Source organism: bacterium, assembly GCA_023150945.1.
Classification (GTDB): domain Bacteria; phylum Zhuqueibacterota; class Zhuqueibacteria; order Zhuqueibacterales; family Zhuqueibacteraceae; genus Coneutiohabitans.
Map to the genome: position 1 here is coordinate 1 of JAKLJX010000036.1, position 42,608 is coordinate 42,608.

At 59.6% G+C, this 42,608-nt stretch carries 36 protein-coding genes and 1 tRNA gene; all 37 read left to right on the forward strand.

The annotated features are described in order from the left end of the window. Positions 1-230 precede the first annotated feature (230 nt). Positions 231-1,466 carry a DUF1343 domain-containing protein gene (locus tag L6R21_26500; protein ID MCK6562758.1) on the forward strand — a complete coding sequence of 412 codons (1,236 nt, stop codon included), beginning with the start codon at positions 231-233 and terminating at the stop codon, positions 1,464-1,466. Positions 1,467-1,542: 76 nt separating this feature from the next. Further along, positions 1,543-2,943 (forward strand): PP2C family protein-serine/threonine phosphatase, encoded by a 1,401-nt coding sequence (locus tag L6R21_26505; GenBank protein ID MCK6562759.1) that lies wholly within the window; start codon positions 1,543-1,545, stop codon positions 2,941-2,943. A gap of 273 nt (positions 2,944-3,216) precedes the next feature. Beyond that, positions 3,217-4,914, forward strand: coding sequence for a DUF6044 family protein (locus tag L6R21_26510; protein ID MCK6562760.1), 1,698 nt, complete (start codon positions 3,217-3,219; stop codon positions 4,912-4,914). 313 nt (positions 4,915-5,227) lie between these two features. Continuing rightward, positions 5,228-5,476 (forward strand): type II toxin-antitoxin system Phd/YefM family antitoxin, encoded by a 249-nt coding sequence (locus tag L6R21_26515; GenBank protein ID MCK6562761.1) that lies wholly within the window; start codon positions 5,228-5,230, stop codon positions 5,474-5,476. Positions 5,477-5,892: 416 nt separating this feature from the next. Then, entirely contained in the window at positions 5,893-7,203 is a 1,311-nt protein-coding gene (locus L6R21_26520) for an oligosaccharide flippase family protein (protein MCK6562762.1), read from the forward strand. Further along, entirely contained in the window at positions 7,203-8,237 is a 1,035-nt protein-coding gene (locus L6R21_26525; GenBank protein ID MCK6562763.1) for a D-glucuronyl C5-epimerase family protein, read from the forward strand. The genes L6R21_26520 and L6R21_26525 overlap by 1 nt, the downstream gene beginning before the upstream one ends. A gap of 335 nt (positions 8,238-8,572) precedes the next feature. Further along, complete coding sequence (locus L6R21_26530; GenBank protein ID MCK6562764.1) at positions 8,573-9,895, forward strand: glycosyltransferase; 1,323 nt, start codon at positions 8,573-8,575, stop codon at positions 9,893-9,895. Positions 9,896-9,915: 20 nt separating this feature from the next. Beyond that, complete coding sequence (locus tag L6R21_26535; protein MCK6562765.1) at positions 9,916-11,325, forward strand: hypothetical protein; 1,410 nt, start codon at positions 9,916-9,918, stop codon at positions 11,323-11,325. Continuing rightward, positions 11,322-12,293: a glycosyltransferase family 2 protein gene (locus L6R21_26540; protein MCK6562766.1), complete on the forward strand. Its 972-nt coding sequence runs from the start codon at positions 11,322-11,324 to the stop codon at positions 12,291-12,293. The genes L6R21_26535 and L6R21_26540 overlap by 4 nt, the downstream gene beginning before the upstream one ends. A gap of 538 nt (positions 12,294-12,831) precedes the next feature. Continuing rightward, entirely contained in the window at positions 12,832-14,082 is a 1,251-nt protein-coding gene (locus tag L6R21_26545) for a glycosyltransferase family 4 protein (protein ID MCK6562767.1), read from the forward strand. A gap of 74 nt (positions 14,083-14,156) precedes the next feature. Then, a complete protein-coding gene (locus L6R21_26550) occupies positions 14,157-19,460 on the forward strand; it encodes a C25 family cysteine peptidase (GenBank protein MCK6562768.1) in 5,304 nt (1,767 codons plus the stop codon). Between the two features lie 337 nt (positions 19,461-19,797). Then, positions 19,798-20,160, forward strand: coding sequence for a peptide chain release factor-like protein (locus L6R21_26555; protein MCK6562769.1), 363 nt, complete (start codon positions 19,798-19,800; stop codon positions 20,158-20,160). An 88-nt stretch (positions 20,161-20,248) separates the two neighbouring features. Continuing rightward, a complete protein-coding gene (locus tag L6R21_26560) occupies positions 20,249-22,318 on the forward strand; it encodes a M1 family metallopeptidase (GenBank protein ID MCK6562770.1) in 2,070 nt (689 codons plus the stop codon). 220 nt (positions 22,319-22,538) lie between these two features. After that, entirely contained in the window at positions 22,539-23,456 is a 918-nt protein-coding gene (locus L6R21_26565) for a hypothetical protein (protein ID MCK6562771.1), read from the forward strand. Positions 23,457-23,567: 111 nt separating this feature from the next. Next, a complete protein-coding gene (locus L6R21_26570) occupies positions 23,568-23,819 on the forward strand; it encodes a hypothetical protein (protein MCK6562772.1) in 252 nt (83 codons plus the stop codon). An 11-nt stretch (positions 23,820-23,830) separates the two neighbouring features. Continuing rightward, positions 23,831-25,207 (forward strand): insulinase family protein, encoded by a 1,377-nt coding sequence (locus L6R21_26575; GenBank protein MCK6562773.1) that lies wholly within the window; start codon positions 23,831-23,833, stop codon positions 25,205-25,207. A 104-nt stretch (positions 25,208-25,311) separates the two neighbouring features. After that, complete coding sequence (locus L6R21_26580) at positions 25,312-26,745, forward strand: insulinase family protein (GenBank protein MCK6562774.1); 1,434 nt, start codon at positions 25,312-25,314, stop codon at positions 26,743-26,745. Positions 26,746-27,065: 320 nt separating this feature from the next. After that, on the forward strand, positions 27,066-28,199 hold the full coding sequence (locus L6R21_26585) for a histidine kinase (protein MCK6562775.1): 1,134 nt from the start codon (positions 27,066-27,068) through the stop codon (positions 28,197-28,199). A gap of 138 nt (positions 28,200-28,337) precedes the next feature. After that, on the forward strand, positions 28,338-28,769 hold the full coding sequence (locus L6R21_26590; GenBank protein ID MCK6562776.1) for a peptidyl-prolyl cis-trans isomerase: 432 nt from the start codon (positions 28,338-28,340) through the stop codon (positions 28,767-28,769). Between the two features lie 159 nt (positions 28,770-28,928). Then, complete coding sequence (locus tag L6R21_26595) at positions 28,929-29,459, forward strand: DinB family protein (GenBank protein MCK6562777.1); 531 nt, start codon at positions 28,929-28,931, stop codon at positions 29,457-29,459. Next, positions 29,456-30,229: an NRDE family protein gene (locus tag L6R21_26600; protein ID MCK6562778.1), complete on the forward strand. Its 774-nt coding sequence runs from the start codon at positions 29,456-29,458 to the stop codon at positions 30,227-30,229. The genes L6R21_26595 and L6R21_26600 overlap by 4 nt, the downstream gene beginning before the upstream one ends. Before the next feature lie 117 nt (positions 30,230-30,346). Then, positions 30,347-31,693 (forward strand): putative DNA binding domain-containing protein, encoded by a 1,347-nt coding sequence (locus L6R21_26605; protein ID MCK6562779.1) that lies wholly within the window; start codon positions 30,347-30,349, stop codon positions 31,691-31,693. A 121-nt stretch (positions 31,694-31,814) separates the two neighbouring features. After that, entirely contained in the window at positions 31,815-32,573 is a 759-nt protein-coding gene (locus tag L6R21_26610) for a hypothetical protein (GenBank protein ID MCK6562780.1), read from the forward strand. 174 nt (positions 32,574-32,747) lie between these two features. Continuing rightward, a complete protein-coding gene (locus L6R21_26615; protein ID MCK6562781.1) occupies positions 32,748-33,575 on the forward strand; it encodes an enoyl-ACP reductase in 828 nt (275 codons plus the stop codon). A 122-nt stretch (positions 33,576-33,697) separates the two neighbouring features. Then, a complete protein-coding gene (locus L6R21_26620; protein MCK6562782.1) occupies positions 33,698-34,564 on the forward strand; it encodes a carbohydrate kinase family protein in 867 nt (288 codons plus the stop codon). A 16-nt stretch (positions 34,565-34,580) separates the two neighbouring features. Next, positions 34,581-35,573, forward strand: a complete 993-nt coding sequence (locus L6R21_26625) for a CPBP family intramembrane metalloprotease (GenBank protein MCK6562783.1) — start codon at positions 34,581-34,583, stop codon at positions 35,571-35,573. 2 nt (positions 35,574-35,575) lie between these two features. Then, a complete protein-coding gene (locus tag L6R21_26630; protein MCK6562784.1) occupies positions 35,576-36,112 on the forward strand; it encodes a DUF4416 family protein in 537 nt (178 codons plus the stop codon). Further along, positions 36,102-37,106: a phosphoribosylformylglycinamidine cyclo-ligase gene (purM, locus tag L6R21_26635; protein MCK6562785.1), complete on the forward strand. Its 1,005-nt coding sequence runs from the start codon at positions 36,102-36,104 to the stop codon at positions 37,104-37,106. The genes L6R21_26630 and purM overlap by 11 nt, the downstream gene beginning before the upstream one ends. A gap of 68 nt (positions 37,107-37,174) precedes the next feature. Then, on the forward strand, positions 37,175-38,173 hold the full coding sequence (locus L6R21_26640) for an NAD(P)H-dependent glycerol-3-phosphate dehydrogenase (GenBank protein MCK6562786.1): 999 nt from the start codon (positions 37,175-37,177) through the stop codon (positions 38,171-38,173). A 44-nt stretch (positions 38,174-38,217) separates the two neighbouring features. Further along, complete coding sequence (locus L6R21_26645) at positions 38,218-38,415, forward strand: type II toxin-antitoxin system HicB family antitoxin (GenBank protein ID MCK6562787.1); 198 nt, start codon at positions 38,218-38,220, stop codon at positions 38,413-38,415. Between the two features lie 2 nt (positions 38,416-38,417). Beyond that, positions 38,418-38,606, forward strand: coding sequence for a type II toxin-antitoxin system HicA family toxin (locus tag L6R21_26650; GenBank protein ID MCK6562788.1), 189 nt, complete (start codon positions 38,418-38,420; stop codon positions 38,604-38,606). 100 nt (positions 38,607-38,706) lie between these two features. Next, positions 38,707-40,050 carry an asparagine--tRNA ligase gene (gene asnS / locus L6R21_26655; protein MCK6562789.1) on the forward strand — a complete coding sequence of 448 codons (1,344 nt, stop codon included), beginning with the start codon at positions 38,707-38,709 and terminating at the stop codon, positions 40,048-40,050. A 235-nt stretch (positions 40,051-40,285) separates the two neighbouring features. After that, positions 40,286-40,750 (forward strand): TIGR00725 family protein, encoded by a 465-nt coding sequence (locus L6R21_26660; GenBank protein ID MCK6562790.1) that lies wholly within the window; start codon positions 40,286-40,288, stop codon positions 40,748-40,750. A 3-nt stretch (positions 40,751-40,753) separates the two neighbouring features. After that, on the forward strand, positions 40,754-41,029 hold the full coding sequence (locus L6R21_26665; GenBank protein ID MCK6562791.1) for an acylphosphatase: 276 nt from the start codon (positions 40,754-40,756) through the stop codon (positions 41,027-41,029). 16 nt (positions 41,030-41,045) lie between these two features. Next, positions 41,046-41,570 carry an adenine phosphoribosyltransferase gene (locus L6R21_26670; protein ID MCK6562792.1) on the forward strand — a complete coding sequence of 175 codons (525 nt, stop codon included), beginning with the start codon at positions 41,046-41,048 and terminating at the stop codon, positions 41,568-41,570. A gap of 158 nt (positions 41,571-41,728) precedes the next feature. Further along, positions 41,729-41,804, forward strand: a tRNA-Arg gene (locus L6R21_26675). Between the two features lie 51 nt (positions 41,805-41,855). Next, positions 41,856-42,530 (forward strand): tetratricopeptide repeat protein, encoded by a 675-nt coding sequence (locus tag L6R21_26680; protein ID MCK6562793.1) that lies wholly within the window; start codon positions 41,856-41,858, stop codon positions 42,528-42,530. The last annotated feature ends 78 nt before the right edge of the window (positions 42,531-42,608 follow it).

Consider the following 42,608-nt stretch of genomic DNA (forward strand, 5'->3'; position numbering starts at 1 on the left):
AACAGCAAAAGAACAATAAATCAAAATCACCCCAGTTCTCACAAATTTGGGTAACATTTAATTTTGAGGCAACGGGCACAATACCACTCTGGAATAACACGACTTGCACCACAGCAATCGTTTTGCTATATTGCCCTGCCAAAAAACTCACGATCGTCAGCCACCTCGCAAGCCGCAGACTATCCTTGCAAACCTTCGGCCCACAGCGCGTTCCCGTGATTTTGAGCCTAATGCTCTTGCCGGCACTGTCGCTCTTCTCGCAATCGCCCCAACCCGTGCGCACCGGTTTGGATCAGGTCGTGGCCGACAGTTTTCGTGTCTTCCAGGGCAAGCGCGTCGGCCTGATTACCAATCAAACCGGCGTCGATCGTTCCGGCCGCCACATTGCGGATCTTTTTCATCAAGCCGCGGGTGTGAAGCTGGTGGCGCTTTTCGGTCCAGAGCATGGCATTCGCGGCGATGCCGAAGCGGGAGCGCAGGTCGGCAGCTACACAGATTCCGCCACCGGCGTTCCCGTCTACAGCCTCTATGGCGCGCACAACCGGCCCACGCCGGAAATGCTCGCTGATCTCGATGCCCTGGTTTTCGATATTCAAGATGTTGGCGCACGGTTCTATACCTACATCAGCACCATGGCACTGGCGCTGGCCGCGGCGGCGCAAGCAGACCTGGAGTTCTATGTGCTCGACCGGCCCAATCCGCTGGGCGACCGGGTAGAAGGCCCGGTTCTCGCGGCCGAGCATCGTTCTTTTGTCGGCATTCATCCGATCGCGCTGCAACACGGCATGACGGTGGGCGAGTTGGCGCGCCTGTTTTGGGGAGAAGATTGGATTGCGGCTGTACAAGACAGCGGCGGGTCCCAGTCGCCGGCGTGGTCCAAACTGCAGGTGATTCCAGTGGCGAATTGGCGGCGGCAGCAAGTGTATTCTGCCACCGGACTGGCCTGGATTCCGCCCTCGCCGAACATGCCGACCGCCGCGACTGCTTTGTTGTATCCCGGTGTATGCCTGCTGGAAGCCACCAACGTCTCCGAGGGCCGCGGCACCGCGGCGCCGTTTTCGTTGATCGGCGCGCCCTGGCTCGATGCCGAGGCACTCGCGCTGCGACTGCAAAACGCCGTCGCAGGCATTGCCCTGGAACCGGCAACGTTCGTGCCCGTAGACCTTCCCGGCAAAGCCATGAACCCGAAATATGAGGGCCAAACCTGCGCGGGGCTGGCGCTGCGGGTCACGGACCCGGAAAAGTTCGCCGCGGTCAAATTTGGCGTGGCACTGCTGCACAGCCTGCATCAGCTTCATCCGGCGGAGTTCCGCATGCGCGCTGACGGCATGGCGCGGCTGGCAGGCGTGCGCTGGCTGCAGGAGATGATCGAGGCCAATGCGCCACTCACCGAGATTTGGCAGCGCCTGGAGGAAGAGACAGAGAGCTTTCGCCGGCTGCGGCAGAAGTATTTGTTGTATGAATGAATTCGTTGTGTGACGCTGTGGTGTGAATCCTTCCGGGGCTGTTGACGGCCTCCACTTAACTGCGATATCAGGCGCGATGTCGAATACCACGCTTCGTCATACTCCATTCTGGCACCTTTGGCAATTGCTCGCCCCGCGTGCGGCCGATTACGGCAAAGAGTTCGATGCGGAAATCCGGCGCCTCGGTGTGCTCGGTTTGCAGTTCGCCACTGTCGTCGCCATCCTGTTGCCGAGCGCCGCTTTCTGCATCGAGGTGGCCTTTTGGTATTTCGAGCGGCCCTACAGTTGGGTACAACTGCTCGTCAACAATCTCGAGAACCTGGCGATCGTCATCGTCGGCGTTTCCGGGCTGGCGCTCTCGCGCACCAGCTTTGGCCGCACCGTGCCCAATGTCGTGGTGATCATCTGCATCTTCGTGGCGGAAGCGATCGCCACCTTTGCCAACATCCTGCAGGGCAATGCGGCTTATCCGCCCTTCATCATCTCCTTGCTCATTCTCACCGCGGTGGTGCCGTTGCGTGCCATTGCCGTCGCCGCGATCGGCCTGCTCATGATCGTTTCCAATTTCGTGATGAACCTGTTCATGAGCGGTCCGGAAATCCGTTTCACCGAGGTGCTGACCGCCATACCTCTGTCCTTCTACCTGACCATCACGCTGGTCTGCACCGGCCTGACGACCATGATTTACCAGTTGCGGCTGCGCAATTTCCAAAACCTGCAGGCGCTGCGGGAATCGCAGGCGCGGCTGCAGAAGGAACTAGCGGTCGCGAGCGTGATTCAAATGCACTCGCTGCCGCGCCGCAATCCCGTGGTGCCAGGCCTGTCGGTGGCGGGCGCGTGCTTGAGTGCCACGGAAATCGGCGGGGATTACTATGACTACTTGGAATTCGGTGAGGGCAAACTCGGCATTTTGGTGGGCGATGTCTCCGGCAAAGGCACTTCCGCCGCGCTTTACATGAGCAAGCTGCAGGGCATTGTGCACGCGCTCGATCACCTGCAGCAATCTCCCGTGCAGTTGCTCGCGACGGTCAATGATCTGCTGTTCGGCAGCATCGAACGCAATTCCTTCATCACGCTGACCTATGCGCTGTTCGATCTGCGCGCGCGCTGCGTGCGCATGAGCCGCGCCGGCCACAATGCCACACTCTACTGCAAGAACGGATCCGCCAGTTTCCTGGCGCCGCCGGGCGTGGGATTGGGCTTATCACCGCGCCAGCATTTCGAGCGCTTCCTGCAGGAACTGGTTGTACCGCTGCAAGCGCAGGAGGTGCTGGTGTTCTACACCGACGGCGTCACCGATGCCCGCAATCTCAGCGGCGAGGAATATGGTGAAGACCGCCTCGCCGAAACCGTCACCGCCAATCTCAGCCTCGATGCCCGTGCCCTATGCCAGCGTATCATGGAGGAAGTGAAAAAATTCATCGGCTATGCCAAGCAACATGATGACATGACGGTGTTGGTTGCCAAAGTGGAATAGATCGTGTCCGTCCGCACCTGTTCCAACCGCGGCTGAGCCGAGGTTTCCAAATCTTCGAGTGTTGTGGAAACTCTGATTTGGATAGACATTAGACAGGCCGGCGAGCGGGGCCACCGAGGCGCCCGCGTTGCCTTCGCCAGCCGCGCCAACTTGCCGGTAATAAAAGGAGAAAAGACGCCCGAAGCCACCATTATCCCCAGCATGAACTCTCGCCTGCCGTCACTGTCCTCTTGGCGCCGGTATTCAAACCTTCTGCCGCTGGCAGTTTTCTCCGTGCCACTCCTGCTTTATCTCCTGCCGCTCTTCGTGCTGCAGCAGGAAGCCTACCTCCGCATTCCCGACAATCTCGACAGTGATTTGGTGCATCGCCTCGTGCTCAGCCGCAGCGGCACGGCCCTCAGCTTCGATCCCGCCGCCCGCGTCGAAAGTTTCATGGGAGGCCTGCCGCGCGCCTGCCTCCCCAGCGGCTGGAATGTGCTCGTTTGGCTGTTCCTGCTGTTCGAGCCGTTCACCGCTTATCTGCTCAACGAGCTGTTCATTCGCGTGATTGCCTTCGGCGGCATGTATCGCTTGTTGCGGCGGCCGCTGCTGGCGCGCCAGGGGGTCGATCCCTGGCTCGCGGCCGGCGTCGCCTTATGCTTCGCGATCTTGCCGTTTTTTCCCACTCATGGTTTGAGCATTGCCGGCCAACCGCTGGTGCTGGCCGCATTTCTGCGCTTGCGCCGCGGGCCGGACCGCCTCTGCGATTACCTGTGCCTTGCGCTGTTTCCGTTCTATTCGTCGTTGATCCTGGCCGGCGTGTTTGTGCTGGTGCTGCTGACTGCTCTCTTCCTGCGCGATCTCATGCGCCAGCGGCGCCCCAACCTGCGGTTTGCCCGCGGCCTCGTGCTGCTCGCCATCGTCTATGCCGGCGTCGAATGGCAGATGCTGCAGCAGTTTCTTTTTGATCCGCAATTCGTTTCGCATCGGGTGGAATTCAACCTCACACTGTGGAGCCAGAGCTGGGAGCAGGTGAAGCAAAATATTGGTGCCAACCTGCTGGCGGGGCATTTGCATGCGGCTACGGTTTCCCGGCTCATTCTGCTGGCGATACTGCCGCTGGCGTTGCTGGCCAGTGCGCTGAGGCGAACCTTGCCAAAGTTGCTGCTGCAGCTCGCTGCGGCGATTGCAGCCCTCGCCGTGTTTGCCGGCTTGTACCAATGGCAGGGATTGCTTCCGCTCAGGGAAGAACTCGCGCTGTTGCGCAGCTTTCAGTTCGACCGCTTTTATGTCTTGCAGCCGATGCTGTGGTATCTTCTCCTGGCGGTCTGTCTGGCGCAGATCTCCCCCGCGATCAAACCCGCGCCGGCGCTGGGCCGCATGCTGGCATATGTGCTGCTCCTGGCGCAGGCGAATGCCATCTGGCCGGAGAGTTTGACGCAGGATCGGTTCTACAGCCGGCATCCCAAATTCGCCGCGTACACGCCCAACTATCGCGAATTCTATTCGGAGGAATTGTTTCAGGAGATTGCGCAGTTCATCGGCAGGCCGCAGTCCGCTTATCGGGTCATCTGTGTGGGCTTTCATCCTGCGGTGGCACAATTCAACGGATTCTACACGCTGGACGGCTACGCCTACAACTACCCGCTCGAGTACAAACATCGCTTCCGCCGCCTCATTGCCGGTGAGTTGGATAAGGCGCCCGCGCTCGAAGCCTATTTTGACGGCTGGGGCAATCGCTGTTACGCTTTGGTGGCGGAGGCAGAAGGGAGGAAGGTCAACGATCTGCAATTCGACCTCGCGGCCTTGCGGGAGATGGGCGGAGAGTTCATTCTCTCTGATCTCGAAATCGGCAATGCGCAAGCGCTTGGCCTGGAGCTGCAGCGGGTGTTCGAACATCAGGATTCGCCCTGGCGCATTCATCTCTATCGCGTGGCCGGCAGCCGCGCCGGCGCGATGTCACCGCAAAATCTTTGCTTGCCGTTTCGTTGAGATCTGGCTATATTCTGGCCAAAATGAGATACGACATCATACTCGCTCCTGAAGCGGTGGCTGATCTTGGAAACTTGTCGGCTCATGATCGGGCAATTCTGCGGGCTGCTCTTGAAGTCCATCTGCGGCATGAGCCTACGAGAACCAGCAGGAGCCGTATCAAGCGTTTACAGGGAACTAACCGGCCGCAGTATCGGTTGCGCATCGGAGAGTTCCGGGTATTTTATGATGTCAGTGGGAATTCAGTTGAGGTTTTGGCTATCGTTGACAAGCCCTCTGCCGCATCGTGGCTTGAAACATACGGAGAAAAGAAATGAAAAAAGTGGCTCTTTCCGAAGTCAAGGATCATTTGTCCGAGTATCTGCGTGTGGCAGAGAAAGAACATGTTGTAATAACGCGCCATGGGAAACCCGCGGGCATATTGGTGGGATTCAAGTCAGAAGATGACTGGTTTGAATTTAAACTGGAGAATGATCCGAGATTCTTGAAGCGCATCTCCGCGGCGCGAAGCAGTTTACGAGCGGGAAAAGGTACGCGCCTGGAAGAGCTTTCGAAAAAGTGATGATGTGAAAGTGTGAACCACCGCGTTTCTTTTCGAATGACTAGCAGTAGTTCCAACTCGAGTGTGTTGCGGACGCGGGAGTGCTCTGCCATGCGCGTGTAGAGCGGCAGTGCCAGCGGCGCTTTACAGCCCTGAGTTTTGACACTTCAATGCCCTTCCTGCCTTGCAAGCAAGTCCCCGGTCAAAGGCTGACGTCGCCCAAAAACCTCAGTTGCCGAGCCAGGAGGGTTTGCGCTGCTGGGACTCTTCCCGCCAGCCCCCTTCTCCTGGGAAGTGAAGGGAGAGAAGCGGGCTCGGCGTCTTCAAATTCCCCTTGCTCTGCGCCATTCCCCCGGTTTTTGTGATTGCATCGCTGCCCCTCATTCGCTACATTCGCGCCACTCAATTGATTGCCAAAAACTCACGATGCCTCTCTCGTGGACCTTGCCCGCAACAGTCTGATTGCCTTTGGTGGCCGCGCCGCCTCCTATGCCTTGATGGCCTTGGGCAGTCTGCTGCTCGCCCGCCTGCTCGGGCCGCACGCGCGCGGTGAATACGCCCTGCTCAATTCCTCCGCCAGCATCGTGGCGATGCTGCTGACTTTCGGCCTCGGCACGTCCAACGCCGTGTTTGCGAGCCAGGGCAAAATTCCCGCCAAAACGCTTTTCCTGCACTCGTTGCTCTTGGGCACGCTGGCCGGCGGCCTCCTGGTCGCCTTGATCTGGCAGTGGGCACCGGCTTTTGCGGCCATGTTCCTGGGCGATTCGCCGGCCGGCCACGTTCGCCTCATTGCCTGCGCGGTGCCATTCTACATTCTCTTCAATTGCATGCTGGGACTCGCGCAGGGCCTGCACCGCTTCACCCTTTACAGCCAGGCCAATATCCTGCGTGCGCTGCTGTTCCTGGTGACTTTTCTCGCGCTCTTTTGGCTGGGCTGGCGCGAGGTCACGGCCGGCTTGTGGGCCTTTGTCATCAGCTTTGCCGCCGCGGCGGTGCTGTTGATCGTGCTGTTGTTTCCCGCACGCAGCGAAACGCTGTCCTTGGATGCCAGCGCGTTCGAACATCAACTCGGCTTCGGCTGGAAGATCTATCTCGCCGAATTGTTCACGTTTCTGCTTTATCGCCTGGACCTGGTATTGGTGGGCTACTTTTGGGAGGCCACACAAGCCGGGTTCTATTCCATCATCGGACTCTTTGCCGAAAGCTTGTGGTTCATCGCCGGCAGCGTGGGCGTGGTGCTGCTGCCGTCATCAGGAGCACGGCAGCCTGAGGAGATGCGCGAGCTCGCTCCGCGCGCAGTACGTCTGGTGTTTCTGCTCACCAGTTTGACGGTGTCGCTGCTGTGGCAAGTCGATCATCTCGTGATCAAAGCCGTCTTCGGCGAGCGATTTCTGCCGGCAGTGCTGCCGCTGCATCTGAGCTATCTCGGCATCGTCGCGATGAGCATCAACAAAGTGATTGCGAGCTATGCGCTCGGCCGCGGCCAGGCGCAATGGAATACCACGGTGAGCTTCATCGGTCTGTCCACCAACCTTGCCTTGAATTTCTGGCTGATTCCCCGCTGGGGCGCGGCCGGCGCGGCCTTGGCCATGAGCCTGAGTTACAGTCTGATGGCGATTTTGATGGTGGGCTGGTTCAATCGCTTCGCCGGTGTCGCGCTGAGCAAAATGTTCATCCTGCAACCCGATGATTGGCGCTTCGGCCGCGACAAGCTGGAATGGGTCTTGAATAAATTGACGGCCAAGTGATGCCCTCCTCAAGCCCATCCCGCGACGCGAGGCTGTCGGCAGCCAATGCCGGCCACACGCCTCGACAAACTGCAGAGGCAAGCAAGCCCGCGCCGGCCGCCACGCAGCTCGGACCTTATCCCGTGACGTTGGATCGCATCTTTGCCGCGATCCTGCGCCGGGAATTCGGGCCCAGCGATGCCGCCGGATTGCCGCTGGTGGACTATGATCACTTGTTTGCGCGCCACGGTATCAAATCTTCCGGCAAGATCGGATTGCATTACACGCCGGTGACGCTGGCATTTTTCGGCCTCGGCCATTTTGCCCGCTGGCACCAGCAGAAAGCCCGGGCTTCAGAGCATTGGTTTCGCCTGGCCGCCGATTGGCTGGTGGAGAATCAAGTCAACACCCGCGCCACCGGCGGGGTGTGGCTGCATCGCTTTCCCATGCCGCACTTGCCGCCGTTGATCGAGTACGTTCCGGGCGCGTGGATCAGCGCCATGGCGCAAGGCCTGGGCGCCTCGGTGCTAATCCGCGCTTTTCAAGCGAGTGGAAGTAAACAGTATCTGCAAGCGGCACACGCCAGCCTGCTGCCCTGCAAATTCGCGCTGACCGAGGGCGGCGTTGCCTGTGCATTGCCCGAGGCCCGGCTGTTTCTGGAGGAATTCCCGGCTGCGCCACCATTGCATGTGTTGAATGGCGCCCAGTTCGCGCTGCTCGGTCTGGCAGAGTTCCTGCGCTGCCATGAAGACGAGGAGTTGGCGGTGATATACACGCGCGCCTGCGCCGGGCTGCTTGCGCTGCTTCCACAATTCGATCGGGGATTTGGCAGTCTCTACGATTTGCGCCGCCGGCAAATCGCCAATGCCGAATATCATGAATTGCATGTTCAGCTTCTGCTGGCGCTGGGCGAGTTGGCGCAGAGCAGCGAATTGCTCGAGACCGGCCGGCGCTGGCGCGCGTATTCGCGTTTTCCTGCCAAGCGAATGCAACACTGGCTGGCCGAGCGGAGCTGGGCGCTCCGGCGCCGTCTGCGCCTCGGCGAGGCGAGATGAGCAAAGCCGTGACGAATGTGCATGTGCAGCATTCTTTGACAGGATTTACGTGATCGCCAGGATTGGAGGGATTGACAGATGGAAGGCAATTGGCGTGTCAAACTTCGAATGGAATTCTGATTTCATTCCAACGGGCCAAAACAACCCAGCGGAGGCCATTCTATCGGTTGCGTTGTTTCTCTCTGTTGGAAAATTTCTGTGCCGCCCGAGGTTTATTGAAACCCGTTTGGGGTTCTCGGTGATGGATCGTTGTCGACACAAATCGGGCCTTGATCCTGGAAACTCCGATCCTGCAAATTCTGTTGATCCTGTCGCAATGTGAAAAGTCAGTCCAGATGAAGCGCGTGCTCGTCATCGCATACTACTTTCCGCCCTTGGGCGGCGGCGGCACACAACGCACGCTCAAATTCGTGCGCTATCTACCCGAGTTTGGCTGGCAGCCGCATCTGCTCACTGTGCGGCAGGCGCATCATCTCGTGCAGGACGAGTCGCTGCTGCCAGAGATTCCGCGTGATTTGCCCATTACCGCCACCTCTGCCATGCTGCCCGCGCGTTTTCTGCGCAAAACCACCGGCCACCGGCCGGGCATGGCGCGCGAGGGCGGCAAACCGTGGCTGCGCCTGCTGGCTTGGTTGAAGAATTTGGCTTTCACCTGCGCTTTCATTCCTGATGAATATGCCGGCTGGGTGCCGGCAGCAGTGGCGGCCGGCAGGCGCTTGCTGCAGCAAGATGACTATGCGCTGATCTATTCCACCGGCCCGCCCAATTCCACGCACGTAATTGCCTGGCAATTGTCCCGGCGCACCGGCGTGCCGTGGGTGGCGGACTTGCGCGATTTGTGGGATCAGTATCCCGACAGCTACAATCCCTGGCGCTGGCGTTGGCGCGCCAAGCTCGATGATTGGCTCGAAAGAAAAGTGCTGGGAGGGGCCACGCACCTGGTGGCCGTCTCGGAAGAAATGCACCGGCATTTGTTGCAGAAGCGAGTGGCGGCACGGCCGGAGAAAATCACCGTCATTACCAACGGCTTTGATCCCGCGGATTTCGCGGCCTTGCCTCCGCCTGCTCACTCGCATTGCTTCACCGTGGTGCACAGCGGCACGCTCTTCCCGTGGCGGAGCATTCGCCCATTTCTCGCGGCGTGGCAGCGCCTGCCGCAGCCGGAACTGCTGCGCCTCGAGTTGCTCGGCATTGTGCCGGAGTCCGACTGCCGGGTAATTCAAGCCAGCGGCTTGGCAGCGCAAATCGAGAGGAAGGAGTATTTGCCTTACCGCGAGACGCTGCGCCACCTCATCAATGCCGATGCCTTGTTGCTGCTCATCGGCCGGCAGCCGCATGCCGCCAATGTGCTCACCAGCAAGCTATTTGACTATATCGGCGCGCAACGGCCGATCCTGGCACTTGGCCCGGCCGGCGCGGCACGCCAGTTGATTGAAACCGAAAACCTCGGTGTTGTGCTGGCTGAAGAGGACACACCTGCCATTGCCGCGGTCCTGGCCGATTGGCTGAAACAGAAATCACTGGGCCGCCTGCACGGCGGTGCCGGCGCGTACACGAAATATCACCGCCGGGAATTGACCGCGCAGCTCGTCGGCGTTTTTGATTCTTGCACCCTGGTGCCGCACAACCCCGCAGCGAATCTGCCGGCTTCGATTTGAGCGATAGCACGACTGCACTCATGCCAGATCAAAACTCACGACAACATCTCCGCCGGGGTTGGCCGCTGTTGCTGTTGCTGACGACGTTTTTCTTCCTGCCCTATTCCACGCCGGCGCCCACCGTCAAACAATCCCTGCAGACTTTCTCGATGTATCACCGTGCCGGTTTCTTCAGCCTGTGGGATGCTGTGCTCGTCTTCGCACTTGTGACTGTGCTGTTCCGCCAATTGCGCGCCGGGCAATTGCGCTTCACGCTCGGCCAGCCTGCCGGCGTGTGGAGCTTGTTTGCGCTGTTGGTCCTGGCATTCTGTTTCGGCTTGCTGCACGTGCAGGGCACGCCGCTGGGCTATGGCACCACCGAGGCGCGGCGCGCTGTCATCGCCTTTCTGCCCGCGGTTTATCTGGCCTTGGCCTATCTTGTGGCCATGAACTGCATCATGACCCCGGCGCAAGCCCTGCAATCGCTGCGTTGGCTGCGCGGCCTCACGCTGCTGTTGATCGGTTTTGGCGTGCTGCGCTTCGGCTTGATTCTCACGGGAGTGATCGACACCATGCGGCCGTTCGGCTTGCCGATTGTGCTGTATGATCAAATGACCATGCTCTATCCGTTTCTCTTTGCCGTGCCGGCCTGGCAGCTCATGGCACATCAGACCAGCTCAGATGGCGGCAAGCCGGGCAGACTCGAGTGGCTGGCTTGGGCCGTTGCAGTGTTCTTCATCCTCATTAGCGCCCGCCGGTTCAACTATCTTCTACTGGCGGCCGGGCTGGCACTGGTTCTCGTCGCCGGTCCGTTGCTGCGCTGGTGGCCGGCGCGGCGGTCACTGAAGTTTTCTCTGCACACGCTGGCAGTGACGGCCGCCTCTGCCGTGCTGCTCAGCCTGACGATGCCGCGTTGGACAACCGGCGTGCAGCAGGCGGTGCAATCGTTGGACATGACCAGTGCCATCGGCAGGCGTCACGGCGGCAACCTCCGCCAGGCGGAAATTCACAACCTGTTTGCCAACATGGAACGCCGGCCGTATTCGTATCTGATCGGCATGGGACTCGGCACCAAGTGGCAGGAAATCGTCGAGCAACCGCTGGATTCGTTCAGTTATCCCAAATCCTATCTCGCCAGCAGCCGCGGCTGGTATCCGCAATTTCATTTGCCCTATCTTGCTCAGCTTTATCGCTTCGGGATTTTGGGAATCGGCGTTTTGCTGTTGTGGCTGGCGATTTACGTGAGGACGCGCGCAAGCACGCTGCACCAACTGGCTGCGCCGCAAATGCGCGCGATCGGCCTCGGGCTTTTGCTCTTTCTCATTCTGCATTTGCCCAACCTGGGTGACAGCGCCAATCCCACCGCCGCGATCCTGGCGGGTTTGGCCATGGCTGTGCTCGAGCGCCTGCCGGAGGCGCCGGCTTCCGCGTCAGTGGAGTCCGGAGAATGAAGCCCACGCCGGAGGCAGTCGCCCAGACGAACCTGTGGGTCATCATTCTTCATTGGAACAATGAAGCGGACACGGCCGCCTGCGTGGAATCGCTGCTGCACAACCGTGTGGAGAATGCTCGATTGACGTTGCTGGTGGTGGACAACGGCACGCGCGATGATTTGCCCCGGCGCTGGCAAGCGCGTTTTGATGAACGCGTGAAATTCTTGAGGCTGGCGGACAACCTCGGCTATGCCGGCGGCAACAATCACGGCATTCGGCTGGCGCTGGCGCAGGGCGCAGGTTTGATCTTGTTGCTCAACAACGACACCACCATGCCGGTTGATTTTTTGGCGAATTTCATCGCTGCCGCACAACGCCATCCCGCGGCCGGCATCTTCGGCTGCAAGATCTTTTATGCCGAGCCTGACGACCGCTTGTGGTACGCCGGCGGCAGTCTACAGCCATGGCTGGGCCGCACGCGCCACTTTGGTTTGGGCCGCCGCGACCGTCCGCGTTTTCAGCAGGAGAGGGAGGTGGATTTCGTCACCGGCTGCGCGATGCTCGTACGGCCGCAGGTCTTCACAAAAATTGGGTTGCTCGATGAAACACTTTTTTTGTATTATGAGGATGCTGATTTTTGCCAGCGCGCGCGCCGCGCCGGAATTCGGATGCGCTATGTGCCCGCGGCGATGCTCCGGCACAAAGTGGGCGCGGGCGCAGGCAGGAATTTGACGTCGCGTTATCTGTACTATCAGACCCGCAATCGCTATTGGGTCATGCAGCGCGGCCGCGGCCGGCTGTTCCGCGCCTGGTTGCTGTTCTTGCATTTTTTCGTTTACAGCGGTTGGAGACTGCTGTATGTCGGGTTGCGCGGCGCGCGGCCGCGCTTGCCGCTGATGGCCGCCATTTGGCAGGGTTGCTGTGACGGGCAGCAGCGATTCAAATCGCAGCCTGATAGCAGAAGTCGGCTCAAGCCGACTTGTTAGGGATGTATAGTGGCGCTTGTCGTTGCGGCGTGAAATGGGCTGCAGTGCAGGGGATTCAAATCTGCGATTCAAATCGCAGCTTGATAGCAAAAGTCGGCTCAAGCCGACTTGTTAGGGATGTATAGTGGCGCTCGTTACTGCGACGTGAAATGGGCTGTAGTGCTGGGGATTCAAATCCGCGATTCAAATCGCAGTCTGATGGCAGAAGTCGGCTCAAGCCGACTTGTTAGGGATGTATAGTGGCGCTCGTTACTGCGGCGTGAAATGGGCTGCAGTGCTGGGGATTCAAATCTGCGATTCAAATCGCAGCCTGATAGCAAAAGTCGGCTCAAGCCGACTGAAAGAATGAGTGGTTGGCGAAATTCCAGCCTGCGATACAAGCCAGCAATTGGGGCCGGCGGGAGAGCGGGAGGTGGGGCGGTTGGTGGCCATTTTCCGATTGTGGCGGGAGTCGATTGTGCTCTCGCATTTTCGTGATCAAGGAAAAGAATCATTCGGAGACTAGATCGGCAATCATGAACGCGACCTCATCTGCACCATGAAGATTCTTTTCCTCACCTCGCGCGCACCCTACCCACCGCTTGGCGGCGACCGCCTGCGCGCTTTGCATTTCATCAAGGCGCTGTCGCAGCAACATCAAGTCACCTTGCTCACTTTTGCCGCCTCCCCGGCCGAGGCGGAAGCCTTGCGCCCAATCGCCAAATACGTCGAACGCTTCGAAACCGTGGTCCTGGAGGCGCGGCGTTCCTATCTCAATTGCCTGCTCGGCCTGTTTTCCCGTACCCCGCTGCAAGTGCATTACTACCGCTCCGCTGCCATGCGCCGGTTGATTCGCGCCAGTCTGCAGCGCGAACGGTTCGATCTCATCTTCGTACATCTCGTGCGCATGGCAGATTACATTCATGATCTTGACGGCCTGCCCAAGATCATGGACCTCACCGATGCGCTCAGTCTGAATTACGAACGCAGCGCCGCCGTTCACGACAGCCGGCCACTCACCGCCTACAATCTCGCGCAGCGCGTGGAGACCCGCCGCATTCGCGCGTACGAAGCGCGCGTGGTGGACTGGTTCGATTGCAATCTTTTGATCTCGCCGGTGGACCGCGATTACCTGAGCCGGTTTGCCGCCGCGGAAAAGGTGCGCGTCATCGGGCCAGTGGTCGATCTCGGCTATTTTCATTTCTATGACGGCCCGCATGATCCCAACACCATCGTGTTCATGGGCAAAATGAGCACGTTTCCCAACCAGGATGCCGTGCTCTACTTTCACCGCGAAATCTTTCCGTTGCTGCGGCAGCGGCTGCCGCATCTGCGCCTCAACATCGTGGGCGTCGAGCCGAGCGCAGAAATCCTGGCATTGCGCCAGCATCCTGGCGTGACCGTGACCGGTTACGTGCCGGATGTCCGGCCGCATCTGCAACAAGCCGTGCTTTCCATCTGCCCAATGCGCACCGGCGCCGGCGCCAAAAACAAAGTGCTGGAATCCATGGCAGTAGGCACGCCGGTGGTGGCAACTGCGCTGGGAGTCGAGGGTATTGCGTTGCGGCCCGGCCACGACGCTTTGCTTGCGGATTCACCGGAAGCCTTTGCCGCAGCGATTACCAGACTGGTGGGAAACGCGGCACTGCGCCGCCAACTCGCGCGCAACGGCCGCGCCTTGGTCGCGGAAAAATACAGTTGGGAGCTGGTGCTGGCGCAGTTGAATGAGTTGGTCGAATCCCTCAACGGCCGTGCTCCGAAACAGAGATGCTCCCAAGAAGATGCAATTGCCAAGCTCCCGCCCAGATGAAATCGAGACTGCGAGACTGCTCTTGCTGTCGCCGCCTCCTTCCGCGTGCGGCGATCTTCGCCAGGCAATTCCTCGTGCTGGCCGCGTCGCTGCCGGCGCCGCTGCAGGCCCAACTGACCGTGCTGGAAAATTCCGCGCAGCACCTGCGGCTGCAGGTGACGATTCCCACGCCGCAATTCTCCCAACGAAGCATTTCCGGCGAGCAGTTTGATCTCATCGCAATGCCCGGCTTTGTCGTGCAGCATCAGCCGGGATTGCCGGTGCAGAGTCTCACGCTCATTTTGCCGCCCGCTGGTGATCCGGCGATCGAGGTTGTCACCACGCCCGGCCCCGTGTTCACGGACAAGCGGCCGATGCCTTCGCTCGCGGCTCTCCTCGATACCGAAACTGAAGCCGTCCGTTATGCGTTGAGCGAGGCGCAAGCCGCGGCGTTACCGGCAGCTCGGCTGGCCGGGCAAGCTTGGTGGCGCGGATTCCGGCTGGCGCGTTTGGAAATCCTGCCGCTGCGGCTCGTGGGCGAACGCCTGGAGTTTTTCTCCACGGTGCAAGTCACGTTACACTTTCCCGCCGCACCGCAAAACGCTGCGGCGGAGAACTTTCTGCTCACCGAATTCGAAACCGGCGTGCTGGCGCCGCTGGTGAATTTCGCGATTGGCCGGAATTGGCGCGGCCATTCGCTTCCATCCTCGGCATTGCCGGAATGGGATCTGCCAGGGGAGGCAAGCGCCCTCAAGCTCGCCATCAAAACCGACGGCCTTTATCATCTCTCCTTCGAAGACCTCACTGCTGCCGGCTGGCCGGCCGCGACGATCGATCCGGCACGGCTGCAGCTCTTTCATCGCGGTCGTGAGCTGCCATTGCTGCTGCAGGAGGATGGCGACTCGCTCTTTGAAGCAGGCGAGGAGCTGCTCTTTTTCGGCGAGCGCAAAGCGGGCGAGGATTCCTACTACGACGATTTTACCGACACCAACATCTACTGGCTGGCGCACGGCCGTGGCCCGGGCCTGCGCATGGCCACGCGCACGGTGAGCGCGAGCGCCGGCGCAACGGGCGAATTCTTTCTCTCCACCCGGCATTTCGAAGAAGACCGGTTGTACTATCACGGCGACAATGATGCCCAACTCTACGCCACGCTGGCCATTCCCGGCGAAACCTGGATTTGGCAAATGCTGCCCGGCAACAGCGTATTCAAAACCGACTTGATGCTGCAAAACGTTGCCACCAGCGCACCGGCCTGCACGTTGCGCGGCCGCGTGCGCGGCGTCACGGTGGATCCTGCCAACCCCGATCATCATTCGCAATTCTGGCTGAATGGCAGTTTGATCGGAGAAATCTTCTACGACAACAATGAAGAAGTGCTCTTCAGTGCAGTGTTTCCCGGCAGCTTGTTGCGGGAGGGCAAGAATTCTTTCGAACTCCACGAACGCCAGGACACCGGCGCGCAATACGATCAAATCTATCTCGACTGGCTTGAAGTCGGCTATTGGCGCAATTACGTGGCCTCGGATCATTTTCTCAATTTTCGCGAGCCTGAAGGTGTGAGCCAGGGCTTGGCGCGTTACCAAATCACCAATGTGCGCAATGAGGAAATCCTGTTGTTCGATCGAACGCAGGCGCAGCTTCTCACCGGCTTTGCGGTTACGCCCGGGGCGCCCGGCCAGTTCGTAGTGACTTTTGCGGATACGGTGATGCCCGGCCGCGAATATTTTATCGCGGCACCGGAAGCGCGGCAACGGCCGGCAGCCCTTCTCGCGAATCAACCCTCGCAGTGGCGCGCCCGCAGCAATGCCGCCGAGTATCTCATCATCACGCACGCGGATTTTCTGGCCGCAGCGGAGCGGCTGGCAGCTTATCGCCGGCACCATGACGGTTTGACCGTTGCCGTCATCGCGGTGGAAGACATCTACGATGAATTCAACTTCGGCATCGCACACCCCGCCGCCATTCGGCGCTTTCTGCAGCATGCTTATCAGCAATGGCAGCCGCCGCGGCCGGCCATGGTTTGCTTCTTCGGCGATGCCAGTTGGGATCCCAAACAAAACGCCAACGACAGCTTCAAGCGCGACTTCGTGCCCTCCTTCGGCAATCCAGTGAGTGACAGCCGCCTAGCCTGTTTTGACGGTGAGGAAGATTTTCTGCCCGAGCTGATCACCGGTCGCGTTCCCGTTGAAAACCTCGAGCAGGCGCATGCCGTGATCGACAAGATCATCGCCCAGGAGGCAGCCCCGCTCGCGGAGTGGAACAAGACGTTCATCTTTCTCAACGGCGGCACCGACAGCTTCGAGCAGGAATGGTTTCAGAGCCAGTCCGAAGCGTTGATCAACCGGCATATTCAGCCCAATCCGATTCGCGGCCAAGCGGTGCGCGTTTACAAAACCACGCCCGGCCGCTTGATCGGCGAGCTGAAGCCACAGATTCTCTCGGCCCTGGAGGCCGGCGCAACCATGCTCACCTTTCAGGGCCACGCCGGCAGCCAAACCTGGGATTTGATGATGGGCAACGCCGATCTCGGCGAGCTGCGCAACCGCGACCGCTATCCTTTCATCGCCAGCATGACCTGCCACACCGCGCGCTTTGCCACGCCCAACCAAACCAGTTTTGGTGAAGAGTTTCTGCGGCCGGCAGAGCGGGGCACCACCGCGTTTTGGGGAACAACCGGCTGGGGTTTCATTTTCCAGGATCGTGTCCTGCTCGACAGTTTGTTTATGGCGCTCAGCCGCGAGGGCGTGCGCCGCCTGGGCGCCGCCACCACGCTGGCGCGAGTGCGGCTGTGGCAGGCCTTCGGAAGCTCGACCAACAACGTCAATAGCATCGATCAATACACTTTGCTCGGCGATCCCGCCACGCAACTTGCTCTGCCGCAGCAGCCCGATCTGGTGCTGGCACCCTCGGCATTGACGGTGACACCGGAGTTGCCCACGGAACAAACCGCGGAGCTGAGGATCAAGCTATTGGTGCGAAACTACGGCTTGGCGACCTCGGACAGTGTGCAGATCACTTTGACGGCCATGCACCGCCGTGAGAATCAAACGCTGGTCTTGGCGCAAGCAATGCTGCCGCCGGTGGGTTTTGCGGACAGCCTGACTGCAGTCTGGGCCGGTGCCGGCCGTCGCGGTGAGTATGTAATCCGCGCGGAAGTTGATCCGGCAAATCGCATTGCCGAGGTCAACGAACTCAACAACAGCAGTGAGGCGGCGATCTATTTCTCGCCCGTCACGGCCATGCCGGCAGCGCCGCGATCGGCGGCGTTGGTGAATCATCCGCAGCCGACGCTGGCGGTCTACAATCCGGTTGGCAGTGCGCCAGCGGCTCAGCAGGTACAGTTTGAGATCGACACCAGCGCAAGCTTCACCGGCGCCGGCAAAATGGCGTCGGCGTTGCTGCCTTTGGGAGAATTGCAAACCGCGTGGCAGGTGGCGGCACCGCTGGCTGATGGCCTTTATTTTTGGCGCAGCCGCAATTTTGATCACGGCGTGCCGAGCGTCTGGCAGACGCAGTGGTTTTGGCTGGCGGCGCAAAGTCCTTTTGCCGGCATGCGTCAAATCGGAGAGCAATTGCAATCCGGAATCTTTTTCAACACCAATCTCACGGCCGCGGGCGTGGATCTGGCGCGCGAAACGGCGCGCGCGCTGAATGTGCAGGTGCAATCCGCGGGGCACGATGACGGCAATTATTGCTATCTCATCGTGAATTTCAATCTCATCAATGCCGACCGCCGCGGCCACAACGTGGCGGCGATTGATCCGGCCACGCAGCAGTTGCTGGCGCCGCCGCGAGTCTACGACACTTTTGCCTCGAGCGCGGCTGCCGACAGTCTCGCGGCCTTCATCGAAAGCCTGCCCCCGCGCACGCTGGTGCTGGCCGGCATTCAAGACGAGGGCAGTTTTCGCATGACGGAGCGCGCCCATCGCGCGCTGGCGAGCATCGGCAGCCAACGCTCGCGCCAGGTTGGGCTGCGCGACTCGTGGGCGCTTATCGGCGCCAAAGGGCTGACAGCCGGCGCCGCGGTGGAAATGCACAAGCCCGCCGGCACCGGCGAGGCCGCGGTGGATTCAACGTTCATGCCCTTTTTCAATGGCGGTGTTTTTCATTCCCAGGAAATCGGGCCGGCGCAAAATTGGAAACAGTTGGAATGGTATGTTGCATCCGTGGGCGCGGCCGCCGGCGGCACGGCGCTGCAACTCGCTCTGGCCGGCCGCCAAAACAATTCCACTGAGTGGCAGCCGTTGGCCGCCGAGTTGACCGGCGGAGCGTTTTCTCTGACCGGCATTTCGGCGGCGCAGTATCCGTTCTTGCGGCTGACGGCCACGCTCAGCGATGACGACGGCCTCGATTCGCCCGTGCTGCGCGGCTGGTCAGTGGGTTTTGAGAGCGCGGCGGATTTGGCGGTTTCTCCCGACTTCCTGCGCGTCTCCGCCGACACGCTGCAGGAAGGTGAAGCCGTGACCATCGCCGCGATGGTTTTCAGTTTCAAGCTCGAGAGCGCCAATCCTGCCGTCAGCAGTGCGCGAAATCTCACCCTTCGATTTGCGCATGCCGATCCCGGCAGCGAACGGTCGCAGCGTACGATCAACACGCTGACGGCGACTTTGCGCGATAACGAATCGCGCGAGTTCGCCTCGACTTGGAATACTGCCGGTTATCGCGGCGCCGTGACCCTGTTCGTGGAAGTCGATCCCGAGAATGTTTTGGCCGAGCCGTTCGAGTTCAACAATCTCGCCGCCCGCCAGATTTTTGTGACCACGGATGCCCAACCGCCGCGCGTGGAAGTGACTTTCGACGGCGCGGTGATCATGAATGGCGACTACGTGAGCGCACAACCCAGAATCGTGTGTGAAGTGCTTGATGACAGTGCTTTGCCGATCAGCGATACCACGCACGTCTCGGTTTATCTCGACGGCGAACGCATGGCTTACAGCAGCGGGCTGCTGGCGTTTTCGAGCTCGCCGGCGGGGACGCAGGCGAAAGCAACGGTCACGTTTCTGCCGCAGCTCCAGGCCGGCGCGCACAACCTCCGCGTGGCTGCCCGCGATGCTGCGCTGAACGCCGGGGAGTTTCAAATCGAAGTGCGCGTGGACGACACGTTGCATCTGCGCGAGGTGATGAACTACCCCAATCCGTTTGCAAATGAGACGGAATTCACTTACCATCTCACCCAGCCGGCGCAGCAGGTCACGATCAAAATCTACACAGTTGCCGGACGGCTGATTGCGAACCTGACGCCAGGCCCGGCGCATGCCGGATTCAACCGTTTTGCTTGGGATGGCCGTGATGCGGACGGCGATCGCCTCGCCAATGGCGTCTACTTCTACAAAGTCATTGCCCAGAGCCAGGCCGGCAGGGACGAGGTGGTGCAGAAGTTTGTGGTGATGCGGTGACAAAAAGCTCAAGCCCGGAGCCTGCGCCATTTCATGTGATTCCGTCATCTGCAGGCGTTGAGAGCCGGCCGCTCCTTTCTCTGTCCTTCCGTAAGGAACCTCTGCGGAGGTCGGCACGTTGCCGAGTCATCCACAGAAGTCCTCGGAATGAGAACATCACCGCCTGTCATCTCGCAGGGAGCGCGTAACGATCCAGGACTTTAATGTCGAGCCGAATTCGATGGCAAAGACGGATTGTACTGCCGGGGCGAAATGCAGTACGAAGCACGGAGCCGAGTCATCTTCAATTGCGTCACCGCGCAAAGCATGAGGCGAGCGACAAACGAGATCAACTGCCGTGGAAAAAACCAAAACAAAGCAGCACGTGAGCGCGCGCCTGCGTGAGGAAGTCGAAATCACGACGTTTCGCGCGGGTGGCCCAGGCGGCCAGCATCAGAACAAAACCGAGTCCGGCGTGCGCCTGAAGCACCTGCCCACCGGCCTGGTGGTGATTGCCCGCGAGCATCGCTCACAAATCAAGAATCGGGAGGAGGCCTGGCGCCGGCTGCTCGAAAAACTCGCGAAGCGCAATCGCAAACCCAAGCCGCGCAAGCCCACGCAAGTGCCCGCACGCGTGCGGGAACAGCGCTTGCGCGAAAAAAACCTGCATTCCCGGAAAAAGGCCGAGCGCTCACACCCGCGCGCAACGCCCGACGAATGAGTCTTGTTGAGAGAATCCGCCGGATGATGCACCCGCGTCTGCATGTGGATGGTTACTGGTTCCAAAATTCTTCGGAGGAGGAGGAAGCATGACCCTCGCACGGGTTGTGAGGAATTTCGCGTGTTTCACTCTCATCGCGCTGAGCGGCGCGCGCCTTGCGGCCCAACCGGGGGCCGCGGCCTCCGCGCCCGCACGGTTGGAAAATCAGCGCGTTCTATTTCCCCAACCACTGAGTCCCCGCATTGCCAACTACGACATCGACGTCAAGCTCGACACCCACAAGCGCGAGCTGCAGGGAAAGCAGCGGTTGGTGTGGCACAACCAAACCAAGAGTGCCGCAACCGAGCTGCAGTTTCACCTTTATCTCAATGCCTTCCGCAATGACCGCTCGACTTTCATGCGCGAGTCAAGCGGCAGCTCTCGGGTTGAGGAGGACGGCTGGGGCTTCATCGAAGTCGATCGGCTGCGCCTGCCGGAACGCAATGAAGACCTGACTAGCCGCCTCGAATTCATTCAACCGGACGATGGCAATCCTGACGACAAAACCGTAGCGCGCGTGCCGCTGTCCCGGCCGGTGGCGCCGGGTGATTCGATCGTGGTGGAGTTCGACTTCAGCGCCAAATTGCCGCAGCCGCCCTTCGCTCGCACCGGCGCCAAGGAGGAATTCTTCTTCGTGGGGCAATGGTTCCCCAAGATCGGCGTGTACCTCGACGGCAAGTGGAACACCCACCAGTTTCACGCTCATTCGGAGTTCTTTGCCGATTTTGGCGTTTACAACGTGCGCCTGACCGTGCCCGCAGCGAACATTGTCGGCGCCACCGGCCTGGAGATCGAAGTCAGCGATAATGGCGACGGCACCAAAACGCATGTCTATCGCGCGGAAGACGTGCATGACTTTGCCTGGACTACCAGCCCGGAGTTCGTCGAGTTCAACGATCGCGTGCAGGATGTTGACCTCCGCGTGCTGATGCAGCCGGATCACGTCGATCAGGGGCAACGCCATCTGGAAGCCGCCAAGACGGCGGTGGAATATTTTCAAAACTGGTACGGCGATTATCCCTTTCCGAATCTCACCGTGGTCGATCCCCGGCGCGGGGCCATGCAAGCGGCCGGCATGGAATATCCCACCTTGATCACCGCCGGCACGAATTACGGCTTGCCCGCCGGCCTGCGTCTGGTGGAGTCCGTGATCATTCACGAATTCGGCCACAACTACTGGTATCATCTTGTCGCTTCGAATGAATTCGAAGAAAGCTGGCTGGACGAGGGCATCAACACCTTCACCGAAGTGCAAATCATGAATGATCGCTATGGCCCGGCCGGCGATTTCGTGGATCTCTTTGGCATCAAGATCAACAATCAGCAATGGCACCGCAATGTCTATTATCTCTGGAACGCGGATTTGGATCAAACCGTGCGCCGGGCCTGGGAATACTATCCCGGTAGTTACAGCACGAACTCCTATTCCAAACCCTGCCTGATGCTGATCACGCTGCAAAACTACCTGGGCCGGAAAAAGATGCAGGAAATCATGCGGGCCTATGTCAGCCGCTGGCGTTTCAAGCATCCCACCACACAGGATTTCATCAGTGTCGCCCAGGACGTTTCCGGCCGGGATTTGCGCTGGTTTTTCGACCAGGCCTTGTTCTCCAACGCCGTGCTCGATTACAGCGTCGAGCGTGTGGTGTCACGACCGGAACGCCAGGGGAGAGGCTTTGATTTTTCTCGCGCGAGGACCCCAGTGGATTCCAGCACCAGCGAGGACGAGTCCGGGGACTCGGCGGCCGGGGACGACAGCGTGAATGCCGCCGGCAAGAACCTGCTTCACCAAAGCAGCTTTTACGTTCGCCGGCTCGGTGATTTCAAGTTTCCCGTGGACGTCGTGGCCACCTTTGCCAACGGCGAAAAAGTGCGCGAGACCTGGGACGGCCGCGAGCTTTGGAAGAAATTCACCTACACCAAGCCCTCCAAACTCGTGGCGGCGGCGGTTGACCCCGATCGCAAGATCGCGCTCGAAATGAATTTCACCAACAACAGCGCCCGGGTGGAACCCGAGCGCCTGGGCGTCAACAAACTCGCCGTGCGCTGGCTATTCTGGATGCAATTTTTTCTGGATCAGCCCGAAGTGCTGAATCTGATTTCAGGCTTGATCTTTTGAAAATGGCCGGCTTCGTGCCGGGCATGACTTTGACGATTGCAGCGCGAGCGCAGAGCATTTCTGCACGTGAATGTTCCCACCTCGGCCGAGCCGAGGTTTCCAAGACTTCGGGCAATGTGGGAACTCTGAGGTTTCTCGTGCGACGGCCAACCCGTTGCAAGAACATTTGTGTCGGAAGCCTGCGATTTCGGATACACATTGAGTAGATAGGAAAACTGCCATGCTTCGAACGAGCCTCAAAACCGGACTCGAACAGCTTCACGCCAACTGGCGCATGGTGCTGGTCTATTATCTCTCCAGTTTGGTGTTCGGATTGATTTTGACGCTGCCGATGTGGACGAGCCTGCGCCGATTCATCGGTGCCAGTGAAATGGGCGCACTGCTGGCCGGCCGGTTGGATTGGGATTTTGCAATCGAGTTCCTGCACAACAACCCCAGCCTGTTGCCGACGCTGCAGCGCCTGCTGGTGCTGATGTTCCTGCTGCACACGCTGTGGTCGCTGTTTCTCTCCGGCGGCGCGTTCGCGATTTTTGCCGCCGGCCGGAGATATGAGCCGGCCGTGTTCTGGAGCGGTGCCGCCAAATACTTTGGCCGCTTCCTCCGCCTGTCAGCGTGGAGTCTCTTGCCGGCGTTTGCGCTGCTGCTGTTGCTGTTTCTGCCGGGACTGCTCAAGCGCGTGATCTTCGGCAGCGATCCCTACGAGAATGTCGGCTACTGGATGGGTTGGGTGACGGTGGGCTGGAGTTATGTGTGTCTGCTTTTTTTCAAACTGGTGTTTGACTATGCCCGCATTCACGTGGTGATGGCGGAGGATCGGCAAATGCGCTTTGCTCTGGCCGAGGGCCTGCGCTTCGTGCTGCGCAATTTCGCAAGAGCCTTCGCGCTATCTCTGCTGTTTTTCTGCACCGGCCTGTTGGTCCTGGCAATCTACAACCCGCTGGCCGACAGTCTCGCCGCGCCGAGCGCACTGGTCATCTTTCTGCTGTTCGTCTTGCAGCAAGCCTATCTGTTTTGGCGCAAGGCGCTCGGCTTGGCGCTCGATGCCAGCCAGGTGCAGCTCTATCGCGAATCGCAGCGCGCCGCGCACGAGGAGCCGCAACCGGCCAATGAACTCGGCTGGGAAGGTGCATGGGCATGACGCAGCAGCCCTTGCCGTTGCCAGTCGAAAGCAGGGCCGCCGTTCGCAGGAATCACCTTGCTTCCCGCACGGATTTAGCGTAGATTTTCGCCGCACATGAGGAGCCTGTCTGTGGCACAAAAAAGTTTCGTCTTGCTGATTGCTTCCTGGCTGGTCGTGCGCTTGCGCATCGGCCTGCTCTCCACCCGGCTGAGCTTGCAGCGTTTTCTGAATCAGCCTGCCATTTTTCTGGTTTCGCGGCGGGAGAGTCCCTTTGCCGAAGGCCGTTGGCTGCTGGCGAACCAGCGGCTGCATTTCATGTCACTCTCGCCACCTCCTGAAACCATCGAGATTCGTTCACTTCCTCCCCTTGGTTCCAATTGAAAGGATTGCGGATGAAACGGGCATTGCTGGCCTTTCTGCTCCTGACCGCCGGCGCAGGGGCGCAAGAAACGGCGCTGCGCGTTCCCTATGAGCGCTTCGTCCTGCCGAATGGCTTGCATGTGATTCTGCACGAGGATCACACCACACCCACGATCAGCGTGAATGTGTGGTATCATGTCGGCTCGGGCAGCGAAAAGCCCGGCCGCACGGGCTTCGCGCATCTCTTCGAGCACATCATGTTCGAGGGATCGAAAAACGTGCCGGAAGGCGCCTTTGACGAATGGCTGGAAGCCGCCGGCGGCGACAATAACGGCTCGACCACGCCCGACCGCACGAATTACTATGAAGACATCCCCACCAGCGCGCTCGAATTGGCACTGTTCCTGGAATCCGACCGCATGGGCTTTCTGCTCGACGCCATGTCGCCCGAAAAAGTTGACGGCCAGCGCGATGTGGTCAAGAATGAGCGCCGGCAAAGCTATGAGAACCGGCCCTACGGCCTGGCTTTTCCCACGCTGGGCGAGAATCTCTATGCGCCCGATCATCCCTATCACTGGCCGACCATCGGGTACATGCAGGATCTCTCCGCGGCATCGTATGAAGACGTGGTGGAGTTCTTCCAGAACTATTACACCCCGGCGAATGCGAGCCTGGTGATTGCGGGTGACCTCGATTCCCGCAGCGTCAAGCCGCTGGTGGAAAAATGGTTCAGCGACGTGCAGGGCAGACCGCAAGCGCCGCCGCAGGCTGTGCCGCCCGCCTCTCTCAATGAAGAGAAGCGGCTGGTGATGGAAGATCGCGTGCAATTGCCGCGGCTCTACCTGGCGTGGTTGACCCCGCCCATGTTCGCGCCCGGGGATGCGGAAATGGATCTGGTCGCGAATGTTCTGGCGGGCGGCAAGAATTCCCGCTTGTACCGGCGGCTGGTGTACGAGCTGCAAATCGCGCAGGAGGTGACCGCCTTTCAAAACTCGGGCAGTTTGTCCTCCGCCTTCGTGATCATCACCACCGCGCGCAGCGGCCACACGCTGGCCGAATTGGAGAAGGTGGTGCAGGAGGAAATCGATCGCTTGAAAGCAGAAGCCCCGCAGCGCCGCGAGGTGGAACGCGCCGTCAATCAATACGAGGCCGGCTTTCTCGGCAGTTTGGAGCTGGTCTCGCGCAAGGCCGACATGCTGAATTCCTACTTCATGCGCACCGGTAATCCAGATTATTTCAACGAAGACTTGGCGCGTTACAAAGCGATTGCTCCCGAAGACTTGCGCAGCGCGGTGATGACCTGGCTGCGCAACGATGCCCGGGTCATCCTGAGTGTTGTGCCGGCGGGAAAGCAAGAGTTGGGCGTGGGCGGGCGGCTGGTCAATCCCGCCGCGGCCAAGAGCAACTGATTCAGCGAACCTCATCTCAAAATCCGGACCACGCGACCATGTTTACTTGCCTGGAAAGAACTTCGCAGTATTCGCGAGCGGCCCGCCGCCTCCTGCACGCGGCGATGCTTTTGCTCGCCAGCGCTTCACTGCTCGCCCAAACGCCCGACCGCAGCAAACCGCCGGCATTGGGGGCGCCGCCCTCGCTCGTCACGCCGCCCTTGCAGCGCTTCACACTCAGCAACGGCTTGCCGGTGGTATTGATGGAAAAGCATCAGGTGCCGCTCGTCGATTTTGTGCTGCAGATCAACGCCGGCGCAGTGATGGATGCGCCGGGAAAATCCGGACTGGCGAGCCTGACCTTTGCCATGCTGGATGAAGGCGCGGGCAGCCGCAACGCGCTGCAAATCGCCGACGAGATCGACTATCTCGGCGCTGGTCTTTCAACCGGCGCCGGCTGGCATACGGCGCAGATTTCGTTGCACACGCCGGCAGCGCGGCTGGAAGCGGCACTCGCCATCATGGCGGAGGTGGCGCTGCAGCCGACCTTTCCGGCCGCAGAGCTCGAGCGCCAGCGCAAGCAACGCCTCACTTCCCTGGCGCAGGCGCATGATGAGCCCAATGCCATTGCCGGCGCCGCCTTCAACCGCGTGTTGTTCGGTGAGCAACATCCCTATGGCCGCATGTCCGGCGGTGATGAAAAGTCCCTGCGTTCCTTCACGGTGCAGGATTGCCGCGAGTTCTATCAGAAACTGGTGGTGCCGGATAACGCCACGTTGATCGTGGTTGGCGATATCAATCCCACAGCATTGCTGCCCCGGCTCGAGGCGGCATTCGGCAAATGGCAGGGCCGGCGGCCGGCGAGCGTCGGCCCGGCCTGGCCGGCAGTGAAGCAAATCGAACAGCGCCAGATTTATTTGGTCGACAAGCCCGGCGCGGCACAATCCGCGCTGCGTCTGGGACGCATCGGGCCAACGCGTTTCACCGAAGACTACTATGCCCTCACTGTGCTCAACACCATTCTGGGCGGCTCTTTCACTTCACGCCTGAATCAGAATCTGCGCGAGCAGCATGGCTACACCTATGGCGCGCGCTCACAGTTCGACCTGCGGCCGCAGCCCGCGGCCTTCATGGCCTACGCCAACGTGCAAACCGAAGTCACCGACAAGGCTTTGACCGAGTTCCTGAAGGAACTGCGCGGCATGCTGGCGGATATTCCGGAAGAAGAACTGACCCGCGCGCGCAACTATATTGCCCTGAGCTATCCCAGCAGCTTTCAAACGACCGGCCAGATCGCCGGCGAGTTGATGGAACTGGTCGCCTACAGTCTGCCCGACACTTATTTCAATGACTATGTGCAAAGAATTCTGGCGGTGACCAAGGCCGAAGTGGAGGCGGCCGCGAGGAAGTACATTGATCCGGAAAAGACGGCCATCATCATAGTCGGCGACCGCGCGAAAATCGCAGCAGGATTGCAGGCGCTGCAAGTGGGCAAGATCAACTACCTGACCATCGAGCAGGTGCTGGGGAAGATTCCGAAACTCGAGAGCAGTGACTGAGGAGACAGGGAGACAAGGAGACAAGGAGACGAAAAGACAAGGAGGTTGATCTCTCTTGGGCCTGTTATGACGAAATCATCTTCCTCAGTAATTGCGCTGCCCTTAACACGATAGCCATTGCTGTTGATCCGGCAAACCGGCGCGAGCATTCTTTGACAGGATTCTCAGGATCAACCGGAATCGCTTTCTGGAGAAAGCCCGCTGCTCGCCAAGCTCCTTGATCATGCTGTCGATAATCATTTTGCGGCAGAAGAACCTCAGTAGAAATTGACCACAAACCTGACCTCATTCTCACTCACACCATGCCGCCTTCAAAAAGCTTGATTCTCGCACTCTGCCTGCTGGCCGGCTGTACGGCCTCGCATTCTCCTTCACAAAAGCAAGTCACCTTTCGCGTCCTCCCCAAAGTCATGCCTGATTCTTCCGCGGTCTTTTTGGCGGGTGATCATCCCCGCCTGGGCTTGTGGCGGCCGGACAGCATCGCATTGGAGGGGCAACCGGACGGCAGTTGGAGCCGGACCTTTGCCTTTCATGCCGGTGTGCGACTGGAGTACAAAATCACCCGCGGCTCCTGGCAGACCGAGGCGGTGAATGCCGGCGGTGTCGTGCCGCCGAATTCGGTGTTGGAAGTCACCAACGACACGACCGTGATCATCGAGGTGGCGGGCTGGAAGGACCTGCAGGAAACGGTCGAGGGCCAAATTACCGGTACAGTGGTTTATCATCGTGCCATGACTGGAGAAGGCTTGCGGCCGCGCGATGTCATCGTTTGGTTGCCGCCGGGATACGCCAACGCGCCGCAACAGCGCTATCCGGTGCTTTACTTGCACGACGGCCAGAATGTCTTTGATCCCCGCACTTCTTTTCTCGGCGTGGATTGGCGGGCTGATGAAGTGGCCGACAGCTTGATGGCTGCCGGCGCGATGACGGAGATCATCATGGTGGCGGTGAACAACACCGCCGACCGGCGCGAAGAGTACTCCGCCAGCGAGAAGGGCAGAGCCTACGCCCGCTTTCTCATCGAAAAGTTGAAGCCCTTCATCGACGCCACTTATCGGACGCTGCCGGAGGCGCGCAACACCGCAGTGATGGGCTCCTCCATGGGCGGCTTGATTTCCTTCCTGCTGGCGTGGAATCATCCGGAGGTTTTTGGTCAAGCCGCGTGTCTGTCCCCGGCCTTTACTCCGCCGCATGACAGCGCGGTGCGCCTGGTCGAGAACGATGACGGCCCCAACAAGCGCATTCGCCTGTACCTGGACAACGGCGGCGTGGCGCTGGACAGCGTGTTGCAAGCGGGATGCGAAAACATGTTGCGCGCCCTCCAGAACAAGGGCTTTCGCATCGGCGAGAATTTGTACTGGTTTCACGACCGCCAGGCCGAGCATTCCGAGCGGGCCTGGGCGCGGCGCGTCTGGCGGCCGCTGCTGTTCATGTTCAAGAAAAACGAGCATTAGTCTTGTTGGTTTGACTTTCATCAACGGATGAAACCACCCCAGCCGATGACAAAATCACCCGCGGGGCCGTTTCTCTCCGCTGGAAAATTTCCGTGCTGCCCTGCGGGCTCGGATTCGTTGGGATTTGAGGAGGAGAAGATGCGAACGCGAACGCTTTTCCTGATGCTCACGCTCATGCTGGTCGGCTGTCGCGAACAGGCGCGCAAACCCGAGCCGGAGCACATCGAGGTGCAGCACATCTTGATCGGCTTCTATGGCTCCCTGCCGGGCCGCAGCCTCAACCGGCCGCAAAGCGAAGCCAAAGCCCTGGCCAAGCAAGTGCTGGAACAAGCCCGGCAAGGCGCGGACTTCGACGCGCTGGTGCGCCAGTATTCCAACGATGAATATCCCGGACGCTTCAAACTCGCCAACCACGGCGTGACCGCCGGCGCAGGAGAATATGAACGCCGCATGATGGTTGGCGGCTTCGGCGATGTTGCCTTTCAACTCGCGGTCGGCGAAATCGGCCTGGTGGAATTCGAGCAGGCGAAAAGCCCATTCGGCTGGCATATTGTCAAACGCCTGCAGTGAGGAAGTTGGAATAAACCGGTGGCGTGCGTGGTTGGGTTCTTTGTCCGCAAGCCCGGCCGGCCGTGGTTTTGGCGAATAACCCGGTGGCCTCCTGAATTGAGCACGCCAGCGGACGAACCGGCGATATCGGCAATGGCGATCTTTTGAAGCTGAAGGAACATGAACAGCACAGAAACAATGGTGGCAGACAACTTGCGTTGCCTGCATCAAGGGCTGCAGCTGCTGACCGAGATTGGCGATGAGCTGTATCGCGGCGAGGGCCATTCCCATTTGGGCAGCGGTATCGGTCCGCACCTCCGGCATACGCTGGATCATTACTCCAGCTTGCTGGCCGGATTGCCGGCGGGCAAAATCGATTATGATGCGCGCGCGCGCAACCCGCGGCTGGAGCGCGATCGCGAATTTGCCCGGCAGCAGTTCGAACACCTGATTGCCGGCTTCCAGCAATTGACGGCGCCGCCGGAGCTGCCGTTGACCGTGAAAGTCGACAGCGGCAGCCATGATGACGCCGCCAACTGGAGCCGCTCGACGCTCAAGCGCGAGCTGCAATATCTGGTGAGCCACACGATTCACCACTACGCCATCATTGCCATTCTGCTGCGCGCGCAAGGCTGGGAACCGAGCGAGGAATTCGGCGTGGCGCCTTCGACGCTCAACTACCGCAAGAGCCTGCCGGCATGTGCACCGTGACCTGGCTTCGCCGGCCGGCGGGCTATGAAGTCTTCTTTAACCGCGATGAGTTGAAGACGCGGCCGCCGGCTTTGCCGCCCACGCTGATCGACCGCGCGGGCGTGGCCACGCTCGCGCCGGTGGATGGTGAGGCCGGCGGTGCGTGGATCGGCGCGAATGAGTTCGGCGTGAGCCTGTGTCTGCTGAATCACTATGACGTTTCCGCCGGTGCTCCGCCGGCCTGGCCCATCAGCCGTGGCCTGCTGTTGGTTTCGCTGCTCACCGCGGCGACACCCGATGAGGTTGCCGCACGCCTGCGTGAACAGCGCTTGGCCGCTTACCATCCCTTCCTGCTGCTCATCTTCGCGCTGGATCAGCCGGTGTGGCTGTTCACCTGGAACCGTCAGCTTCTGCAGTGGCGCGGGTTGGCAGAGAGTGACCTGCCGCTATCGACTTCTTCTTTTTCCGGGCCGGAAGTCGTCGCGCAGCGCCGCGCGTGCTTTCGCCAATACCAAGAGCTGGCAGGCGGCTGGTCAGCGGAAATGCTGCGCGCCTTTCACGCCAGCCATGTGCCGGCAGCCGGCGCCTTCTCGGTCTGCATGCACCGCGCCGAGGCCCACACCGTGAGCTTCAGCCATCTCGCCGTCACCTCCGGCGCCGTGCGCTTCCACTATCAGCCCGGCTCTCCCTGTTCCGGAGTGCCGGTTCTCGCATGCGAATTACCCGTCCGTCCGCCAAGGCCAAGTCGACAAACCTTGCCGGCAAAGAACGATTTGACATTTCCTGCCTGAATTGCTATTTTAGCCGCGTTCAAATGACACCTGCTCCGGCTCGAGGAGAGGAGACACGCCCGCGTCCGGTGGAAAGTCCATTCCCCGACTGCGCCGCATGAAAATAACCCTGGCATCATGAGCCTCGTCGAATTGCTGAACGCTCCCCCATCTTTGCATCTCGCCCGCTGCCTTCGTGATGATGAAGAGTTTCTCGCCACCTGTTGCGCTCTGGCAAACGCCGAGGGCGGCACGGTTCTTTTGGGTGGTGGCGGCAGCGGGGAGGAGTCGCCGGTGAATCTCGTTCAGCCTGAAGCCCTGCTCGCGCGCATCAGCGGGGCGCTGCAACCGGCAGTGCTTCCCGCCATCGAGAGGCACGAACTGGCGGCCGGAACGGTTGTGATCGTGCGCGTTCCCGAAGCGCCGCTCAAGCCGGTGGCGGTGAATGGCCGCTGCTATCAACGCGCCGGCGCCAGCAATCTGCTGCTCTCAGCGGCGGAGATTGCGCGGCTGCATTTGCAGAGCGTGAGCCGCAGTTGGGATGCCACGCCGTGTGAGACGGCGCAGTTCGCGGATCTCGATATTGAAAAGATGCAGCGCTTCCTGGAGATGCGCCGGGAGCAGCGCCGCCAGGCTACCGATGCCGCCGCGCCATTGCCGGAGCAACTCAGCCAGCTCGGACTGCTGCAGGCCGGCCAGCCCACCATGGCGGCGGTGTTGCTCCTGGGCAGGAATCCGCAAGCGCACCTCGCGCATGCGCGCATCAAGGCCGGCCGGTTCAAGAGCGAGACGGTCATCGTGGATGAGCAGGAGATTACCGGCACGCTGTTCGATCAAATCGAGCAGGCATTCGCCTTCATTCAGAAGCATCTCACCGTGCGGCTGGTCATCAGCGGCCAATTGCAGCGTGAAGATGTTTGGGATTATCCGCTGCCGGCGCTGCGCGAGGGCTTGATCAATGCCATTTGCCATCGCGACTACACCGCGGCGATGGCGACGCAGATCCGCATTTATGACGATCAACTGCTGATTTGGAATCCGGGCAGCCTGCCGCCGAACCTGCAAATCGAAGATCTCAGGCGGCGGCATCAATCCGTGCTGCGCAACAAGCTGATCGGCGCGGCCTTCTATGAAACCGGGCTGGTGGAAAAATGGGGCAGCGGCACGAATCGTATCATCGAAGAATGCCGCAAACTCGGCCTGCCTGAGCCGGAATGGCGCGAACAGCAGGGCATCATGTTGAGCCTGCGCAAAGACCGCCTCACTGAGGATTTCTTGCTGGAGCAGGATCTCAGCGATCGCCAGTTACAGGCCGTGGCTTATGTCAAAAAGCGGCGCCGCATCACCAATCAGGAATACCAGGAATTGGCCGGGGTGAAAAAGCGTACAGCCTCGGAGGAACTGCGGGAATTGGAGGAGAAGGGCATTCTCGAGCGTGTGGGTTCGACCGGCAAGGGAACCTACTATAAAATTAGAGGGAAATAAATGGGGCAAAAGGGGCACGAAAGGCGCAGCAAAGGGGCAATTGGGGCAGAGAGGGGACTGATCGCATAGTTTTGATTTTGTGCTGTGTTCAGGTGTCGTGCAGTTGATAAAGGAGATTGAAGTGGGGCGAATACGCTCGGTCTTTGAAGAACCAGTCAATGGCGGCACAAAGATTTGGCGCTACTGTGATGTTACGAAGTTGTTTTCCTTGGTTGACAGGAAGGCCTTGTTCTTCTCTCGGATTGACAAACTCGAGGACCGTTTTGAAGGGTCTTTTCCCAAGACCAACATAAGCATTCGAGCAGAAGAATACGGCAAATACTTCGCCGAAAACGCGGACACTATGTCTAAATTTCATAGTTATGCATTTGAACAAATACGTAAACTCTGTCTCGTCAACTGCTGGTGCGCAAGTGAATATGAAATCGCTGCAATGTGGAAATTTCACATCAACGGCGCTCATGGAATCGCTATTCAGTCAACAATTGATCGCTTCAAAAATAGCTTCACAGATGTTCTTGATGACGATATTTTTGTTGGAAATGTGAGATATATTGATTTCCAATCCGAAAGGATTAATGAAGGCAGACTCTTGGATCGTTTCTTTTGCAAAAGGAGGAGCTTTGGATTCGAATGCGAATTTCGGGCTGTGATCTTGAGATTTCAAGAAAGTCTTCAGCAAGGTGTCATTAATTTCGATAGGCCTCCATATGAGCACGGGAAATACATAGAAGTTGATCTTGATAGACTAATCGAGGCTGTTTTCGTTTCACCATCTGCACCTACATGGTTTGTTGAGTTGGTTCAGTCTGTGATCGAAAGATACGGACTCAAAAAGAATGTCAAACAGTCTGATCTAGACGATGATCCGGTTTTCTGATGACGGTAAGAATGGAGTTTCTTCGGCATCTAATCCTAACAGTCTATGAAGAGTGCGCCGACATCACGCTTTCTCTTTGTACATGCTGGGTTGAGTGATTGACTTAAGCATGGAAACAACCCTGTCTCCGTCTAGATTACTGAATTCAATTTCAGTTCATGAAAGAAGGGCAAGATGAAACCAAAAAGCTATGGCCTGTTGCAGGGCAAAAAGGGCATTGTCTTTGGCCCGCTGGACGAAAAAAGCATCGGCTGGCAAATCGCGCTGGCTGCCCATCGCGAAGGCGCGCAGCTCGCGCTCTCCAACATCAAGGTGGCATTCCGGCTGGGCGAGATTGACGTGCTCGCCAAGCAGTGCGGCGACGCGCCCCTGATCGCCTGCGATGCCAGCTCGAGCGAAGAGCTGCAAACCGCGTTCGCCGAGCTGAAAACAAAGCTCGGCGCGGTGGATTTCATCGTGCATTCCATCGGCATGTCGCCCAATGTGCGTAAGAAAAAGCCGTATGATGATCTCAACTACGAATGGTTCCACAAGACGCTCGATGTCTCGGCCATGTCGCTGCATCGCGTCATCGCGCAGGCGCTGAAGGTGGAGGCGATCAATGACGGCGGCAGCATCGTGGCGCTCAGCTACATCGGCGCGCAGCGCACGTTTTCGAGCTATTCCGACATGGGCGATGCCAAAGCTTTGCTGGAGAGCATTGCCCGCAGTTTCGGCTCGCGCCTGGGCAAACGCGGCATTCGCGTGAACACCGTGTCGCAGAGTCCGACCAAGACCACGGCCGGCACCGGCATCGAGGGCTTCAACGCGCTCTATGATTTCGCCGAAAAGATTTCACCGCTGGGCAATGCCACGGCGGAAGACTGCGCCGATTACGTCGTCACGCTGCTCTCGGATTTGACCCGCAAAGTGACGATGCAAAATCTCTTTCACGACGGCGGTTTCAGCATGATGGGCATCAGCGATAAGCTGCTCGAGGCCCTTTACGGAAAACAGGAATAAGAACCCGGTGAGGAACAAGCCGGCTGCCTTTGCGGCCGGCCGGTTTGCTCTCTCACTCACTGCGATCGGCTCAGCTCGCTCTGACTTCTTCCATGCGCCGGTTTGATTGCGTTGGATACGGTTTGCTCACCCGCGACCGCATCCTGCTGTTGAACAATTTCCCACAACCGAATCAAAAGCTGTCGGTTCACTCCTGGACAGACCAGCCGGGCGGCCCGGTGGCAGTCGGCCTGATGACCATGGCGGCATTGGGCCTGCAGGTGCATTGGGGGCTGCCGCTGGCTCCCAGCGCGCCGGCTGCGTTCGTCACTTCCTACTTCGAAAAACTGGGATTGTCCCACCAACGGGCGGAATCCGCGGACAACGCCATTTCCATCGCCGAGGCCATCATTTTGGTGGAAGCACCGACCGGCCAGCGTACCGTTTTGCTGCAAGAGCCGCCTGCCTTGCCGCGACCGAGGCCCGCAGAATTGCCGCCGGCCGAATGGGTCTATCTCGATGGCCGCGACCTGGCTTTAACCCGGCGCGCCAAACAGCTTGCCAAGGCGCAGGGCAGCAAAATCTTTCTGGACATGGGCAGCCTGCGGCCGCACTGGCAGGAGATCGTTGCCGGCTGCGATCTCGCCATTGTCTCGGATGATGTCATGCGCCGCCTGGATCCCGCACTGACGCCGGCCGGCATGCTGCGCGTGCTGGAGAGTCACGGCGTGGCCATTGCCGGCATCACGCTCGGGCAGGAGGGCAGCCTGTTTCTCAGCCAGGGCCGCGAGTTGAGCGTGCCGGCGGTGCCACCGGCGCGGCTGGTGGATGCCACCAATGCCGGCGATGTGTTTCACGGCGCGTTTCTCGCGGCCTGGATCAAAAGCGGCGACTTGCAGCGCAGTGCTGAGTTCGCGGCGCGCTGTGCCGCCTGGGCCATTGGGCAGATTGGCCACAATCTGCAGCAATTCCGCGCCGCGCAAGCCGATTTTCCTCTTGCTTTTCTGTGAGGGGTTGGATTATTTTGTGCACTTCAAAAACGCGCAAGCAGAGCATGAACCGCGCGGCAGCGAATACACAAGACGGGCCACGCTCACCGGAAAGGATTCCGGCCGCGCCGTGGAAATTTTCAGCCAGCTCACTATGTCCAACCCACAATTCCGTGCGGATGACAACGTCAACGGCACTTTTGCCGACCCCACTCATGGTGATCGCGAAGTTTTGATCGACCTCAAGCCTGCGCTCGGACCTACGCCCATTTCCAAGCTCTCCCCCCAAAGCCTGTTCCTGTTGATCGCGGCATTGGCCGCCCTTGCCGCATTCTTCCTGCTCGACCAACGATTGATCGCCACCGCCGGCCTCGGCGTTTTGTCTTTGTTGGGAATGCTTCCGGTCTGGCGCGCGCACGCGCGCCTGCCGCAGACCCTCTTCGCCTTCTGCGCCTTCTCGCTCGCGATTCAGAATCAGTATTTCTCAGTGGCCTATCCCTTTTCGAACATCTTCATCCTCACCGGAATGCTGGGCCTTTTCTTCCTGAGCGGCCGGTCCTGGCAGGAATTACACTTTGCTCCGGGCCAAACGCGCAAATGGACGCGGCCTGCCCTGCTGCTCGGCCTCTTGCTGGCTGCGCTGATTCTCGCGATCTATTTTCAGCAGCCCGAGTGGGTGGGGAAGAATCCCACGCCGCGGCAATGGCCGGTGGATGTCTTGCTCATCGTTGCGCTGGGCTACGCCACCTTTAGTGCGCTGATGGAGGAGACGATTTTTCGCGGCATGTTGCTGGCCGCGGCGCAGCAGCATTTGCCGGCAGGCTTGGCGATCGCGGCGCAAGCCTTCGTGTTCGCCGCAGCACATTATCATGCCGGCTTTCCCTCGCAAACCGCAGGTGCGGGGCTGGCATTCGTGTGGGGCGCAGCCGCCGGATGGATCACACTCAAAGCCGGCTCGATCTATCCCGCTTACCTGTTGCACTTTGTTCTGGTGCTGGCGCTGTTTTTCGTATTGGCTTTCGTTCCTTGATCATGGCACTCATCAAACCGCCTGCGCCGGTGGCGCTGTTTCTGGCCGTGCTTTATGCCCCGGATTACACGGACGATGGAATTGTGCGGCTGGTGCAGGAGGGCTGCGGCAGTCTGCTGCTGCAAAGTCCGGCTTTCGCGTTTGACTTCAGCGATTACTATCGCGCGGAAATGGGGCCGGATTTGCGCAAGGTCTTCCTGCTCTGCGATCAGTTGATCGACCCGGCCACCCTGCCGGAGTGGAAACACCGGACCATTGCCTGGGAACAGGAGCACAGTGTGGCGGGCAAGCGCCGGATCAATTTCGACCCCGGCTATCTCGAAGCGCCCAAGCTGGTGCTGGCCACCACCAAAAATTTCGCCCATCGCATTTACCTGGGCCGCGGCATCTACGCCGATGTCCAGCTTTATGTCAAAGACGGAAAGTTCCAGACCAATCCCTGGACTTATCCCGACTACAAGCATCCGCAACATCTGGCGTTCTTCGGCCACGCGCGCCGGAAATATTTCGAGAAACTGAAAGCGGGACATGAATTATAAATCTGCCGGTGTTGATCTCGCGGCGAGTGAAACCGCCAAGCGCAAGATTGCCGAGCTGGCGCGCCGCACGCACACGCCCAACGTTTTGCACGGCCCCGGCCTGTTCGGCGGGTTTTATCAATTCCCGCAGCATGACTATCACGTGCCGGTGCTGGTGGCGAGCACCGACGGCGTGGGAACCAAAATCAAGCTCGCCTGCCAACTGCAGAACTATCGCGGCCTGGGCTGGGATATTGTGAATCATTGCGTCAATGATCTCATGGTGGGCGGCGCGGATCCGTTGTTCTTTCTCGATTATCTTGCTTTCGGCAAACTGGATCCGGCAGTGGTAACGGAAGTGGTGAGCGGCATTGCAGAAGCTTGCCGCGAGGCCGGCTGTGCCTTGCTGGGCGGTGAAACGGCGGAGATGCCCGCCCTCTATCAAGCCGGCGAATTCGACCTCGCCGGCACGATCGTTGGCGTGGTGGAGAAATCCAGCGTGCTCGCGGGAGAGAGTATTGCCGCGGGCGATGTGTTGATTGGCGTTGCCTCCAGCGGCCTGCATACCAATGGTTACTCGCTGGCGCGCAAGATCATCGCCACGCACGCGGAGCTTGCCGCGGAGGTGCATCGCGCAGAATTGGGCGACACGGTCGGCGCCGTGCTGCTGCGGCCGCACCGCAGCTACCGCAAACTCATCGCCGGCCTGCGCCAGCGCGAGGGCGTTCACGGGTTCGCCCACGTCACCGGTGGCGGCATTGTGGGCAACACCAAACGGCTGCTGCGGCCGCCGCTCGGCCTCGCGGTGGATTGGCAGGCGTGGGAATGGCCGCCGATCTTTCAATTGCTGCAGCAATACGGCGGCGTCACCACCGAGGAAATGCAACAGGTCTTCAATCTGGGCATCGGTTTGGTGGTCATCGTGCGGCCGGAAACCATGGCGGCGGTGCAGGAGTTTTTGCATGCCGCCGGTGATCACAACTGGATCATTGGTGAAGTCACACCGGCGTCTTGACACCGCAAGCAGGGCGCCGCGGGTGGTTGACATTCCAGGTAATTTTTGAACCTGCTTTGGAGCGGCACTTGGCACAGGTTGGCGTGATTGGCGCTGGCAGTTGGGGCACGGCACTGGCAAAGCGCTTGTGTGAGAATAGTCACGCGGTGCGCCTGTGGTGCCGCCGGCCCGCATTGGCGCAGCAAATCAATGCGCAGCACTGCAATCAAGCCTATTTGCCCGGATTGCCGCTGCCCGAAAGCCTGCAGGCAACTGCTGATCTGGCGGCCGCAGTTGCCGGCACCGAGGTGGCGCTGATCGCCACGCCCTCGCACACGCTACGCGAGGTGGTGCCGCGGCTACCGGCGCTGTCACCGGATACCATCGTGGTCAGCGCCGTCAAGGGCCTGGAGCCGCAAACCGATTTGCGCATGAGCCAGGTGATTGCCGCCAGCCTGCCGCAGCCGCACGCCATCGTTGCGCTTTCGGGGCCGAGCCTGGCCGAAGAAGTGGCGCGCGACATTCCCACGGCAGTGGTCGCGGCCGGTGAGAGTCTCGAGGCGGCGCGCGAGGTGCAGGCGCTGCTGATGGGGCCGTATTTCCGTGTTTACACGCATCGCGACATCGTCGGCGTGGAATTGGGCGGCGCGCTGAAGAACATCATTGCGCTGGCGGCCGGCATCGGCGACGGCGCGGGCTTCGGCGACAACACCAAGGCCGCGCTCATCACCCGCGGTTTGGTGGAGATGACGCGGGTGGGCACGTATCTCGGCGCGGATCCGATTACGTTTGCGGGTTTGTCGGGCATGGGCGATCTCGTGGTCACCTGCATGAGCAAGAAGAGCCGCAACCGTTCCGTCGGTGAGGCCATTGGCCGCGGCCAAAAATTGAAGGAAGTTCTGGCATCGATGAATATGGTCGCCGAGGGCGTGCGCACGACGCAGGCAACGCATGCCTTCGCGCAAAAGCACAGCATCGAGTTGCCGATCACGCGCGCCGTTTTTGAAGTTCTGTTCGAAGACAAGAATCCCGTGCAAGCCGTGAATGATCTGATGACGCGCGAGGCAAAGATGGAGAAGTTTGGGTAGGTTAAGACAATTTCACCGGAATAACGTGCGAGCGAGGTATTGACATGAAATATACGATTGTTTTACGCCAGTCTGAGGAAGGCTATAGCGTTTCTTGTCCGGCTTTGCCCGGTTGTTGGTCGCAAGGAGCAACTGAACAGGAAGCGATCAATAACATTCGAGATGCAATTCAGGAATATCTCGCTGCCATTTCCGATTCCGTACAGGATGCTGATGTTCGCGAAATCGATGTTGCCGTTTAACCATGCTGAAGCTTCCTGGCATCAATCACCTGCAAGCAGTGAAAGCCCTGGAGAAAGCTGGCTTTCACATCGCGCGACAAGGAAAGCACATCGTCATGTCTGACGGCGTACACTATGTGACAATTCCGCGACACAATCCTGTTAACGCATACACGATGGCCGGTATTGTTCGGGACGCAGGCTTACAATGAAAATCCCGCATCGTGCGATGAATTTCGCAAACTGCTTTGATTCTGAAAACACTTGTCTGGCTGCTGCAAGGCCAGAATTCATACACAAACGGAGTAACGCATGATTCCCGCTCACATCAATCGCGATAAAATTTATATCGAAAACATCGGCGCGCATGCCGGCAAGGAAGTGAAACTCTATGGCTGGCTTTACAATGCGCGGCACAAGGGCAAGCTGTGGTTCCTGCTGCTGCGTGACGGCACCGGCATCATGCAATGCGTGGTTTCCCGGCAGGATGTCGGCGAAGAAATCTTCAGCCGCTGCGAGCAGCTCACCCAGGAAAGCTCGTTTGTGGCCACCGGCACGGTGCGGGCGGATCAACGCGCGCCCGGCGGTTACGAGCTGCTGGTGAAGAACATCGAGATCGTGCACGTTGCGCAGGATTATCCGATCACGCCCAAGGAGCACGGGGACACGTTCTTGATGGATCATCGCCATCTCTGGCTGCGCTCCTCGCGCCAGCATGCGATTCTGCGTGTGCGGCACACCATCATCAAAGCCATTCGCGATTTTTTCGACGGCCAGGGTTTCACTCTGCTCGACGCGCCGATTTTCACGCCGGCCGCTTGCGAAGGCACGACCACGCTGTTCGAAACCGATTATTTTGGCGACAAGGCTTACCTCACGCAAAGTGGCCAGCTTTACATGGAACCCGGTTGCGCCGCGTTCGGCAAGGTCTATTGCTTCGGCCCGACCTTCCGCGCCGAGAAATCCAAAACCCGCCGCCATCTCACCGAATTCTGGATGGTCGAGCCGGAAGTGGCTTACATGGATCTCGCCGGCGACATGGAGCTGGCCGAGCATTTTGTCGAGTTCATCGTGCAGCGCGTGCTGGAATCCCGCCGCGAAGAATTGAAGGTGCTGGAGCGCGACACCAGCAAGCTCGAAAAGATCGTGCGGCCATTTCCGCGATTGAGTTATGAGGAGGCCGCCAAAATGTTGACGACGCCCGAGGCAGTTGCCTACGCCAAAGAACGGGAAGCGCCGCCGTTTCAACCGGGCAGCGATCTCGGCGGCGCCGACGAATCTTTTCTCACCGAGAAATTCGACAAGCCGCTGTTGGTGCATCGCTATCCCGCCGCGGTGAAGGCGTTCTATATGAAGAACGATCCGGAAAACCCCGACAAGGCCCTGGCTGTGGACGTGCTGGCGCCGGAAGGTTACGGTGAAATCATCGGCGGCGGCCAGCGCGAGGACGATCTCGCCACGCTCGAGGCCAAAATCAAAGCGCATGATTTGCCGCTGGAGGCGTTTCGCTGGTACCTGGACGTGCGGCGCTTTGGCTCGGTACCGCATGCCGGCTTTGGCTTGGGTGTCGAGCGCACGGTGGCGTGGATTTGCGGCCTGCATCATGTGCGCGAGACCATTCCCTTTGCGCGCTTGATGCACCGGCTGTATCCGTGACGCGAGGGTGCACGGCTCAAAACGCAAATCAGGCGAGAGGCCAGAAGCGGATTTCGACAGGATTGGCTGGATGAACAGGATTGATCAAACAAAGACACTGTTCCTGTTCGTTCGATTGAGCTTGCCGGCGGATGCCGCGCCGCGGCTGTGACTCTTTCAGCATTGATACCGGGGCGTGGTTTTCGCAGGCCACGGCGCAGCGGCGATCCATCCAGCAGAAGTTCGCAGGAGTACGGTGCCAATATCGAACCTCAAATTGATCGGCGTCATCGGCGGCGCGCGCTGCAGCGCGGAAATCCGCGAACTGGCGCGGCAGGTGGGCGAGGGCATCGCGCGCCGGGGCGCGGCCTTGATCTGCGGCGGCCGCGGCGGTGTGATGGAGGCCGCATGCGAGGGCGCCAAGGCCGGCGGCGGCCTGACCATCGGCATCCTGCCGGGAGAATCCCCGGCCGAGGCCAATGCCTTTGTCGATCTCAAGATCGTGACCGGCTTGCTGGACGCACGCAACGTGATTATCGCGCGCACGGCAGATGCGCTGATTGCCATTGACGGCAGCCATGGCACACTTTCGGAAATCGCTTTTGGTTTGAAGTTCGGCAAGATCGTCATCGGCTTGCATCTCGAGTTTGCTGTTCCGGGTGTAATCTCCGCCGCAACCCCGGCGGAAGCGGTGCAGTTGGCGTTTCAAGCGATAGGATGATCCATGAAGAAATGCGTTCATTTACACATCCAGGGATTGGTGCAGGGGGTGGGCTTTCGCTATTTTGTGAACAAGTCGGCGCGCCAGCATTATCTCGGCGGCTGGGTAAAGAACCTGCCGGACGGCCGCGTGGAAGTGATGGCCGAGGGCGAGGAACTGGAGCTGCAGGAATTCGTCAGCGCGATGCGCAAAGGTTCGCGCTTCTCCACCGTCCAGAACGTCGAGGTCGAGTGGCTGCCCGCGACCAACAAGTTCAACCATTTTCAGATCATTGATTAAATCTCCGGGAGCAGGCATGAGTGATTTGGCGCGCTATATCCGCACGGTGCAGGACTTTCCCAAGCCGGGCATCGGCTTCAAAGACATCACCACCCTGCTGAAGGAGCCGCAGCCCTTTCAAATGGCGATCACGGAATTCGTCAACCGCTTCGGCGGGCAGCCGGTGCACAAGGTGGTCGGCATCGAATCGCGCGGATTCATTTTCGGCGCGCCGCTGGCTTTGCACCTGGGCGCCGGATTCGTGCCGGCGCGCAAACCGAAGAAACTGCCGGCTGCCACCGTGCGCGCGGAATACCAGCTCGAATACGGCACGGATGCGCTCGAAATGCACGTCGATGCCATCAGCACCGGCGAAAACGTCCTCATTATTGATGACTTGCTCGCCACCGGGGGGACGGCGGCCGCGGCCACCCGCCTGGTGGAACAACTCGGCGGCCAAGTCATCGGGCTGGGCTTTCTCATCGAGCTGGATTTTCTCAACGGCCGGCGCCAGCTCGAGGGTTATGCGGTGCACACGCTGATTCATGTCGAATCGGAATAGGGTGCTGTCCGGCTTTCCGGCCATGCCGCCGGGTGCTGCGCGAGGAGTGGCAGGTAGGAGGCAGCGAACGCCGACCCATGCACCGGGCGGCATGGCCGGAAAAGGCCTTGCATCCGCCCGGCAAAGTTGCTACATTTGGCGCCGCTTTGGAAAACAACGCCCCTATAGCTCAGTAATGGATAGAGCAGAGGTTTCCTAAACCTTGTGTCGCAGGTTCGAATCCTGCTAGGGGCACTGCCGGCAACCAACGCCAATTGATCATCATTATCGCAAGGAACCCACCCGATGTTGAAACCGCAAAAGCGTCTGAGCAAGCGCGAACTCAAACAAGACAAGCTGGTGACTGCCTGGTTCAAGGCGAATGACTACATCAGCCATCACAGCCGGGACCTGCTGCTGGGCGCGATCGCAGTCGCGGTCGTGGTTGCAGGCGTGCTTTGGTACAACTACTATCAGAAATCCCAGGAGAACGTTGCCTCGGTGCTGCTGGCGCACGGCAAAACTTCCTATGAGAATCAGCAGACCCAGGCCACCATCGATACGTTGCTCAAGCTGGTGAATAATTACAGCGGCACGCCCAGCGCCGCGGTAGGCACGGTCTACTTGGCCAACGCATTCTTCCAAAAGAAGTCCTACGCCGAGGCGGAGAAGTATTATCGCCAGTATTTGGATGATTACGGCGATGATCCGGTCCTGCGCATTGCCGCGGCCGCCGGCGTTGCGGCAACCTATGACGAGCGCGGCGACTTTGCCAAGGCCGGTGAGCTTTATGAAAAGGCGGCCAAGGATCATCGCGACAGCTTTCGCGCGCCGGAATTGTACATGCAGGCGGCGCGTTGCTATCACTTGAGCAAGAAGTCCACAGAAGCCGCCCGGGTCCTGGCGCTGCTGCTGAAGGAATACCCGGAGGCCAAGCAGGCGGAGGAGGCCAAACTGCTGCAAGCGGAGTTGCGCTCCTGAGGCCCGTTGCCTCAAAATTAAATGTTACCCAAATTTGTGAGAACTGGGGTGATTTTGATTTATTGTTCTTTTGCTGTT

What these genes read in the sequence shown, in the direction of transcription:
- L6R21_26500 (MCK6562758.1), top strand. Translation starts at nt 231, where the DNA reads ATGCTCTTGCCGGCACTGTCGCTCTTCTCGCAATCGCCCCAACCCGTG.
- L6R21_26505 (MCK6562759.1), top strand. Translation starts at nt 1,543, where the DNA reads ATGTCGAATACCACGCTTCGTCATACTCCATTCTGGCACCTTTGGCAA.
- L6R21_26515 (MCK6562761.1), top strand. Translation starts at nt 5,228, where the DNA reads ATGAAAAAAGTGGCTCTTTCCGAAGTCAAGGATCATTTGTCCGAGTAT.
- L6R21_26525 (MCK6562763.1), top strand. Translation starts at nt 7,203, where the DNA reads ATGCCCTCCTCAAGCCCATCCCGCGACGCGAGGCTGTCGGCAGCCAAT.
- L6R21_26530 (MCK6562764.1), top strand. Translation starts at nt 8,573, where the DNA reads ATGAAGCGCGTGCTCGTCATCGCATACTACTTTCCGCCCTTGGGCGGC.
- L6R21_26535 (MCK6562765.1), top strand. Translation starts at nt 9,916, where the DNA reads ATGCCAGATCAAAACTCACGACAACATCTCCGCCGGGGTTGGCCGCTG.
- L6R21_26540 (MCK6562766.1), top strand. Translation starts at nt 11,322, where the DNA reads ATGAAGCCCACGCCGGAGGCAGTCGCCCAGACGAACCTGTGGGTCATC.
- L6R21_26545 (MCK6562767.1), top strand. Translation starts at nt 12,832, where the DNA reads ATGAAGATTCTTTTCCTCACCTCGCGCGCACCCTACCCACCGCTTGGC.
- L6R21_26560 (MCK6562770.1), top strand. Translation starts at nt 20,249, where the DNA reads ATGACCCTCGCACGGGTTGTGAGGAATTTCGCGTGTTTCACTCTCATC.
- L6R21_26565 (MCK6562771.1), top strand. Translation starts at nt 22,539, where the DNA reads ATGCTTCGAACGAGCCTCAAAACCGGACTCGAACAGCTTCACGCCAAC.
- L6R21_26575 (MCK6562773.1), top strand. Translation starts at nt 23,831, where the DNA reads ATGAAACGGGCATTGCTGGCCTTTCTGCTCCTGACCGCCGGCGCAGGG.
- L6R21_26580 (MCK6562774.1), top strand. Translation starts at nt 25,312, where the DNA reads ATGCTTTTGCTCGCCAGCGCTTCACTGCTCGCCCAAACGCCCGACCGC.
- L6R21_26590 (MCK6562776.1), top strand. Translation starts at nt 28,338, where the DNA reads ATGCGAACGCGAACGCTTTTCCTGATGCTCACGCTCATGCTGGTCGGC.
- L6R21_26595 (MCK6562777.1), top strand. Translation starts at nt 28,929, where the DNA reads ATGAACAGCACAGAAACAATGGTGGCAGACAACTTGCGTTGCCTGCAT.
- L6R21_26605 (MCK6562779.1), top strand. Translation starts at nt 30,347, where the DNA reads ATGAGCCTCGTCGAATTGCTGAACGCTCCCCCATCTTTGCATCTCGCC.
- L6R21_26615 (MCK6562781.1), top strand. Translation starts at nt 32,748, where the DNA reads ATGAAACCAAAAAGCTATGGCCTGTTGCAGGGCAAAAAGGGCATTGTC.
- L6R21_26630 (MCK6562784.1), top strand. Translation starts at nt 35,576, where the DNA reads ATGGCACTCATCAAACCGCCTGCGCCGGTGGCGCTGTTTCTGGCCGTG.
- purM (MCK6562785.1), top strand. Translation starts at nt 36,102, where the DNA reads ATGAATTATAAATCTGCCGGTGTTGATCTCGCGGCGAGTGAAACCGCC.
- L6R21_26645 (MCK6562787.1), top strand. Translation starts at nt 38,218, where the DNA reads ATGAAATATACGATTGTTTTACGCCAGTCTGAGGAAGGCTATAGCGTT.
- L6R21_26650 (MCK6562788.1), top strand. Translation starts at nt 38,418, where the DNA reads ATGCTGAAGCTTCCTGGCATCAATCACCTGCAAGCAGTGAAAGCCCTG.
- asnS (MCK6562789.1), top strand. Translation starts at nt 38,707, where the DNA reads ATGATTCCCGCTCACATCAATCGCGATAAAATTTATATCGAAAACATC.
- L6R21_26665 (MCK6562791.1), top strand. Translation starts at nt 40,754, where the DNA reads ATGAAGAAATGCGTTCATTTACACATCCAGGGATTGGTGCAGGGGGTG.
- L6R21_26670 (MCK6562792.1), top strand. Translation starts at nt 41,046, where the DNA reads ATGAGTGATTTGGCGCGCTATATCCGCACGGTGCAGGACTTTCCCAAG.
- L6R21_26680 (MCK6562793.1), top strand. Translation starts at nt 41,856, where the DNA reads ATGTTGAAACCGCAAAAGCGTCTGAGCAAGCGCGAACTCAAACAAGAC.